This window comes from Halomonas maura, assembly GCF_030409305.1.
Lineage (GTDB): Bacteria > Pseudomonadota > Gammaproteobacteria > Pseudomonadales > Halomonadaceae > Halomonas > Halomonas maura.
In genome coordinates, this window is sequence record NZ_JAUFPQ010000028.1 from 1,838 (window position 1) to 47,120 (window position 45,283).

41 protein-coding genes and 2 pseudogenes are annotated in these 45,283 nt (G+C 67.7%); 26 read left to right on the forward strand and 17 right to left on the reverse strand.

The annotated features are described in order from the left end of the window. Positions 1–340: 340 nt before the first annotated feature. The 3 genes from QWY76_RS18145 to gcl form a co-directional block, all read right to left on the reverse strand. Complete coding sequence (locus tag QWY76_RS18145) at positions 341–1,228, reverse strand: 2-hydroxy-3-oxopropionate reductase (protein WP_290312892.1); 888 nt, start codon at positions 1,226–1,228, stop codon at positions 341–343. A gap of 293 nt (positions 1,229–1,521) precedes the next feature. Further along, positions 1,522–2,298, reverse strand: coding sequence for a hydroxypyruvate isomerase (gene hyi / locus QWY76_RS18150; RefSeq protein WP_290312893.1), 777 nt, complete (start codon positions 2,296–2,298; stop codon positions 1,522–1,524). Positions 2,299–2,389: 91 nt separating this feature from the next. Continuing rightward, positions 2,390–4,165: a glyoxylate carboligase gene (gcl, locus tag QWY76_RS18155; RefSeq protein WP_290312895.1), complete on the reverse strand. Its 1,776-nt coding sequence runs from the start codon at positions 4,163–4,165 to the stop codon at positions 2,390–2,392. A 299-nt stretch (positions 4,166–4,464) separates the two neighbouring features. On the opposite strand from gcl, the pseudogene QWY76_RS20140 reads away from it, so the two are divergent. Continuing rightward, a pseudogene (locus tag QWY76_RS20140) lies at positions 4,465–4,581 on the forward strand (FCD domain-containing protein); the annotation flags it as partial. A gap of 81 nt (positions 4,582–4,662) precedes the next feature. Here the strand turns inward: QWY76_RS20140 and QWY76_RS18160 are convergent. Beyond that, positions 4,663–5,499 carry a bifunctional allantoicase/(S)-ureidoglycine aminohydrolase gene (locus QWY76_RS18160; RefSeq protein ID WP_290312896.1) on the reverse strand — a complete coding sequence of 279 codons (837 nt, stop codon included), beginning with the start codon at positions 5,497–5,499 and terminating at the stop codon, positions 4,663–4,665. Next, positions 5,496–6,029 (reverse strand): ureidoglycolate lyase, encoded by a 534-nt coding sequence (locus tag QWY76_RS18165; protein ID WP_290312897.1) that lies wholly within the window; start codon positions 6,027–6,029, stop codon positions 5,496–5,498. Before QWY76_RS18165 ends, QWY76_RS18160 begins: the two co-directional genes overlap by 4 nt. A gap of 429 nt (positions 6,030–6,458) precedes the next feature. On the opposite strand from QWY76_RS18165, the gene QWY76_RS18170 reads away from it, so the two are divergent. Then, entirely contained in the window at positions 6,459–7,907 is a 1,449-nt protein-coding gene (locus QWY76_RS18170) for a YfcC family protein (RefSeq protein WP_290312898.1), read from the forward strand. Between the two features lie 122 nt (positions 7,908–8,029). On the opposite strand, the gene puuE is transcribed toward QWY76_RS18170, so the two are convergent. After that, a complete protein-coding gene (puuE, locus tag QWY76_RS18175) occupies positions 8,030–8,968 on the reverse strand; it encodes an allantoinase PuuE (RefSeq protein WP_290312900.1) in 939 nt (312 codons plus the stop codon). 111 nt (positions 8,969–9,079) lie between these two features. Then, positions 9,080–9,739 carry an aspartate/glutamate racemase family protein gene (locus QWY76_RS18180; RefSeq protein ID WP_290312902.1) on the reverse strand — a complete coding sequence of 220 codons (660 nt, stop codon included), beginning with the start codon at positions 9,737–9,739 and terminating at the stop codon, positions 9,080–9,082. 454 nt (positions 9,740–10,193) lie between these two features. Between QWY76_RS18180 and QWY76_RS18185 the strand changes: the two genes are divergently transcribed. From QWY76_RS18185 to QWY76_RS18200, 4 genes are all read left to right on the forward strand, one after another. Next, positions 10,194–10,940: an aspartate/glutamate racemase family protein gene (locus QWY76_RS18185; RefSeq protein WP_290312904.1), complete on the forward strand. Its 747-nt coding sequence runs from the start codon at positions 10,194–10,196 to the stop codon at positions 10,938–10,940. 138 nt (positions 10,941–11,078) lie between these two features. Next, entirely contained in the window at positions 11,079–12,455 is a 1,377-nt protein-coding gene (locus tag QWY76_RS18190; RefSeq protein WP_290312906.1) for an NCS1 family transporter, read from the forward strand. Positions 12,456–12,547: 92 nt separating this feature from the next. Then, positions 12,548–14,008 carry an NCS1 family nucleobase:cation symporter-1 gene (locus tag QWY76_RS18195; protein ID WP_290312910.1) on the forward strand — a complete coding sequence of 487 codons (1,461 nt, stop codon included), beginning with the start codon at positions 12,548–12,550 and terminating at the stop codon, positions 14,006–14,008. Positions 14,009–14,194: 186 nt separating this feature from the next. After that, positions 14,195–15,076, forward strand: coding sequence for a MurR/RpiR family transcriptional regulator (locus tag QWY76_RS18200; RefSeq protein ID WP_290312912.1), 882 nt, complete (start codon positions 14,195–14,197; stop codon positions 15,074–15,076). A 119-nt stretch (positions 15,077–15,195) separates the two neighbouring features. On the opposite strand, the gene QWY76_RS18205 is transcribed toward QWY76_RS18200, so the two are convergent. The 3 genes from QWY76_RS18205 to uraH all read right to left on the reverse strand — a co-directional run bounded on the left by QWY76_RS18205 (position 15,196) and on the right by uraH (position 17,900). Next, positions 15,196–15,936 carry a GntR family transcriptional regulator gene (locus QWY76_RS18205; protein WP_290312914.1) on the reverse strand — a complete coding sequence of 247 codons (741 nt, stop codon included), beginning with the start codon at positions 15,934–15,936 and terminating at the stop codon, positions 15,196–15,198. A 124-nt stretch (positions 15,937–16,060) separates the two neighbouring features. Continuing rightward, entirely contained in the window at positions 16,061–17,323 is a 1,263-nt protein-coding gene (locus tag QWY76_RS18210; RefSeq protein ID WP_290312915.1) for a urate hydroxylase PuuD, read from the reverse strand. 223 nt (positions 17,324–17,546) lie between these two features. Continuing rightward, complete coding sequence (uraH, locus tag QWY76_RS18215; protein ID WP_290312916.1) at positions 17,547–17,900, reverse strand: hydroxyisourate hydrolase; 354 nt, start codon at positions 17,898–17,900, stop codon at positions 17,547–17,549. 205 nt (positions 17,901–18,105) lie between these two features. On the opposite strand from uraH, the gene uraD reads away from it, so the two are divergent. After that, positions 18,106–18,630 (forward strand): 2-oxo-4-hydroxy-4-carboxy-5-ureidoimidazoline decarboxylase, encoded by a 525-nt coding sequence (gene uraD, locus QWY76_RS18220; protein ID WP_290312917.1) that lies wholly within the window; start codon positions 18,106–18,108, stop codon positions 18,628–18,630. Between the two features lie 122 nt (positions 18,631–18,752). Further along, on the forward strand, positions 18,753–19,376 hold the full coding sequence (locus QWY76_RS18225) for a phosphoribosyltransferase (RefSeq protein ID WP_290312918.1): 624 nt from the start codon (positions 18,753–18,755) through the stop codon (positions 19,374–19,376). Positions 19,377–19,484: 108 nt separating this feature from the next. On the opposite strand, the gene QWY76_RS18230 is transcribed toward QWY76_RS18225, so the two are convergent. Then, the gene (locus tag QWY76_RS18230; protein WP_290312919.1) at positions 19,485–19,835 is read right to left on the reverse strand and encodes a phasin family protein; all 351 of its coding nucleotides are present in this window, start codon (positions 19,833–19,835) and stop codon (positions 19,485–19,487) included. Positions 19,836–20,004: 169 nt separating this feature from the next. Beyond that, positions 20,005–20,712, reverse strand: a complete 708-nt coding sequence (locus QWY76_RS18235; RefSeq protein WP_290312920.1) for a glutathione S-transferase N-terminal domain-containing protein — start codon at positions 20,710–20,712, stop codon at positions 20,005–20,007. Positions 20,713–21,242: 530 nt separating this feature from the next. Between QWY76_RS18235 and glcD the strand changes: the two genes are divergently transcribed. From glcD to QWY76_RS18260, 5 genes are all read left to right on the forward strand, one after another. Further along, entirely contained in the window at positions 21,243–22,742 is a 1,500-nt protein-coding gene (gene glcD / locus QWY76_RS18240; protein ID WP_290312921.1) for a glycolate oxidase subunit GlcD, read from the forward strand. A gap of 22 nt (positions 22,743–22,764) precedes the next feature. Further along, on the forward strand, positions 22,765–23,856 hold the full coding sequence (gene glcE, locus QWY76_RS18245) for a glycolate oxidase subunit GlcE (protein ID WP_290312922.1): 1,092 nt from the start codon (positions 22,765–22,767) through the stop codon (positions 23,854–23,856). Position 23,857: 1 nt separating this feature from the next. Continuing rightward, complete coding sequence (gene glcF, locus QWY76_RS18250; protein ID WP_290312924.1) at positions 23,858–25,087, forward strand: glycolate oxidase subunit GlcF; 1,230 nt, start codon at positions 23,858–23,860, stop codon at positions 25,085–25,087. Positions 25,088–25,186: 99 nt separating this feature from the next. Further along, entirely contained in the window at positions 25,187–25,348 is a 162-nt protein-coding gene (locus QWY76_RS18255) for a hypothetical protein (protein ID WP_290312926.1), read from the forward strand. Positions 25,349–25,414: 66 nt separating this feature from the next. Beyond that, positions 25,415–25,816: a heme-binding protein gene (locus QWY76_RS18260; RefSeq protein ID WP_290312927.1), complete on the forward strand. Its 402-nt coding sequence runs from the start codon at positions 25,415–25,417 to the stop codon at positions 25,814–25,816. A gap of 71 nt (positions 25,817–25,887) precedes the next feature. Here QWY76_RS18260 and QWY76_RS18265 read toward each other — a convergent pair whose 3' ends face one another. Beyond that, positions 25,888–26,772, reverse strand: a complete 885-nt coding sequence (locus tag QWY76_RS18265; protein ID WP_290312928.1) for a choline sulfate utilization transcriptional regulator — start codon at positions 26,770–26,772, stop codon at positions 25,888–25,890. Positions 26,773–26,896: 124 nt separating this feature from the next. Here QWY76_RS18265 and betC point away from each other — a divergent pair, with 124 nt between their 5' ends. The 10 genes and pseudogenes from betC (at position 26,897) to QWY76_RS18315 (ending at position 37,649) form a co-directional block, all read left to right on the forward strand. Next, positions 26,897–28,426, forward strand: coding sequence for a choline-sulfatase (betC, locus tag QWY76_RS18270; RefSeq protein WP_290312929.1), 1,530 nt, complete (start codon positions 26,897–26,899; stop codon positions 28,424–28,426). 484 nt (positions 28,427–28,910) lie between these two features. Then, positions 28,911–30,551, forward strand: coding sequence for a BCCT family transporter (locus tag QWY76_RS18275; protein ID WP_290312931.1), 1,641 nt, complete (start codon positions 28,911–28,913; stop codon positions 30,549–30,551). Between the two features lie 195 nt (positions 30,552–30,746). Continuing rightward, positions 30,747–31,013 (forward strand): DksA/TraR family C4-type zinc finger protein, encoded by a 267-nt coding sequence (locus QWY76_RS18280; protein ID WP_290312933.1) that lies wholly within the window; start codon positions 30,747–30,749, stop codon positions 31,011–31,013. A 140-nt stretch (positions 31,014–31,153) separates the two neighbouring features. Beyond that, positions 31,154–32,731: a bifunctional GNAT family N-acetyltransferase/carbon-nitrogen hydrolase family protein gene (locus QWY76_RS18285; protein ID WP_290312934.1), complete on the forward strand. Its 1,578-nt coding sequence runs from the start codon at positions 31,154–31,156 to the stop codon at positions 32,729–32,731. A 4-nt stretch (positions 32,732–32,735) separates the two neighbouring features. Beyond that, the gene (locus tag QWY76_RS18290; protein ID WP_290312935.1) at positions 32,736–33,545 is read left to right on the forward strand and encodes a M90 family metallopeptidase; all 810 of its coding nucleotides are present in this window, start codon (positions 32,736–32,738) and stop codon (positions 33,543–33,545) included. A gap of 61 nt (positions 33,546–33,606) precedes the next feature. Further along, the gene (locus QWY76_RS18295) at positions 33,607–34,371 is read left to right on the forward strand and encodes a glycosyltransferase family 2 protein (protein WP_290312936.1); all 765 of its coding nucleotides are present in this window, start codon (positions 33,607–33,609) and stop codon (positions 34,369–34,371) included. Next, complete coding sequence (locus QWY76_RS18300; protein ID WP_290312937.1) at positions 34,368–34,649, forward strand: lipid-A-disaccharide synthase N-terminal domain-containing protein; 282 nt, start codon at positions 34,368–34,370, stop codon at positions 34,647–34,649. The genes QWY76_RS18295 and QWY76_RS18300 overlap by 4 nt, the downstream gene beginning before the upstream one ends. Before the next feature lie 29 nt (positions 34,650–34,678). Further along, complete coding sequence (locus tag QWY76_RS18305) at positions 34,679–36,406, forward strand: ArnT family glycosyltransferase (RefSeq protein ID WP_290312938.1); 1,728 nt, start codon at positions 34,679–34,681, stop codon at positions 36,404–36,406. A 279-nt stretch (positions 36,407–36,685) separates the two neighbouring features. Then, a pseudogene (locus QWY76_RS18310) lies at positions 36,686–36,834 on the forward strand (TauD/TfdA family dioxygenase); the annotation flags it as partial. 137 nt (positions 36,835–36,971) lie between these two features. Then, complete coding sequence (locus QWY76_RS18315) at positions 36,972–37,649, forward strand: TVP38/TMEM64 family protein (protein WP_290312939.1); 678 nt, start codon at positions 36,972–36,974, stop codon at positions 37,647–37,649. Positions 37,650–37,658: 9 nt separating this feature from the next. Here the strand turns inward: QWY76_RS18315 and QWY76_RS18320 are convergent, their stop codons facing one another. Both QWY76_RS18320 and QWY76_RS18325 read right to left on the reverse strand, forming a co-directional pair. Then, entirely contained in the window at positions 37,659–38,984 is a 1,326-nt protein-coding gene (locus QWY76_RS18320; protein ID WP_290312941.1) for a glycosyltransferase, read from the reverse strand. Next, positions 38,981–39,925 (reverse strand): LysR family transcriptional regulator, encoded by a 945-nt coding sequence (locus QWY76_RS18325; RefSeq protein WP_290312942.1) that lies wholly within the window; start codon positions 39,923–39,925, stop codon positions 38,981–38,983. Before QWY76_RS18325 ends, QWY76_RS18320 begins: the two co-directional genes overlap by 4 nt. Positions 39,926–40,031: 106 nt before the next feature. Here QWY76_RS18325 and QWY76_RS18330 point away from each other — a divergent pair, with 106 nt between their 5' ends. After that, complete coding sequence (locus QWY76_RS18330) at positions 40,032–41,111, forward strand: tartrate dehydrogenase (RefSeq protein ID WP_290312943.1); 1,080 nt, start codon at positions 40,032–40,034, stop codon at positions 41,109–41,111. Between the two features lie 99 nt (positions 41,112–41,210). On the opposite strand, the gene QWY76_RS18335 is transcribed toward QWY76_RS18330, so the two are convergent. Next, on the reverse strand, positions 41,211–42,053 hold the full coding sequence (locus tag QWY76_RS18335) for a class I SAM-dependent methyltransferase (RefSeq protein WP_290312945.1): 843 nt from the start codon (positions 42,051–42,053) through the stop codon (positions 41,211–41,213). 90 nt (positions 42,054–42,143) lie between these two features. Here QWY76_RS18335 and QWY76_RS18340 point away from each other — a divergent pair, with 90 nt between their 5' ends. Beyond that, positions 42,144–42,695, forward strand: a complete 552-nt coding sequence (locus tag QWY76_RS18340) for a lipocalin family protein (protein WP_290312946.1) — start codon at positions 42,144–42,146, stop codon at positions 42,693–42,695. A gap of 146 nt (positions 42,696–42,841) precedes the next feature. Here the strand turns inward: QWY76_RS18340 and QWY76_RS18345 are convergent, their stop codons facing one another. Continuing rightward, positions 42,842–44,443, reverse strand: coding sequence for an alkaline phosphatase (locus QWY76_RS18345; RefSeq protein ID WP_290312947.1), 1,602 nt, complete (start codon positions 44,441–44,443; stop codon positions 42,842–42,844). 443 nt (positions 44,444–44,886) lie between these two features. On the opposite strand from QWY76_RS18345, the gene QWY76_RS18350 reads away from it, so the two are divergent. Next, positions 44,887–45,283, forward strand: a 397-nt coding sequence (locus QWY76_RS18350) for a M14 family metallopeptidase (RefSeq protein ID WP_290312948.1), incomplete at its 3' end; no start/stop codon positions are given.

Consider the following 45,283-nt stretch of genomic DNA (forward strand, 5'->3'; position numbering starts at 1 on the left):
CCTACCACCAGGGTGCGGCCGGCCGGGGGGTCGGGCAGCCGGTCGGGCAGCAGCGTATCGGGATGCACGGCCGAGACGGCGGTCTCGCCCAGGCGCATCAGCCAGGCGCGCGCCGCCTCGGGCCGCTCGCGGGAAAGCAGGGGGGAAGGGGCATTCATTCGGGGGTCTCCTTCGAAAAAGGGCCCGGTGACGAGCCAGGGGGTCTACAGGGGAAGACTCGACACCGGGCAAGGGGCCGTCAAGCGACGACCCAGGCAGACGACGACCCGACGCCTGCCATCAGGGAGCAGTCACCTCCCCTGTCCTCCGCCGGCCACCCATGATGGCCGGCGGCACGGACTCAGCGGCTGCCGATCTCGTGGTCGGCGAGCTGCTCCAGGGCGCGGGCGATGCCGGCGTGGTCCCAGTCGCCGCCGCCATGGGCGACGCAGGCCTGGAACAGCTGCTGGGCATTGGCGGTACCGGGCAGCGCGAGGTTGAGGCTACGCGCGCCTTCCAATGCCAGGTTGAGGTCCTTCTGATGCAGGCGGATCTTGAAGCCCGGATCGAAGGTGCGGTTGATCATCCGTTCGCCGTGAACGTCGAGGATCTTCGACTGGGCCAGGCCGCCGAGCAGGGACTCGCGGACCTTGGCCACGTCGGCTCCCGCCCGGGAGGCGAACAGCAGCCCTTCGGAGACGGCCTCGATGGTCAGGGCGACGACGATCTGGTTGGCCACCTTGCAGGTCTGGCCGGCGCCGTGATCGCCGATATGGGTGATGGTCTTGCCCATGATCTCGAGCAGCGGCTGGGCGCGCTCGAAGCCTTCCTGGGTGGCACCGACCATGATGGTCAGGGCGGCGTTGATGGCGCCGCCCTCGCCGCCGGAGACCGGGGCGTCGACGTACTCGCCGCCGGCCTCGGTGATGCGCTTGGCGAACTCCTGGGTGGCCAGCGGGGCAATCGAGCTCATGTCGATCACCAGGGTGCCGGGCTTGAGGCCCTCGATGACCCCGCCCTCGCCGAACAGCACCTGCTCGACGTCCGGGGTGTCCGGCACGATGGTGATGATCACCTCGGAGGCCTCGGCGACCGCCTTGGGGTCGGCGAGCTCCTGCATGCCCTTGGAGGCCAGGGTCTCGTCCAGGGTGCCGCGCTTGACGGTGGTCAGCTCATGGCCGGCGTCCAGCAGGTGACCCGCCATGGGACGGCCCATGATGCCCAGTCCGATAAAACCGATCTTGCTCATGGTTCTTCTCCTGTTCGTCTCTCGTGTCGTTGTGAACTCAAGCGTGCCGCAGCTGCCGTCATCGCTTGGGGCTGATCCGGCGGCAGGCCTACGAGGAGGCGCTGTAAACCCATCCCTGGGCGCTACCGATGCCATCCCTGGCATAGGACCTCCTCTTCGGCCTGCCCCCGGCGCCCCTCGCTTAGCGATCACGCCCTGTCTCTGGCGCCTATGATCGCGGGCAGTCAGGCAACGGGCTCCAGGTATCTTGTGCTGTCTCTGTCGTGGAAAAGCGGACCTCGAGAGCCAGGGCGTCAGCGCACGCCGTCCAGCCAGCCCAGCCCTTCCCTGGTGCCCGCATGGGGCTTGTACTCGCAGCCGATCCAGCCCTGGTAGCCCAGGCGATCGAGGTGGGCGAACAGGAAGGGATAGTTGATCTCGCCGGTGCCCGGCTCGTGGCGGCCCGGGTTGTCGGCCAGCTGCACGTGGGCGATGCGATCGAGGTGCTTCTCGATGGTCGGGGCCAGGTCCCCTTCCATGATCTGCATGTGATAGATGTCGTACTGCAGCTTCAGGTTTCGGCTTCCCACCTCGTCGAAGATCGCCAGGGCCTGCGCGGTACGGTTGAGGAAGAAGCCCGGGATGTCGCGGGTATTGATCGGCTCGGCGATCAGCAGGATGCCGGCGGCCTCGAGCCTGTCGGCGGCGAAGCGCAGGTTGTCGACCAGGGTCTGGCGGGCCTCGGCGTCGCTGACGCCCTCGGGCTGGATGCCGGCCAGGCAGTTGACCTGGGTGTTGCCCAGGACCCGGGCGTACTCGATGGCACGGTCGACGCCGGCGCGGAACTCCTCGACGCGGTCCGGGTGACAGGCGATGCCGCGCTCGCCGGCGCCCCAGTCGCCGGCCGGCAGGTTGAACAGCACCTGGGTCAGGCCATTGTCGTCGAGGCGCCGCTTGATCTCGGCGGCCTCGAAGTCGTACGGAAATAGGTACTCCACGCCCTTGAAGCCGGCCGCGGCGGCGGCCTGGAAGCGGTCGAGGAAGTCGACCTCGGTGAACAGCATGCTGAGATTGGCGGCAAACTTGGCCATGTGAATCTCCCTGTGTCTTCTCGTGTATGTCAGCGTGCGTCTCGGGCCGCCCGGCCGCCGGTCCCCACCGACGGCCGGACGGCAGCCGTCCTCAGCGCAGGGCGGCGATGGAGCTCGGGGCGTCGGCCACGTTCTCGGCCAGTGCCTCGAACTCGTTGATGCCGGCCAGGTCGGTGCCCATGGAGATGTTGGTCACGCGCTCCAGGATCACCTCGACCACCACCGGCACGCGGTACTGCTTCATCAGCTCGCGGGCCTCGGCGAAGGCCGGACCGATCTGGTCGGGCTCGGTGACACGGATCGCCTTGCAGCCCAGCCCCTCGACCACGGAGACGTGGTCCACGCCATAGCCGTTGATCTCCGGGCAGTTGATGTTCTCGAACGACAGCTGCACCTGGTAGTCCATCTCGAAGCCGCGCTGGGCCTGGCGGATCAGCCCCAGGTAGGAGTTGTTCACCAGCACGTGGATGTAGGGCAGGTTGAACTGCGCGCCCACGGCCAGTTCCTCGACCATGAACTGGAAGTCATAGTCACCGGACAGCGCGACGATATCGGTCTCGGGATCGGCGCGACGCACCCCGAGGGCGGCCGGGATGGTCCAGCCCAGCGGCCCCGCCTGACCGCAGTTGATCCAGTGGCGCGGCTTGTAGACGTGCAGGAACTGGGCGCCGGCGATCTGCGACAGGCCGATGGTGCTGACGTAGCGGGTGTTCTTTCCGAACGCCTTGTTCATCTCCTCGTACACGCGCTGCGGCTTGACCGGCACGTTGTCGAAGTGGGTCTTGCGCAGCAGGGTGCGCTTGCGCTCCTGGCACTCCTCGGCCCAGGCGCGGCGATCCTTGAGCTTGCCCTCGGCCTGCCACTCCCTGGCCACCTCGACGAACAGCTCGAGCGCCGCCTTGGCGTCGGAGACGATGCCATAGTCCGGGCCGAAGATGCGGCCGATCTGGGTCGGCTCGATGTCCACGTGGACGAACTTGCGACCCTCGGTGTAGGTGTCCAGCGTGCCGGTGTGACGGTTGGCCCAGCGGTTGCCGATGCCCATCACGAAGTCGGACTCGAGCAGGGTCGCGTTGCCGTAGCGATGCGAGGTCTGCAGGCCGACCATGCCCGCCATCAATTCGTGATCGTCGGGGATGGTGCCCCAGCCCATCAGGGTCGGGATGACCGGCACGCCGGTGAGCTCGGCGAACTCGGTGAGCAGGTCGCTGGCGTCGGCGTTGATGATGCCGCCCCCGGCCACCAGCAACGGCTTGTCGGCCTCGTTGAGCATGCCCAGCGCCTTCTCGATCTGGGCGCGGCTGGCGGTCGGCTTGTAGGCCGGCAGCGGCTCGTAGGTGTCCGGGTCGAACTCGATCTCGGTCATCTGCACGTCGATGGGCAGGTCGAGCAGCACCGGGCCCGGGCGCGAGCTGCGCATGATCTGGAAGGCCTGCTGGAAGGCACGCGGCACCTGGGCCGGCTCCCGCACGGTGATGGCCCACTTGGTGACCGGCCCGGCGATGGCCTGGATATCCACCGCCTGGAAGTCCTCCTTGTGCAGCTTGCTGACCGGCGCCTGGCCGGTGATGCACAGGATCGGGATGGAGTCGGCGGAGGCCGAGTACAGCCCGGTGATCATGTCGGTCCCCGCCGGGCCGGAGGTGCCGATGCACACGCCGATGTTGCCCGGCTGGGTGCGGGTGTAGCCCTCGGCCATGTGCGAGGCACCCTCGACATGGCGCGCCAGCACGTGATCCACGCCGCCGACCTTGCGCATGGCGGCGTAGAAGGGATTGATGGCGGCGCCGGGCAGCCCGAAGGCGACCTCGATGCCTTCCTTGCGCAGCACGTGAACGGCAGCTTCCGCAGCGGTCATGCGAGCCATGGCGGTTCCTCCAGTGGTGGCTGTTATTCTTTGGAAAATATTTCTGTATACAGAGACTAGACCCACCCCGGAACCGCCGTCAACATTTTCTGGAAAACATTTCCAGTTGATAGCAGGCAAAAAAATACCCAAGGCATAACAACACCTTGGGTAAATGGAAAAATTTACCGAAAATTCAACCACAAGGAGCCGAGGCAATCCCCGCAGGGGGTAGGCAATGGCCCGATGGTGAAACGCTCGTATGCAATCTCAGCGGGCGAGCCGCAGGACCATCTCGCCGCTGACAGGCGTCCACCGACGAGCACCGCGCCATCCTCGAGGCATTGAAGGCCCGGGACGGCGAGCGTGCCCGGCGACTGCTGGCCGACCACGTCCAGCACACCGGCGAATCCATCACCGATATCAATCGCGGCTGACGACGCCTCTCCTCTCTCCATGAACGACGACACCCGCCGGAGGGCGGGTGTCGTTGCGTACCGTTGCCGTGCCGTAGCCGATCAGCGGCGCTTGCTGAAGGGCAGCGCCATATGCCGGTTGACGTCCTTGTAGAGCAGGTAGCGGAAGGGGCCCGGCCCGCCCGCATAGCAGGCCTGCGGGCAGAAGGCGCGCAGCCACATGTAGTCGCCGGCCTCGACCTCGACCCACTGCTGATTGAGGTGATAGACCGCCTTGCCCTCGAGCACGTAGAGGCCGTGCTCCATGACGTGAGTCTCGTCGAAGGGAATCACGCCGCCGGGCTGGAAGGTCACGATGTTGACGTGCATGTCGTGGCGCAGGTCGTCCGGGTCGACGAAGCGCGTGGTCGCCCACACCTCGTTGCAGTCCGGCATGACCGAGGGCTCGATGTCGTTCTCGTTGACCACGAAGGCCTCGGGTACCTCGAGGCCGTCGACGAATTCGTAGGCCTTGCGGATCCAGTGGAAGCGTACCGGGGCATCGGCCTCGTTGCGCAGCTGCCAGTCGGCGCCCGGCGGAATGAAGGCGTAGCCGCCCGGCAGCATGCGGTGCTTCTCGCCGGCCAGGGTCAGCAGCATCTCGCCCTCGACCACGAAGAGCACGCCCTCGGCGCCGGCGTCGGTCTCGGGACGCTCGCTGCCGCCGCCGGGCGAGACCTCCATGATGTACTGGGAGAAGGTCTCGGCGAAGCCGGACAGCGGGCGGGACAGCACCCAGAGTCGGGTGTTCTCCCAGTGGGGCAGCTTGCTGGCGACGATGTCGCGATAGACCCCCTTGGGGATGACCGCGAAGGCCTCGGTGAACATGGCGCGGTCGGTGGTCATCACCTTCTGGCTCGGATGACCACCCTGGGGGGCATAGTACTGACGCTGGCTCATGGGGTTTCCTCTTGTTCCTTGTGGGGCGTGACGGCCTCGCCGTGCGGCAGGGTCACGCGAATATCGATGGGGAACTCGTCGCAGTTGTTGCCCTCGCCGCCACGATCCACCACCAGGAACTCGCCTTCGCGTTCCAGTACCGACTGGATGGCGTGCCAGGTGCCGGCGCGGTAATTCACGCCCTGGCGGCCGTCGGTGACGAAGGCGCGCACCTCGCTCGGCTCGATGGTCTCGCCGGGGGGCGCCACCACCACCAGGAAGCGCTCCTCGTGCAGCGGCACGAAGGCCTGGCTGCCCTGGGGATGGCGTTCCAGGAAGGTCAGCTCGAGCGGCACCTCGACCGGCTGACTGACGAAGATGCTGATCAGCGCCCGGGCCTGGTCACCGAGGGTCTCGACCCTGGCCAGGTCGTGGTAGCGCCGGGTGCGGCCGGCGTTGATGTGGAAGTAGTCGGACGTGCGCGTATCGATCACGTCGCCGAAGGGCGCGAAGGCCTCCGGGCTCAGGGAACGGGCCTCGAGTTCGAGCATGCAACCTCCTGTCGGGGAGGGATTCCCCCTCCCGGGAATGGTGAGACGGTCGGGACGACCTGCCCGTGGCGCCGAGGCCTCGAGGTGTCACGGCGCCCTGCAAAGGTCAGGGATTGACCTTCCGGCTATCCGGGACCATCATCTTAACCGCCGAAACTAGAATTTCAATATAGACGATACTGTGAAAAAACAATTGTGGAATTTTTTTCCACAATAGTCTTCACTCAATACGGAACGACCACGCAGCGAGGTAGACACGCAGCCGACACCCCCACCCCCGCAGAGGCCGAGGCGAATAAAGGGAACGCTTGATGAGTGAAACACGAGTTTCCGTCATCACGCCCGGCGCCGACCCGAAGCCCCCAGCCCACCCGATGATCAGCACATCGGCACGGCTCGTCGCAGACCAACAACAACCCGAGGTCCCGTATGTCTCACCACCCTCAGACCGGCGAAACTCCGGCAAGCGTCCAGAAGCACAAGGGCGCGTTCCAGATCCCCCATATCTATGTGATCCTGTTCGTCTTCATTGCGCTGGCGTCGATCGCCACCTATTTCGTGCCGGCCGGCGTATATGAACGCATCCCTGGCCCCAATGGGCGTATCACCATCGACGCCGAGTCCTTCCAGTTCGTCGAGTCGACGCCGGTCGGGCTGGTCGACTTCATGCTGGCGATACCCAACGGCCTGATGAGCGCCGGCCAGGTGGTATTCTTCACCTTCATGATCGGCGGCATGTTCATGGTGCTGCACCGCACGGGCATCATCGAGATCGGCGTCGACAAGCTGAGCCGCAAGTTCGCCAACCAGAGCCTGCTGCTGATCCCCGTGCTGATGAGCGTGTTCGCCGTCATCGCCACGATCATCGGCACCCAGGAACTGGCCCTGGTCTATGTGCCGGTCATCCTGCCGCTGATGATCGCCCTGCGCTTCGACTCGGTGACCGCCGCCGCCGTGGCGCTGTGCGCCACCACCGCCGGCTTCACTACCGGCATTCTCAACCCCATCAACACGGGGCTCGGTCAGCAACTGTCCAATCTGCCGCTCTACTCCGGCTTCGGCCTGCGCGCCCTGGCCTTCGCCGCCGTGCTGGGCGCCGGCATCTTCTTCGTCATGCGCTATGCGCGGAAGGTGCGCCGCAGCCCCGAGCTCAGCCTGATGGCCGATGATGCCACCGAGGCCGAGAAGCGTACCCACTTCCAGCATGCCGCCGACGAGGGGGCGCTGGTCGCCAACGTTCGCCAGAAATGGGCCGCACTCGCCACCTTTGCCTTCCTCGCCCTGCTGGTCTACGGCGTGCTGGCTCAGGGCTGGTTCATGATGGAGATGGCCGGCCTGTTCATCATCATGGGGATCGTCGTCGGCCTGATCGCCGGCCTGTCCACCGAGGATATCTGCGAGGGCTTCAACAAGGGCTTCCGCGATGTGCAGGTGGGGGCGATGATCGCCGGCGTGGCACGCGGCGTCGCCGTGGTACTCGAGGATGGCCAGATCATGGACACCCTGGTCTATGGCCTGGGCAACCTGGTCGGCGAACTGCCCACCCTGCTGTCGGCCATCGGCATGTACTTCGCCCAGCTCGGCTTCAACTTCGTGGTGCCTTCGGGCAGCGGACAGGCCCTGGTGACCATGCCGATCATGGCGCCGCTCGCCGACCTGATCGGCGTCACGCGCCAGACCGCGGTACTGGCCTACCAGTTGGGTGACGGCATCGGCAACATCCTCTACCCGACCTCCGGCTACTTCATGGCCACGCTGGCCATCGCCGGGGTGCCCTGGCAGAAGTGGGTCAAGTTCTTCTTCCCGCTGTTCTGCGTCTGGGTACTGATCTCGCTTTGCTTCCTGGCCTTTGCCCAGGCCACGCAATGGGTCGGCTGAGCGTCCCCGCCACCGGCTGACAGTCTCCGCCAGGCGCCGTGCCCGATGCCCGACTCCCCCTCGGGCACAGGGCACGGCGCCTGTCGTTGTGCGAGCCATCAGGACTGCCACCCGGGCTCGCCTCAGCCCTGCGATGCCGGGTGGTGCTCGGCCCAGTGACGGGCGATGTCCACCCGCCGCGTCACCCAGACGCGATCGTGGGCCTCGATATGGTCGAGGAAGCGCTGCAGCGCCCGGAAGCGGCCGGGGCGACCGAGCAGCCGGCAATGCATGCCCACCGAGAGCATCCTGGGGGTGTCCTCGCCTTCCGCGTAGAGGACGTCGAAAGCGTCACGCAGATAGGTGAAGAAGTGATCCGCGGTATTGAATCCCTGGGGCGCGGCGAAGCGCATGTCGTTGGTGTCCAGGGTGTAGGGTACCACCAGGTGCGACCGTGACTGGCCCTGGCTGTCGGTCTCGCGAGTCCAGAACGGCAGGTCGTCGCCGTAGTAGTCGCTGTCGTAGAGGAAGCTGCCCTCGTCGAGCACCAGGCGTCGGGTATTGGGGCTGTCGCGCCCCGTGTACCAGCCCAGCGGCTTCTCGCCGTAGAGCGACTCGAAGATCTCGATGGCCCGTTGCATGTGCTCGCGCTCGATGTGCTCGGGCACCTGCTGATAGTGGATCCAGCGATAGCCGTGGCAGGCGATCTCGTGGCCGAGTTCCTTGAAGGCCTGGGCCACCTCGGGATGTCGCTGCAGCGCCATGGCCACACCGAACACGGTCAGCGGCAGGCCGCGGCGCTCGAACTCGCGCAGGATCCGCCACACCCCTGCCCGGGCGCCATACTCGTAGATGGACTCCATGCTCAGGTGGCGATCGGGGTAGGCCTCGGCGCCGATGATCTCGGACAGGAACTGCTCGGAGCCGCTGTCGCCATGGAGCACGCAATTCTCGCCGCCCTCCTCGTAGTTGAGCACGAACTGGACGGCGATCCTCGCCTTGCCCGGCCAGTTGGCCTGGGGGGGAGTGGCTCCATAGCCGATCAGATCGCGGGGATAGTCGTTGCGGGTCGGTGAGGTCATGGCGGTGCATCCTTCTTGTTCTGAGAGCGCTCGACGGCCCTGAGGCTTGGCGAGCGACAAACTGTATACAGGAAAAGAATAGAGTGTACCCACTCCTTGTTCAAGGGGCATTCAGCCCTTCGCCAGGCGCATCAGCGCCAGGCTCTGCGCCAGGGCGGCGTCCAGGGAGTCCACCAGCCGGCAGCCCGGGCCTACCTCCAGGTCGGCAGCCAGGCCGGCCAAGGCGGCACCGCCGACGATGATGGCATCCGGGGCGAGCCGGGCCTGCTGATCGGCCACCGCCGCCTGGAGCCGCGCCCGGGCCTGGTCACGCTGCACGGGGAGGGACAGATCATCGATATCCACGGCGGAGATCCCCAGGCAGCGACGCGATGCCCCCATCGCGTGCAGCACGTCCTCGATCATGCGCGGCCAGCGCCGCCCGGGCGTGACGATCGAGAAGCGAGCCCCCAACTGCAGGGCGCACAGCACCGAGGCCTCCAGCATGCCGGTGACAGGCACCGAGCAGGCCTCCCGGGCAGCGGCGAGCCCGGGTTCGCCGAAGCAGGCCAGCAGCACGGCGTCGTGATCGACATCGGCACGGCCCTCGAGACTGGCCACCAGGGCACCCGCGGCCAGGGCACAATCCCGCCGAGAGGCGATATAGGGCACGCCCTGCCCCACCGTCTCGGCGCGGATCGCGACCGCACTCCCGAGAAAGGCCCTGGCCCGTGAGGCCATGGCGTCGGTCATGGCGGTGTTGGTATTGCCGTTGAGCATCAACAGGCGCATCGCTGTCCTCCTGCGAGTCACGATACCGTCACTCTAGACTCGCCCCTTGTATACAAAAAATCAATCCTTCCGCCGTGGCCCCTTCGCGCCCCCTCTGCCACAGGTGTTGCCCTGCCCACGAGCGATGGCCATGACAGAGGATGATTTCCTTCCGTCCGGCGCCTCCCTGCCAGGAGCGGGCGTCTTTCACCACACACCTGGCCGCCCTTACGGAACGCGTACACAAACAGAACACTAATGCCGACAATATAAATGACAAAATGTTCTCAGTTTATGTATACACAAAATGACGACCAAACAAAATCCTAATAAAAACTCAAGCAGTTGTTTTAAATCTCTTTTAGCCAACGACCCGGCAAACAGCACGCGCTTGATTTCAACGAGACCTACGCCTACTTTGTGTACAAAGGATTTGTTTTTTGTTCACAACAACAACCCACCCACGGGAGTCCGCATGCAAATCCGCATCATCAACCCCAACACCACCCGCGGCATGACCGACACCATCGGCGCCGCCGCTCATCGGGTCGCCGCCCCCGGCACACGCATCACCGCCACCCAACCGGCCCATGGCCCGGTCTCCATCGAGAGCCACTTCGACGAGGCCATCAGCGCCGTGGGCGTGCTCGAGGAGGTCATGGCCGGCGAACGCGACGGGATGGATGCCTATATCATCGCCTGCTTCGGTGACCCCGGCCTGCTGGCGGCGCGCGAGCTGACCCGGGCCCCGGTGATCGGCATCGCCGAGGCCGCCTTCCATATGGCCACCCTGATCAGCACCCGCTTCTCGGTGGTCACCACCCTCGGGCGCACCGGCATCATCGCCGAGCACCTGCTCGAGCAATACGGCTTCCGTCATCACTGTCGTCGGGTACGGGCCGCCGAGATCCCGGTGCTCGACCTCGAGGACGACGCCGATGCCGCTCTCTCCCGGATCATCGACGAGAGCCGCCGGGCCCGCGACGAGGACGGCATCGGCGCCATCGTGCTGGGCTGCGGCGGCATGGCCGACCTCACCGACGAGATCGGCGAGGCCGTGGGGCTGCCGGTGGTCGAGGGCGTGACCGCGGCGGTCAAGCTCAGCGAGGCGCTGGTCGGCCTGGGACTCGGCACCAGCAAGTACGGCGACCTGGCCTTCCCCCGGCCCAAGTCCTTTACCGGCGAGTTCAAGCGTTTCTCGAATCTGCAGCCCGTCCGTTGACCGACACGCTTTCTACGTAGTTCTTCCTGAAACCCATAACCACAAGACGCCACAGGCGCACGCCAAGCCGCAAGCGACCTCCAGGGCCTGGCCCCGGAGATAACCACAAGTCAAGCAGACACTTGCGAGGACACGACGATGAGCAACTCCACTCCCCACCACCCGGCCACCCAGGCCGGCACGGCTCCTCCGGAGGCCATCTCGGGCCACAAGGCACCCGGCCAGGAGTCCCTGGCGCCCCAGCAGACCCGTATCATGGGGCGGGCCTCCTACTTCCTGGCCTGGTTCGGCGGCTGCGTCTCCATCGGCACCTTCGCCATGGGCTCCAGCGTGGTCGGCACCCTGAACCTGGTCCAGGCCACCCTGGCCATCGCCATCGGCTGCTTCGTGATCGGTATCGCCCTGGCCCTGAACGGCGCCGCCGGCTACAAGTACGGCATCCCCTTCATGGTCCAGGCCCGCAGCGCCTTCGGCTTCTCCGGCACCCGACTGCCGGGGCTGGTGCGCGCCGTACCCGCCATCGTCTGGTACGGCTTCCAGAGCTGGATCGGTGCCGGCGCCCTGAACATGGTCTCGGCGACCCTGTTCGGCTTCGACAACCTGATCTTCTACTTCATCACCTTCCAGTTCCTGCAGATCGGCCTGTCGGTGATGGGCTTCCAGGGCATCAAGTGGCTGGAGAACATCGGCAGTGCCTTCATCCTCGCCTCGCTGGTCTACATGTTCTACGCCACGGTGCAGCGCTATGGCGACGAACTCTCCGCCAGCCTGCTGACCATGGAAGGCTCCTGGGGCATGCCGTTCTGGGGTGCCACCATGCTGTTCCTGGGCATCTACAGCACCATGATGCTCAACGTCAGCGACTATGCCCGCGAGCACAAGAAGGGCACCGGCACGGGCCTGCTGACCACCATCTACGCCATGTCGATCCTGCCCTGCACCCTGTTCATGGGCCTGATCGGTTTCATGGTCTCCGAGGCCACCGGCACCGCCGACCCCATCCAGGTGTTTGCCAATGCCGTGGACAACACCCCGCTGCTGATGACCACCCTGCTGTTCATCGCCTTCGCCCAGGTCACCACCAACGTGCTCAACAACGTGGTGCCGCCGACCTATGTGCTGATGGACGTATTCAAGATGAAGTTCCAGGTGGCCACCGTGATCGTCGGCCTGCTGGCCTTCGCCACCTTCCCCTGGAAACTGGTGCAGCCGGACTCCGCTGCCGGCCTGCAACTGTTCGTGCAGACCTACTCCGCCTTCCTCGGCCCGATCTTCGCCGTCCTGGTGGTGGACTATTTCCTGATCCGGCGCCGCACCCTCGACCTCGGCAAGCTGTATGACGAGAACGGGCCCTATCGTGGCGTCAATCCGGCCGCCCTGGTCGCCACCGTCGTGGGCATCGTCGCGGCACTGAGCTTCTCCGCGGTGTCCTGGTACGCCAGCCTGATCCCGGCCGGCCTGACCTATCTGCTGCTGATGAAGACCTGGGCCCCCTGCCAGCGGTTCTGCAGCTGAGGTCCTAGGCTTCAGGGTGACGGCGTCACCTCGCTCCTCCGGCCCTCCCCTCGCGGGAGGGCCTTCACACAACGACAAGACGGGCGAACCCCATGATGGAAAACGAGCTGGAGATCCAGCATCGAGACCCGACCCTCTACAACGAGGACCTGGCGCCGATCAAGCACCGCGATCGCAACTGGGGCTGGTTCGAGATCTTCAATGTCTGGTCGAACGACATCCAGAGCCTGTTCGGCTACACCCTGGCGGCCTCGCTGTTCATCTCCTACGGCCTCAACGGCTGGGCGGTGATGGCGGCGATCATCCTCGCCGGCGTCGTGGTGATGTGGCTGGTCAACCTGACCGGCAAGCCGAGCGTCAAGTACGGCGTGCCCTTCCCGGTGATGATCCGCTCCAGCATGGGGGTGCGCGGGGCCAATTTCCCGGCCATGCTGCGGGCCATCATCGGCATCTTCTGGTACGGGGTGCAGACCTACTTCGCCTCCACGGCAGTGGCACTGCTGATCACCGCGCTGATCGGCGACCCCGGCGGATCCTGGCTGGGCATGTCCGCCGTGGGCTGGGTGTCCTTCGTGATCGTCTGGATCTTCCAGATGGCGCTGTTCTGGCAAGGCATCGACAAGATCAAGCACTTCCTCAACTGGGCCGGCCCCATGGTCTATGTGGTGATGGTGGCGCTGATGATCATCGTCTGGTTCCAGGCCGGCAGCGAGCTGCTGCCCGCGGTGAGCACCATCTTCAGCGGCAGCAGCGAGTATGAAGGCAGCGCCCTGACCGCCTTCCTGGCGATCACCGGCACCATGATCGCCTACTTCGCCGCCGTGGTGATCAACTTCGGCGACTTCTCGCGCTTCGTGAAGAGCGAAAAGCAGATGAAGCTCGGCAACCTGCTGGGTCTGCCGCTCAACGTGGCCTTCTTCTCCTTCATCGCCCTGATCATCACCGCCGGCACCCTGGCGCTGTTCGGCGAGACCCTGACCAACCCCTCGGACATCATCGAGCGGGTCGACTCCCTGCCCTTGACGCTGATCGCGGCGATCACCTTCTTCGCCGCCACCGTGGGCATCAACCTGGTCGCCAACTTCATTCCTCCGGCCTACGACCTGGCCAACCTCTTCCCGGGCAAGATCAGCTTCAAGATCGGTGGGCTGATCACCGCCGTGGTGGCTTTCTTCGTCGGGGCGCTGTGGGTCTCGGTGATCAGCCAGATCGGCATCGCCGGCTTCGTCAATGCCCTGGGGGCCATCGTGGCGCCCTTCTACGGCATCATCGTGGTGGACTACTACCTGGTGAAGCGCCAGCACCTGAACATCCAGGACATGTTCACCGCCGACCCCGACGGGGCCTACCACTACGTCAAGGGCTGGAACAAGCGGGCCATCGGCGCCTTCGCCCTGGCCGCGCTGTTCTCGATCTCCTCGGTGTGGGTCCCGGCGCTCGAGGCGCTCGGCGGCTATGCCTGGCTGATCGGCGCCGCCCTGGGTGGGCTCTTCTACTACCTGCTGATGCGTGGCCACGGCACCGCAGCGCAAGGCGCTCGCCTGGCGGAATGAGGCCAGTCCGTTCGCCCGAGGTGCGCGGCAAAACAGAGCCAAGCTGACAGCCACGTTGGCCGCCGCCCCTGAAATTGAAATTTCAGGGGCGGCGCTGCTGTGTTAGGTTGAGACAACAAGGGGCGTGATGCCGTCTTCCGCGGCAACCGCAAGACGCGCCGCACCGCCTCGCTGCCAGGAAGACCGATGATGAACGAAAAGGCCTCGACCGCCCCGGAAAGACCCCGCTCCCTGGAGGCAAGGATCCAGGAACATCTCTCCGAGCTCCCCTCCAGCGAACGCAAGCTCGCCGAGCTGATCCTCGATTTCCCGGGCGAGCTATCGGCCTATACCGCCACGGAACTGGCCAAGCTTGCCGGTGTGTCCAAGGCTGCGGCCTCACGGCTCTTCAAGCGGTTAGGCTTTACCAACTTCGAGGAGGCTCGCCGCCTGGTCCGCGACATCAAGCAGTGGGGCTCACCGATCTATCTGCACGAGCGTCAACAGGACTCGTCGCCACTGCCCTCCGAAAAGCAGGCCTTCCTGGACGATCATGTCGCGGCCCTGACGCGAACCTTCGAGCAACTGAATGAGGCGGATATCGAGGCCGCCCTGCAACGCATCGTCGAGGCGCGACGCATCTGGCTGGTCGGCTTTCGAAACAGCTATTTCATGGCCGCCTATGCGCGTTGGCAGTTCATTCAGTTCCGGCAGCAGGTCCACCTGCTCCCCCATCCCGGAGAAACATTCGGTGAGCATGTCACGGAGTTTGGAGAAGATGATCTGCTGATCGCGGTGGGGATGCGTCGCCGGGTCCCGGAGCTAGAGCGCGTCATGCAGGCCGCCCACGAACGCGGGATGCCCGTGCTCTATCTGACCGACTCCCTGGCCGGTGACAAGAAACCCGTCGCCACCTGGACGCTGCGCTGCGACATCTCGAGCAGCTTCCTCTTCCACAGCTATGTCGGTCCCATGGGGCTCATCCACTACCTCAGCGTCCAGGCGGTGCGACTGACCGGCAAGTCGGGCCGCGTTCGCCTGGAGGACATCGAGATCGCCCACGAGAAGATGGGAGACTTCGACGACTGAGGCGACCGCTCCGGCCAGCTTCCCCTGGCGAGGACGGCACGCGGCAGCCTCCAGGGTCAGCGCCGACGGCTTGCGGCGAGGGCAAGGACGCCCCCGGGCGGAGGGAATGGTTCGGCAATTCAGCCCGAGAAGATCTCGAACAGGTCCGGGGCCTCGTCCTCTTCCACGTGAATGGACAGCGAGGCCTCGATGGCCTTGAGGTGGCGGCTCATGAAGGCCTGGGCACGCTCGCCGTTGCCGCTCACCAGGTAGCCCACCAGGTCGTCGTGGTCGTGGGATTCACAGCCCAGGTGGCCGGCGTTGCCGTACACTGCCAGGATCAGCGAGGAGCGCGAACACAGGCGTTCGACGAAGGCCGCCAGGGTGGCGTTGCCGGAGATCCGCGCCAGGCGGCCATGGAAGGCCGCGGAGAGCTTGATGGCGACGCTCTGCTCGCCGGCCCGGAGGGCCTCGCGCTCACGCACCGCCAGTTCGCGCAGTGACTGGGCATCCTCGGCGGTGATGCGCCTGGCCACCTCGGGCATCAGGCCGCACTCGACCATCTGCCGGGCATCGAAGACATCCTTGGCCTCGTCGGCGGTGGGCCGCGTCACGCTGGCGCCGCGGCGGGGCGTCAGGGTGACCAGCTGCTCCATAGCCAGGCGCTGGAGGATCTTGCGGATGCCGGTCCGGCTGATGCCGAAGACCTCGGCCAGGGCATCCTCGCGCAGCCGCGCACCGGGCTTGAGGCGATGCTCGATGATGGCATCGCTGATCGACTGGTAGATCGTCTCGTGACGCTCGGCGCCGTCGCCGTTCTTGCCGGGGCGACCGCCGCCGTCGCTGGACTTGCCCCCGGCAACGAGCTGACGCTGGTTCATGGACTGCTCGCCTCCGTGATAACCCTGTATGCCGCTCATTGTATACGCTTTCCGCTGCCCGACACGACCACCGCCCGCCAAAAAGGCGGGCGGTGGTCAGCGGGGGTGGCGACTCGCCGTCAGCTCACGGGGCCCAGGCGGCGATCTCCGCACGCTCCTCGTCGGTCATCTGGGTGATGTTGCCAAGCGGCATGTAACCGCTGGCGATCACCTGCTTGACCTGGTCGGCCTGGCGCAGCAGTTGGTCCTGGGTCTCGAGGATCACCCCGGCCGGTGCCGCCGAGAAGCCGGCATGCTCGGGGTTCTGGGCATGGCAGGACACGCAGCGTTCGGTGATGATGGCATGCACCTCCTCGAGCGCCCCGCCCTGGGCCACCGTCTCGCTGTCGGCCGGCAGCGCCTCGCCCCCGGCGGCCTCGGTGCTGGCCGTGGCGGCGGCCGTGGCCGTGGCGTTACCCGCGGTGGGCGCGCCGATCCACACCGCCACCAGGATCAGGGCGACCCCCGCCGCCGGGTAGGCGGGCTTGAGATGGCCAGCGTGCATCAGCACGAAGAACTGGCGGATCAGGGCGCCGGCGAAGATGAACAGCGACATGATCACCCAGGACAGCTCATGGGTGTAGGTGAAGGAGTAGTGATTGCTGAGCATCAGCAGCACCACCGGCAGCGTGAAGTAGGTGTTGTGCACCGAGCGCTGCTTGCCGCGCTTGCCGTCGATGGGGTTGGGGGTCTCGCCGGCCTTCATGGCCTTCACCATGCGGCGCTGGCCCGGAATGATCCAGAAGAACACGTTCGCCGACATGGCGGTGGCCATCACCGCGCCGGTGAGCAGGAAGGCGGCGCGTCCGGCGAAGATCTGGGTGCTCAGGTAGGCCACCCCCACCATCATCACCGCCACGGCCAGGCTCAGCAGGCCATCACGCTCCATGTTGGGGCTGATGCGCTTGCACATCTCGTTGTAGATCACCCAGCCCGAGAGCAGGAACAGCAGGGCCACCACGTTGGCCTGCCAGCCACTCAGATTGGCGGCCCATGCCCAGTCGCTGCCCGAGTTGACCAGGTAGAAGCCGGGGTTGGCCATGTACAGCAGCACGAACAGGCCGAAGCCGGAGAGCCAGGTCGTGTAGGCCTTCCAGAACGACCAGTGCAGGTCCTCGGGGAGTTTCTCCGGGGCGCTGGCGTACTTCTGGTTGTGGTAGAAGCCACCGCCATGCACCGCCCACATCTCGCCGAACACGCCCTTCTGCTTGTCCTCGGCCGCCTTGGGCGGGCGCAGGCCATTGTCCAGCATCACAAAATAGATCGACTCGCCGATCCAGGCCACGGCGGCGATCACGTGCAGCCACCTCAGCAGGAGGTTGGCGAAGTCCAGAAAGTAGGCTTCCATCGGTCAGGCCTCGTTGGAATTGTGCGATTGTTGTCTCGGTTCGGGGATGAGGGAACGACTGATTCATGTCGCGAGCGATGAGAGGCGGGGACGCCTAGTCTGGCCGCCGCCGGAACGGAATCACCGGAGTTTACAGGGCGGTAAATGAGGATGTTGACCGGGCTCGCGTACGAGTACCGCCGGCGACCAGGATATCGAGCGCAGCAATAAATCAGTGTTCCCTTCAGCTGCCACGGTAAGTGGAATAGCTGTACGGCGACAGCAGCAGCGGCACGTGATAGTGCTGGCCGGCATCGGCGACGCCGAAGCGCAACGGGATCACGTCGAGGAAGCGTGGCGTGTCGCCGGCCACGCCCTGGCGGTCCAGGTAGTCTCCGGCATGGAAGACCAGTTCATATTCACCGGGGGTGAAGGCCTCGCCCTCGAGGATGGGCGCATCGCAGCGACCGTCGTCGTTGGTGACGACCTCGGTCAGGCGCTCTCGGCCATCGCCCCCGAGGCGATAGACCTCGATGCGAATGCCCTGTCCCGGGCAGCCGAGGGAGGTATCCAGCACATGTGTCGTCAGGCGTCCCATCACGTTTCTCCTCTGTCGTCGATGCCGGCCCCGGCGAGAGGTCCGGCGGGAGTGTCTTCCGGTGGTCGCGCCCGCCGAGACGAGCGCCATCCTGTTAAGAACAGTTTTAGCTCCAAATAGAGTACATATCAAAGACTTTATTGTATACACTTTTGTCGCTACCCTGACACCGCAGGTGGCAACCGCTCAGCAAGGAGACCAGACCATGAGCAGCAAGACGCTTTCCCCGCGGCCCAGCGAGCTGGGCCGGGCCGACTTCGTCGCGCACTACGGCGACATCTACGAACACTCGCCCTGGGTAGCCGAACTCGCCTGGGAGCGGGGCCTCGACAGCGCCCAGGACAGCCCCCAGGGGCTGGGCGAGGCCATGGGCCGGGTGCTGCGGGAGGCGAGCGCCGAGCGCCAGCTCGACGTCATCCGTGCCCACCCCGACCTGGCCGGCAAGACGGCCATCGCCGGCGAACTCACCGATGATTCCACCCGGGAACAGGCCGGCGCGGGACTCGACCAGTGCACGCCCGAGGAGATGGCGCGCTTCGAACGTCTCAATGCCGACTACAAGGCCAAGTTCGGTTTTCCCTTCGTGATGGCGGTCAAGGGCAGCGACCGGCACGCCATCCTCGCGGCCTTCGCGACGCGCCTGGAGAATGACCCGGCCGAGGAGCGCCGCACCGCCATCGAGCAGATCAATCGCATCGCCGGCTTGCGGCTGGAGGACCGGGCGGTCTGACCCCGCGCGGCCCACGCCGGCGGACCGCCTCGACCGCGGGCCGCCGCCCGACGGCAGTCCCGGGGCAGGTTCCGTCGCGTCTACACTGATCAGTGAGACGGTCTGCACGAGGGGATGCCACGATGTTCCGCGATCGACAGGAAGCTGCCGAGGGACTGGTACGACGCCTTTCGCACCTGCGAGGACGAGACCCGCTTATCCTGGCCATTCCCCGAGGAGGAGTGCCCATGGGCCGGCTGATCGCCGACGAACTGGAGGGGGAACTGGACGTGGTGCTGGTGCGCAAGATCGGCGCCCCGGGCAACCCGGAGTACGCCATCGGCGCGGTCGGCGAACAGGGCCGCGTGCAGCTCGAGCCGGCGGCCGACCATTATCCGGAGTCGGCCATCAGCCGGGAGATCGAGACCCAACAGGCGCTGATCGAGGAGCGTCGCCGTCGCTATACGCCGGTGCGCGCCCCCATCGATCCCGCCGGACGGATCGTGGTCGTGGTCGACGACGGCAGCGCCACCGGTGCCACCATGGCCACCGCCCTGGCCAGCCTGCGCCCCCGCCATCCGGCCCGGCTGATCGCCGCCATGGGGGCGGCCCCCCCGGAGACCGTGGCGCGCCTGGAGCGGCTCGCCGACGAGGTGGTGTGCCTGCTCGCCCCAGCCAACTTCGGCGCCGTCGGCCAGTTCTTCGCCGACTTCGGGCAGGTCAGCGACGACGAGGTGATCCGGCTACTGGGCACCGAGCACGGCTGAACGCCGGCGGTCGCGGCGAACGTTCGCCACAAAAAAACGGGCCACCGCCGTCAGGCGATGACCCGCAAGGCCCGGCAAAAGGCCCCTTGCTTGCAGTGCCTCGGGAGGTCAGCTGGCGCGGGCGGCCTTGACCTGCTCCTCGACCAGCTTCTGCCCTTTCTGGACGTACTCCTGGCCGAGGGTCATCAGCGCCTCGGAGTCGCTCTTGACGCGCTCGCCGAGGTCCTGGAAGGCCTTCTGCTGCCCTTCCATGGCCTTCTTGACGCCATCGGCATCCTTGACCTCGAGCCAGCCGCGCGCCTGGGCCAGGCCCAGGTCGGTCAGGGCGCGTGCCGAGTCGAACTGGGTGGACATCAGCTTCTCGGCATACTCGAGGTTCAGTGCGGCATAGGACCGCACGGGTTGCACAAAGAGAGACTCGAACTGCTCGGTGGTCTTGTCGGTCGTTGCCTTGCTCATCGCACACCTCCGTGATGGTGGGGATACCGGGCCAAGCGCCCGTGTTGCATTGCAACATAGCAGGCCGTTTTGTGCATCGCAACATCCTGCGACCAGCTTTTTTGTCTCGTCCGTCACGACGCCGCCCGACCGGGGCCGGGCGCCGTCGCGAGCAGGACGTGGCGGGGAGTCAGCGATAGGCACCCTCGATGTCGGTCACGCGCATGGCCCGGCGGCCGAGGCCGTCGTGCAGGTCGAGCATGCGCTCGACCCAGGCATGGACCGGGTCGGCATTGGAGATCAGGTCGGCGCTGGACACGCAGCGCGCCCACATGAAGAAGCCGAACACCAGATAGTCGGCACCGGCGGGGGCCTCGCCATCCAGGAAATCGGCCTCTTCGAGGCGACCGCGCAACGGGGCGAGGGCCGCGTCGAGCTGGGCCAGGCCCCTGGCCGGGGAGTGGAACTCCTCGAGGGTACGCCCGAAACGCGTCTCGCGGGATTCGCGAAAGTAGCCGCGGTCATCGGGATGCACGGCATTGAACAGGTCCATGATGATGGTGCGCATCATGGCCGGCGCCAGGGCGCGCTCGGCATAGTGCTTGAAGAAGCGCCCCCGGGCCTCGGCCAGGTCGTCACCGAGCAGCGGTGCCTCGGGATAGACGCGATCCAGGTAGCCCAGGATCGCGTAGCTGTCGGTGACCACCTCATCGCCGTCGACGAGGACCGGCACCTTGTCGTGGTCGGCGAAGGCCAGCGCCTGCTTGTCGGTGAAGTGCCAGGGGCGGGTCTCGACGTCGAGCCCCTTGTGGGCCAGGGCGTAGCGCACGCGCCAGCAGTAGGGGGAGAAACGCAGCCGTTCGTCGATGCCGCAGAGGTCATAGAGCACGCGTGTCATACCGACTCCTTGCATCCGGTGAGAGAAGATCACTCCGATAGTGCCAGGCCTTGCCGGCCGCCGCCATCGCCCCGCCATCTCCCCGCCTCTTGTCCATTGGTATAACCTCCGTTCCCGCCTCGCTGCCAACAGGACTCGCCAACCACCCAGCAACTCATTGAATTACAATGATTCAAAGGGAGGTGCGCAGGACACATCGGCACAAAGAATATTGGTCATACCAATTTACCATGAATGGTCAGGCGCGGCGTCTGGACGTAAGGTTCGTCCATGCCGCCTCTGCTGGCGGCCGATGCCATCATCATCGATGAGGAACCGCTACCGATGCCCGACACTCTCCTGACGCTTCTCGCCTTCACTCCCCTGCGGCGGCTGAGCTGAGGCTCGTCCCCGCCGATCGGCGGGGCCATGCCGGCCCGCCGACTGCCGCGGTGCCGCGGCGAGATGACCGGACTCCCTTCCATTTTTATGGAAGACATTTCCATACCTTTGACCCCATACTGGATTCATTCCCGTTTCTCGGAGCCGCCATGAATATCCACTTCGACGCGCGACTCGATGGAGAGCTGCCCCACCGGGACAAGGCGGAGGTGCTCGCCAGCCTCCAGCAGAGCGTGCCCGGCCTGACCCTGCTCCATCGCGAGGAAGACCTGCATCCCTTCGAGTGCGACGGCCTGGCCGCCTATCGCGTGCTGCCCATGCTGGTGGCCCTGCCGGAGACCCTCGACCAGGTGGAGGCCCTGCTCAAGGGCTGCCGGGAGCTGGGCGTGCCGGTGGTCACCCGCGGCGCCGGCACGGGCCTGTCCGGCGGCGCCCTGCCCCTGGAACAGGGCGTGCTGCTGGTGATGTCACGCTTCAACCGCATCCTCGACGTGGACCCCGACGCCCGCACCGCCCGGGTCCAGCCGGGGGTGCGCAACCTGGCCATCTCCGAGGCCGCCGCCCCGCACGGGCTCTACTATGCGCCGGACCCCTCCTCGCAGATCGCCTGCTCGATCGGCGGCAATGTGGCGGAGAACGCCGGCGGCGTGCACTGCCTCAAGTACGGCCTGACCGTCCACAACGTGATGAAGGTCGAGATCCTCACCATCGAGGGCGAACGCCTGATCCTGGGCAGCGAGGCCCTGGATGCCCCCGGCTTCGACCTGCTGGCCCTGATCAACGGCTCGGAGGGCATGCTCGGGGTGGTCACCGAGATCACCGTCAAGCTGCTGCCCAAGCCGGAGACCGCCAAGGTGCTGATGGCCAGCTTCGACGACGTGGGCAAGGCCGGCCGCGCCGTCGGCGACATCATCGCCGCCGGCGTCATCCCCGGCGGCCTGGAGATGATGGACAACCTGGCGATCCGCGCCGCCGAGGACTTCATCCATGCCGGCTACCCGGTGGAGGCCCAGGCCATCCTGCTGTGCGAGCTGGATGGCGTGGAGGCCGATGTCGACGACGACTGCGCCAGGGTGCGCGAGGTCCTCGAGGCGGCCGGGGCCACCGACATCCAGCAGGCCCACGACGAGGCCGAGCGCGCCCTGTTCTGGGCCGGGCGCAAGAACGCCTTCCCCGCGGTGGGCCGCATGTCGCCGGACTACTACTGCATGGACGGCACCATCCCGCGCCGCGAACTGCCCCGCGTGCTGCAGGGCATCAGCGAGCTCTCCGAGCAGTTCGGCCTGCGGGTCGCCAACGTCTTCCATGCCGGTGACGGCAACATGCACCCGCTGATCCTGTTCGATGCCAACCGCCCCGGCGAGCTGGAGCAGGCCGAGGAGCTCGGCGGCAGGATCCTCGAGCTGTGTGTCGCGGCCGGGGGCTCGATCACCGGCGAGCACGGCGTGGGCCGCGAGAAGATCAACCAGATGTGCGCCCAGTTCAGTCCCGATGAGCTGACCACCTTCCATGCGGTGAAGGCGGCCTTCGACCCCGAGCGCCTGCTCAATCCGGGCAAGAACATCCCGACCCTGGCGCGCTGCGCCGAGTTCGGCGCCATGCATGTGCACGGGGGCGAGCTGCCGCACCCCGAGCTGCCCCGTTTCTGAGCCCCGTTTCTGAGGAATGATCATGGCCAACACCACGAACCCGACCCAGGACCGGGATCTCAGCGAGGTCCTCGGAGAGCGCGTCCGGCAGGCCGCTGCGGACGGCACACCGCTGCGCATCGTCGGCGGCAACACCAAGGCCTTCTATGGCCGCCCGGTGGAGGGCGAGGCGCTCTCCACCCGCGAGCACCGCGGCATCACCCGCTATGACCCGGTGGAACTGATCGTCTCGGTGCGGGCCGGCACCCCGCTGGCGGAACTCGAGGCGGCGCTGGCCGAGCAGGGCCAGATGCTGCCCTTCGAGCCGCCCCACTTCGGCGACGCCGCCACCGTCGGCGGCATGGTCGCCACCGGCCTGTCCGGTCCGCGACGCCCCTGGGCCGGCGCCGTGCGCGACTTCGTGCTGGGCGCCCGGATGATCACCCAGGCCGGCGACGAGCAGCGCTTCGGCGGCGAGGTGATGAAGAACGTCGCCGGCTACGACCTGTCGCGGTTGATGGTCGGGGCCCAGGGCAGCCTGGGCCTGCTCACCGAGGTCACCCTCAAGGTGCTACCCCGGCCGTCGGCCAGTCACAGCCTGCGCCTCGAGATGCCCCTGGACCAGGCCCGCCGTCGGCTGGCCGACTGGGGACGCCAGCCGATGCCGCTGACCGCCGCCGCCTGGCAGGCCGGCGCCCTGCAGCTGCGCCTGGAGGGCGGTCCCGGCTCGGTGGCCGCCACTCGCGAACGTCTCGGCGGCGAGGATCTCGAGGCCGACTTCTGGGAGGCGCTGCGCGAGCAGCGCCTGGCGTTCTTCTCCCGCGAGGACGCTCGCCCGCTGTGGCGGCTCTCGCTGCCCAACGACACCCCGCCGCTGGCCCTGGACGGGGTCACCGAGGATGACCTGCTGTACGACTGGGCCGGCTGCCAACGCTGGCTGCGCAGCGACCTGCCCGCCGAGCCCCTGCGCGAGGCCTGCGCCGGCGCCGGCGGGCATGCCACCTGCCTGACCCCGGGCGCCGCCGACCCCTTCACCCCGCTGGCCCCCGTGGTGGCGAAGTACCATCGCCGCCTCAAGGCCGAGCTGGACCCGAAGGGCATCTTCAATCCGGGCCGACTCTACGCGGAGCTCTGAGATGCAAACGCACTTCACCGAGGAAGACCTCCAACGGCCGCATATCCGCGAGGCCGACCGCGTGTTGCGCACCTGCGTGCATTGCGGCTTCTGTAACGCCACCTGCCCCACCTACCAGCTGTTGGGCGACGAGCGTGATGGCCCGCGCGGGCGCATCTACCTGATGAAGCAGATGCTGGAGAATCCCGCCGACGACAACGTCACCGAGGAAACCCGGCTGCACCTGGATCGCTGCCTGACCTGCCGCAACTGCGAGACCACCTGCCCGTCCGGGGTGGAATACCACAAGCTGCTCGATATCGGACGCGCCGAGATCGAGCGGCGGGTACCGCGCTCGGCCCCCGACCGCGCGCTGCGTCTCGGGCTGCGCAAGGCGCTGGTGGACCCGGCGCGCTTCAAGGCGCTGCTCAGGATGGGCCAGGTGTTCCGCCCGCTGGTTCCGGCCACCCTGCGCAGCAAGATGCCGCCGACCCCGGTGGATGCCGGTCAGCGTCCCGAGGGCAGCCGCCATGCGCGCCAGATGCTGATCCTCGAGGGCTGTGTGCAGCCGGGCCTGTCGCCCAACACCAATGCCGCCACCGCCAGGGTCCTCGACCGACTCGGCATCGGCCTGACCCCGGCCCCGGAGGCCGGTTGCTGCGGCGCCATCGACTACCACCTCAACGCCCAGGACGCCGGTCGGGCGCGCATGCGCGCCAACATCGACGCCTGGTGGCCGCATGTCGAGGCCGGCTGCGAGGCCATCGTGCAGACCGCCAGTGGCTGCGGGGCGATGGTCAAGGAATACGCCGAGGTGCTGGCCGACGACCCCGACTACGCCGAGAAGGCCGACCGCATCAGCGCCCTGGCCAAGGACCTGGTGGAGATCCTGCGCGAGGAGGACCTGGAGCGGCTGACGCTGCGCGAGCACAAGCGCCTGGCCTTCCATTGCCCCTGCACCCTGCAGCACGCCCAGAAGCTCGGCGGCAGCGTCGACGCCCTGCTGGCCCGCCTCGGCTTCTCGCTGACCCCGGTGCAGGACGCCCACCTCTGCTGCGGCTCGGCGGGCACCTACTCGGTGACCCAGCCGGAACTCGCCACCCAGTTGCGCGACAACAAGCTCGATGCCCTGGAGGCGGGCCATCCGGAGGTGATCGTCACCGCCAACATCGGCTGCCAGACCCATCTGGCCGGCGCGGGAAGAACCCCCGTTCGCCATTGGATAGAAATCGTCGACGAGGCGCTGACATGATCGTCACGGCGCTCATGCCTACAGCAGCCAGACCCAGCTGGCCGGCGCCAACCGCACGCCGGTCAGGCACTGGATCGAGATCGTCGACGAGGCCCTGGCATGACGAACCTCGAGAAGGATCGTCACCGCGCTCATGCCTTCAGCTGCCAGACCCAGCTGGCCGGCGCCAACCGCACGCCGGTCAGGCACTGGATCGAGATCGTCGACGAGGCATTAACACCAGCCACGAGCCACGAGTTGCGAGCCACGAGCAGCCCATAGCCGAAGCCCGAAGCCCGAAGCCCGAAGCCCGAAGCCCGAAGCCTATATGAAACAAGGAGATAGCATATGCAGACCAAAACCGTCCTGACCCTGGACGACGTCAACACCCTGCTCGATGCCGCCCAGAAGGAAGCCGAGGCCAACGGCTGGGCGGTGACCATCGCCGTGGCCGACGACGGCGGTCACCTGCTCGGCCTGCGCCGTCTCGATGGCGCCGCGCCCATCAGCGCCGGCATCGCAGGCGAGAAGGCACGCAATGCCTCCCTCGGCCGCAAGGAGACCCAGGTCTTCGAGGAGATGATCAACAACGGCCGCACCGCCTTCGTCACCGCGCCGCTGCAGGCCCTGCTGGCCGGTGGCGTCCCGGTGATCGTCGATGGCCAGGTGGCCGGCAGCATCGGCATCTCCGGCGTCAAGCCGGACCAGGACGTGCAGGTGGCGAAGGCCGCCGTGGCGGTCCTGGCCTAATCCCTGGCCCCGGCATGTCCCCGAACCCCGGCGCCGCCGGGGTTTTCGTTGGTTCATCCCGGCCGCTCGCCTCAATGGGACAGCACCCAGTCCAGGAAGGCCTGCTTGGCGGGACTGCGGTCCTCCGGGTGCACATCGATCACCCCATAGCCGTTGTCAGATTTCAGGCTGAGCGCCTCCAGCCCCACCAGCATGCCGCGCTCGAGCAGGTCATCGACCAACCCCCGCCAGCCCAGTGCCACCCCCTGCCCGGCAATCGCCGCCTGCACCAGCAACGGGTAGTTGTTGAAGATCAGCTCCGACGGGGCCAGGTGGGCCTGCCCCCCCAGGTGCTCGAAGTAGCCGGGCCAGTCCAGCCAGCGTTGCCCCTGGTCGGCGGTCAGCGTCAACAGCGGCACCTCACCGAGCCCGGCCAGGTCACCGATCGGGCCATGCTGGTCCAGGAAGCCGGCACTGCAGACCGGAAACACCTCCTCGTCGAGCAGCCGTGTCCCCCTCTCCAGCCCCCGCTGGTCGCTGAACACGATGGCGATATCGACCTCCTGCCCCTGCCAGTCGAAGACCCCCTGGTTGGTCATGATCCGCACGTCGATGTGCGGGTGGCGGTGGCGGAAATCCGGCAACCGAGGCAACAGCCAGTACGAGGCCAGGGAGAAGTCGGTGAGGATGTTCAACCGGGGATTGCGGTGGCGCCGCTGCAGGCGGTCGATCGTGTTCTCGATGGTCGCGAAGCCCTCCTGGACGGCGCCGAACAGCGCCTGCCCCGGCTCGGTCAACCGCACGCCGCGATAGACACGATCGAACAGCCGCAGGCCGAGCTGCTCCTCGAGGGCCCGCACCTGCTGGCTGACGGCCGACTGGGTGGAACGCAACTCCTTGGCGGCGGCGGTGAAACTCAGGTGACGGGCGGCCGACTCGAAGACCCGCAGGCCGTTGGGCGACACTCGTCTGCTCATCAGTGTCATTAGTTCATCTAATCCCAGACATAAAAAAACAGCGAGTTTACAGGATGTCAGATTAGCATAGAGACTGTCTCCCGACGCCAATCATTCCCCTGCACCCCTCGGGAGGCTCTCGCCGATGTCCAGTAAACAGCCGAATATCCTGTTCCTCATGGCGGATCAGATGGCCGCTCCGTCACTGCCCTTCTACGGCCACAAGGTCGTCAAGACCCCCAACCTGTCGCGGCTGGCGGAAGAGGGCGTGGTGTTCGACTCGGCCTATTGCAACAGCCCGCTGTGCGCTCCGTCGCGTTTCACCCTGATGGCCGGCCAGCTGCCCTCGCGGATCGGCGGCTTCGACAACGCCGCCGAGCTCTCCGCCGATACGCCGACCTATGCCCACTACCTGCGCGATGCCGGTTACCTCACGGCGCTGACCGGCAAGATGCACTTCTGCGGCCCGGACCAGCTGCACGGCTTCGAGGAACGCCTGACCTCCGACATCTACCCGGCCGACTTCGGCTGGTTCGTCGATTGGGAGAACTTCGAGGAACTCCCGAGCTACTACCACAACATGTCGTCGGTCACCCAGGCCGGGCCTTGCGTGCGTTCCAACCAGCTCGACTTCGACGACGAGGTGACCTTCCGCGCTCAGCGCTTCCTCTACGACTACGCGCGCAGCGACCGGGATCGTCCCTTCTGCCTGACGGTCTCGCTGACCCACCCCCACGACCCCTACACCATCCCGCAGGAGTACTGGGACCGCTACGATCACGACGAGATCGACATGCCCAGGGTGCCCTACTCCCGGGAGCTGATGGACCCGCACTCCAGGCGCCTGCGTCAGGTCTACCAGTGCGACGAGGACACCATCACCGACGAGCAGATCCGCAATGCGCGCCGGGCCTACTACGGGGCCATCAGCTACGTCGACGACCAGCTCGGCAAGGTGCTCCAGGCCCTGAAGGACAGCGGCCTGGAAGAGGACACCATCATCGTCTTCTCCGGTGACCACGGCGATATGCTCGGCGAGCGGGGCCTGTGGTACAAGATGAGCTGGTTCGAGGGCTCCGCCCGGGTGCCGATGATCGTCCATGCCCCGGGGCGCTTCGCCGCCGGCCGGGTCAAGCAGTCCGTCTCCACCATGGACCTGCTGCCGACCTTCGCCGAATGGGGCAACGACGGCCAGGCCCCGCAGTACGCGGTGCCCGTCGACGGGCGCAGCCTGAATCCGCACCTGACCGGCGCGGGCGGCCATGACGAGGTGATCGGCGAATACTGCGGCGAAGGCGCCATCGCGCCGCTGCTGATGATCCGCCGCGGACGCTACAAGTTCGTCCACTCCACCCCGGACCCCGACCAGCTGTTCGACCTCGAAGCCGACCCGCTGGAGCTGACCAACCTGGCCGAGGCCCCGGAGCACCAGGACCTGTGCAAGCAGTTCCGCAACGAGGTGGCAAGTCGCTGGGACATCGAACAGCTGCACCAGCAGGTGCTCGACAGCCAGCGTCGCCGCAAGCTGGTCGCCCGCGCCAACATGAAGGGCAAGGTCACGCCCTGGGACCACCAGCCGCATTTCGATGCCAGCGTCCAGTACATGCGCAACACCATCGACCTGGATGACCTCGAGGCGCGTTCCCGCTTCCCGAAAGTGGCCGACGATCGGTAATGCCGATGCCATCGCTCGGTCGCGAATCGCAGACGGGCCAGGGCAGCCAGCGACGCTGGCTGCCCTTCACGAGCTGGCGGCGTTATCGGCCCCCCGGGACGATCCGCCGCGATGCCGTGACTGGCCTGTCCGCTACCGTACTGGTGGTCCCGCAGGAGGTGGCCGATGGCCTGCTCGCCCGGCCCGAGCCCGAGGTCGCGGCCCGTCTGACCCGGGCGAGCAGGCGCCACGCTGACCCCGATGACAACGAGATAACAATGCAGGAGGCGACTCCCATGACACGACGCCCCCCACACCCCGGTGGGACGCATCGAGCGAAGCACCTCGTCTGTCCCCACTCGGTCCTGATCGATGCCAGGACCTTCACCGACCGCTACATGGCCTTCTTCCATGCCGGACTGGACCGGAGCACAACATCCAGAGTTGTTGATGCATGAGGCAACATCCTCACTGTTCTGAACCTAACAATAAGGAGCAGCATCCCATGAGTAGTCCAAGCAAATCGGCCTCTCCCCCCGTGACCAGCGACATGCAGACGGATTACGTCGTCGGCCAGGACAATATCGAAGGCCGGCTGGGCCCCATCGGCTTCGATATCCACAACCGGGTCTTCGTCGTCTCGGCGCTCGCCTCGGTCGTCTTCATCGTCCTCACCCTGCTGTTCCCGGAGCGGGCGGGGAGCATCTTCCAGTCCATCGTCGCCTTCTCTACCGGGACGCTTGACTGGTACTTCATGATCCTGGTGGACTTCTTCATCGTGTTCTGCCTGGCGCTCGTCGTCCTGCCCTACGGCAAGGTCCGGCTGGGCGGGCCCGATGCCCGTCCGGAGCACAGTTACCTGTCCTGGTTCGCCTTGCTGTTCACCGCCGGGATCGGCATCGGCCTGCTGTTCTTCAGCGTGCTGGAGCCGGTCTATCATGCCAACGTCTCCCTCCCCCTAGGCATTGCCTCGCCGTTCGGGGCCGATGGTGAACTGAACCCGGAGGCGATTGGCGAAGCCACCGCCATGGGCATCGCCGGCACCTTCCTCCATTGGGGGCTGCATGGCTGGGCCGTCTACGTGGTCATGGCGCTGGCGCTGGCCCTCTTCACCTACAACAAGGGCCTGCCCTTCTCCATCCGTTCGGCGTTCTTCCCGATCCTCGGCGATCGCGTCTGGGGCTGGCCGGGCCATCTGATCGACATCCTGGCGGTGTTCTCGACCCTGTTCGGCCTGGCCACGGCACTCGGCCTCGGCGCCCAGCAGGCCAATGCGGGGATGAATTTCGTCTTCGGCCTGGACGTCAACACCACCACCCAGGTCATCGTGATCCTGCTGGTGACCGCGGTGGCCCTGGTGTCGGTCTGGCGCGGCCTGGAGGGGGGCGTGAAGAAGCTCTCCGAGATCAACATGGTCCTCGCCGTGTTGTTCTTCTTCTTCGTGCTGTTCGCCGGCCCGACCCTGGTGGGCCTGAACGGGTTCTGGTCGGGGCTTTCGACCTACGTGACGGACTTCATCCCCTTGTCGGCCCCCTTCGGTCGTGACGATGATTCCTACCGTCAGGCCTGGTCGGTCTTCTACTGGGCCTGGTGGGTCAGCTGGGCGCCGTTCGTCGGCATGTTCATCGCCCGGGTGTCGCGGGGCCGCACGGTTCGGGAGTTCGTGATCTGTGTGCTGTTGGTGCCCAGCCTGTTCATCTTCATCTGGATGGGCGTGTTCGGCGGCATCGCGCTCGATCAGCTCTATGCCGACCCCGCCGGCAGCCTGGTCAAGGACTACGTGATCGACAATTACAGCCCCGAACTGTCGCTGTTCGGCATGCTCAATGAACTGCCGCTGACGGGCCTGATGTCGACCCTCGGCATCATCCTGGCGTTGATCTTCTTCGTCACCTCGTCCGATTCCGGCTCGCTGGTGATCGATACCATCACCGCCGGCGGCAAGATCGACGCGCCCCGGCCCCAGCGCATGTTCTGGGCGACGGTGGAAGGCCTGATCGCCATCGTGCTGCTGATCGGCGGCGGCCTCTCGGCACTCCAGGCCGGGGTGACGGCGACGGCGATCCCGTTCTCCATCGTGATGCTGGTGATGTGCTATACCATCATCAAGGCGCTGAACGGCGAGCTGCGCCGCACACCGACCTGAAGAAGGCGGGGGACATCGCTCCCCCGCGAGGATCGAGCCAGGCCCCGTCGCAACCACGGCGGGGCCTGGCTCGTCATGGGCGATACCGACTCGGCGCCCGGCTCACCCCGCTGACGCGGCCTCGACGCCCATGGCGCCGCTCCCGGCGATTTGGCATGCTGAGTCGAGGCGTCAGGCGAGCGAGAGGAGACCATCATGGCCGGTGGCTGGTCGAGAGACGGCGATGTCCAGCAGCAGATCGACGACAGCGTGCGCGACGAGCTCGAACGGGCGAGGCGTGCCCTGCCCCGCGGCGAGAGTGCCCGCCACTGCGACGAATGCGGGGAACCGATCCCCGAGGCGCGCCGACAGGCCGTCCCCGGGGTGCGACTCTGCCTCGACTGCCAGGCCGCGCTGGACAAGCGGCGAGGCCCGGCCGCCGGGCACAACCGGCGAGGCAGCAAGGACAGCCAGCTGCGCTGATGCCGCCATCGCCACGAGGGCCCGGCGACCTCCGCGGCCGCGAGGGCGCCAGGCCCACAACCGGCATGGACCCTGCGCGGTCGCGTCGCCAGGCGCATGATAGACTCGGCGGGACATTCTCGATCAGGAACCCATGCGCCATGTCCCTCGATGAGCTTCACCTGAACCTGCGCAACCTGACGCCGGACGACTACCCCGAGCTCAAGGCGCTGATGGATGCCGTCTACCACGACATCGGCGGCGCCTGGCCGGAACACACCATCGAGAAGCTGATCCAGGAATTCCCGGACGGTCAGATCGCCATCGAGGACGACGGCACGCTGGTCGGGGTGGCCCTGACCGTGCGGGTCGACTACGACGACTTCTCCAACCCCCACCAGTACGACGACCTGATCGGCCAGCGCGAGATCATCCTCAACGATCCCGAGGGCGACGCCATGTACGGCCTGGACGTGCTGATCCACCCGGACTATCGCGGCTACCGCCTGGGCCGCCGCCTCTACGAGGCGCGCAAGGAGCTGTGCCGCTCGATGAACCTGCGGGCGATCCTCGCCGGCGGGCGCATCCCCCAGTACCACCAGCATGCCGAGGAGCTCTCGCCCACCGAGTACATCGACAAGGTGGCCCGCAAGGAGATCCACGACCCCATCCTCTCCTTCCAGCTGGCCAACGACTTCCAGGTCAAGCGCCTGCTGCGCAAGTACCTGCCCGAGGACGAGAAGTCCCAGGGCTATGCGACCCTGCTGGAGTGGAACAACATCCTCTTCGAGCCGGCCGAGCGGGTGCTCGAGACCCGCCCCACCCAGGTGCGGGTCGGCAGCGTCCAGTGGCAGATGCGCGAGTTCGCCTCGGTGGAGGCGGTACTGCAGCAGGTGGAGTACTTCGTCGACGCCCTGGCCGACTACCAGAGCGACTTCGCCGTCTTCCCGGAGCTGTTCAACGCCCCCCTGATGGGCCTGCAGGACCGCGCCGCCCAGCAGGACCAGATCGCCGCCATCCGCTTCCTGGCGGGGTTCACCGAGAGCTTCAAGACCGAGCTGTCGCGCATGGCGGTGGCCTACAACATCAACATCGTGGCCGGCTCGATGATCGAGGAACAGGCCGACGGCCGTCTCTACAACGTCGCCTACCTGTGCCACCGGGACGGCACCCTGGAGTGCCAGACCAAGCTGCACATCACCCCCCAGGAACGGCGCGACTGGGTGATCGAGGGCGGCGACGAGCTGCAGGTGTTCGAGACCGATGCGGGCCGGGTGGGCATCCTGATCTGCTACGACGTGGAGTTTCCCGAACTCTCGCGGCTGCTCGCCGACCAGGACATGGACATCCTCTTCGTGCCCTTCTGGACCGACACCAAGAACGGCTACCTGCGGGTGCGTCACTGCGCCCAGGCGCGAGCCATCGAGAACGAATGCTACGTGGTGCTGTGCGGCAGTGTCGGCAACGTCCCCTCCATCGAGAACATGGAGATCCAGTACGCCCAGTCCTCGGTGTTCTCGCCCTCGGACTTCGCCTTCCCCCACGATGCCGTGCTGGCCGAGACCACGCCCAACACCGAGATGATCATGTTCTCGGACCTCGACCTGACCCGGCTGACGGTGGTGCGCAACGAGGGCTCGGTGACCAACCTCAAGGACCGCCGTCAGGATCTCTTCGACCTGCGTCTGCGGGACTGGTCCTGGAAGTCCGGGGGCCGCACCGGCCTGGAGGAGAACTGAGGGCGTGTTCGGCAGGCTGACACGCTGGCGCAACGCCTGGTTCGAGAGTCGTCATCCGTTTCCCGAGGCCGACTGGCGGGAGGCCCGGGCGCGGCTGCCGCTGCTCGCGGCCGTGCCGGAACCGGCGGCCTCCCGCCTCGGCCATCGGGCCTGGCGCTTCGCCCACGCCAAGCGCCTGAGCCGGCATCCCGCGCTGGCCGACGCGCTGAGCCTCGATGTCGCGGACCGGTTGGCCATCGCCGCCCAGGCCTGCCTGCTGACGCTGGGCTGGAGCGAGGGGGAACATCGCGATGCCTTCGCCAATGTCCACGAGATCCTGATCCTGCCCGATGCCTTCCAGCGTCGCGTGGAGGAGCTCGACGCGTTCGGGGTGATGCACGAGTACGACGACCAGCGGGTCGGCGAGACCTCCCATCAGGGCCCGGTGGTGGTGGCCTATCCCGACCTGATGGCCAGTGGCGGCCTGGATGGCTTCAATGTGCTGATCCATGAGCTGGCCCACAAGCTGGACATGGCCAACTCCCTGGACGCCGACGGCTTTCCGCCGCTGCCCGGCGACATCGCGCCCCAGGACTGGCACCGGGAGTTCACCGCGGTCTGGGACGACCTCCAGGCCCGGCTGGCCCGCGGCGAGGCCACCCCCATCGACGACTATGCCGCCAGTCACCCGGGAGAATGCTTCGCGGTGGCCTGCGAATACTTCTTCACCGCCCCCGATGTCCTGCACGCTGCCTATCCGGCACTCTACGCGCTGCTGACGCGTTATTTCCGCCAGGCCCCGCCCTGGCGACACGACGCATTTCCCCCTTCTTAAGCCTGTGATAAGAATGATCGGGTGATATTCGGACCCGGTCCGCAAGCGTAGAGAACCCGCAGTGACAGCTCCCCAGATATCCGTGATCATTCCCGCCCGGGACGAGTCGGGCAACCTGCCGAGCCTGCTCGACGAGATCGCCGACGCCCTGGCCGCTCTCGATCACGAGGTGCTGGTGGTGGACGATGGCTCCCGGGATGGCAGTTGGGCACTGCTCGAGGCACGGGCCGCCGAGGATGCCCGACTGCGCCCCCTGCGCCATATCGAGAGTGCCGGCCAGAGCACCGCGGTGTGGCAGGCCGGTCACGCGGCACGCGGCGAGTGGCTGGCCACCCTCGACGGCGATGGCCAGAACGACCCGGCGGACCTGCCGGCCCTGATCGGCCGGGCCTGTCAGGGCGATGTCACCCTGGTCGCCGGCCATCGCACCCGCCGCCATGACGACTGGCTCAAGCGCGTCTCGTCGTGGGTCGCCAACGGCGTGCGAGCGCGGCTGCTCAAGGATGCCACCCCGGATACCGGCTGCGGGCTAAAGGTCATCCGTCGCGAGGCCTTCCTGCGCCTGCCCTACTTCGATCACATGCACCGCTTCCTTCCGGCGCTGATCCAGGCCCAGGGCGGCCGCTGCGTCTCGCTGCCCGTCAACCACCGCCCGCGGGGCGCCGGCCGCTCGCATTACGGCCTCAACAACCGGCTCTGGGCCGGCCTGATCGACATGGTCGGGGTGATGTGGCTGCGGCACCGCTCCAGGCTGCCGGCGCCCCTGGAGGCACCTCACCGGGAGACGCTCGCCGGGCCGGCCGAGGCCGCAAGGAGCGAGACATGAACACCGAGTGGCTATGGCTGGGCGTCGGCTTCCTCGGCCAGGCGCTGTTCTCCGCCCGATTCCTGGTGCAGTGGCTAGCCAGCGAGCGGGCCCGGCGCAGCATCGTGCCCCTCGCCTTCTGGTTGTTCAGCCTGGCCGGCGGCATCACGCTGCTGGCCTACGCCCTCTACCGACGCGACCCGGTGTTCATCGCCGGCCAGGGGGCGGGACTGTTCATCTACACTCGCAACCTGGTGCTGATCCGCCGCGAGGTCCGGCTGAGCCGGACTCGCCAGTGATCGCCGGCCACCCTCACCGCGTCCTCGCCATGTATCGCCCCCGCTACGTTCGCCGGCTTGCGTCCCCCTCCTGGCCCTGGCTGCTGGCGATCGCCGCCGTCTTCCTGGGCGTGGGGCTCGGCCTGCGCGACCCCTGGCCCGCCGACGAGCCGCGCTTCGCCCTGAACGCCCTGGAGATGCTCCGGACCGGGCAGTTCTGGATCCCCCACCGGGCCGGGGAGCCCTACCCCGACAAGCCGCCGATCTTCATGTGGGCCATGGCGGGCGCCATCCAGCTGACCGGCTCGGTGCGCCTGGGCTTCCTGCTGCCGTCGCTGGTCGGCGCCCTGGGCACCCTGGCCCTGGTGATGGACCTGTCGAACCGCCTCCACGGGCGCCGGGTGGCCTGGCTGGCGGGCCTCGCCCTGCTCTCGAGCGTCCAGTTCGGCCTCCAGGCGCGCACCGCCCAGATCGACATGCTGGTCACCTTCTTCATCACCCTCGGCGCCTACGGCCTGCTGCGCCACGCCCTGCTGGGGCCCGACCGCCGCTGGTGGTGGCTGGGCTGCCTCGGCATGGGCCTGGGCATCCTCACCAAGGGCGTGGGCTTCCTGCCGTTGCTGATGCTGCCCGCCTGGGCCCTGCTCGCCCGGCGCGGCCAGGCGGAGCCGCTGGCCTGGCGCGACCTGGGGCTCGGGCTCGCCATGATCCTCGCGGTCGTCGCCCTCTGGGTGGTGCCCATGGCCGTGGTCACCAGCCTCTCCGATGACCCGTCGCTGGCGGCCTATCGGGACAACATCCTCTTCAAGCAGACCGGCGAGCGCTATGCCGATGCCTGGCACCATGTGAAGCCCTGGTACTACTACCCGCTCGAGGTGATGCCCTGGGCCTGGCTGCCCCTGGTGCTGGCGCTGCCCTGGCTGGTGCCCGCCTGGTGGCGACGCGCCCGTCGCCTCGATGCGCGCATCCTGCTGCCCCTCAGCGGCATGCTGCTGGTGGTCGTCTTCTTCTCGCTGTCGCCGGGCAAGCGTGGCGTCTACCTGCTGCCGACGCTGCCGCTGCTGGTGCTGGCCATGGCGCCGCTGCTGCCGGGGCTGCTGTGCCGCCCGCGGCTTCACTGGCTGGGCGCCGCCGTGCTGGCGCTGTTCGGCGGCGTGTTCCTGGCCGCCGGGATCCTCGGTGCCCTGGGCCTTCCTGCCCTGGCCCGGCTCGCCGAGTACCATGGGGTCACGCCCTGGGCCTGGTGGAGCCTGCTCGGGCTGGTGGCCCTGGGGTTGCTGGCCTGGGGCCGGCCGCGCCATGGCCTGGCGGCCCTGGCGGCCTGGCTCGCGGTGTTCTGGCTGAGCTGGTCGACCTGGGGCTACCAGCTCATGGACCCGGCTCGCTCGCCCCGTGACCTGATGCAGGCGGTGGCGTCCCGGACCGGCCCGTCGGCCTGGCTGGCCATGCCCGACTTCGACGAGGAGTTCCTGCTCCAGGCCCGCCAGCCCATGGTGCAGTTCGGCTACCACACCCCGGACGAGGCCCAGTTCCAGCGCGCCTTCGCCTGGCTGCAGGCGGCGCCCGCCGAGCGCTGGATGCTGGTCCCCCAGCACCGCGATGACGCCATCGCCTGCGCCGACCTGGACCTGGCCCGGGATCTCGGCGTGCAGAACGGCGAGACCTGGTGGCTGATCCCCGGCCGGGCCTTCGACGCCTGCGCGGGGGATGCCGCCGCGGCCCCCCTCTATGTGGCGCCGACCACCCTCGCCGCCCGCTCCACGACGCGCCGCGACTAGCGCGACTCCCGGCCATGGCGAGTCATCGCCGGTCGACGGCGCCCGGCACCTGCAGCCTCAGCCAGTCCCACAGCCACTGCGCCTCGGGCCGCGGCGCCCGGCGGACTGGACGTACCAGCCAGAACGCCTCGTCGGTGGGCATCGCCCGGTCGAGGGGCGCGACCAGGTCCGGGCGCGCCGCCAGCAGCCGGGTGGTGCGTCAGCGCCACGCCACCGCCGTGGGAGGCCAGGGCGAGGGCCATCGCCTGGCTGTCGCAGGTCAGCGCCGTACAGCGGGCTTCGCTGGCGCCGGGACAGATGGTCGCCTTCGAGAATCGCCGCGTGCTGCACGGGCGCCGCGCCTTCGACCCCAACAGCGGCCGACGTCCCTGCAGGAGACCTACCTGGACCTCGACATGCTCGAGTCACGCCTGCGGGTGCTGGCCCGCCGGGGCCGACACCCGCCGCCGAGCCTCGGCCTCGCGCGTCCGGGCCGGCCTCTTAACCGCGTTTCCCGGCGACCGCTTTGGCCGCCGGGCGCGCTGCCGTATGCTGTGGCGACGTCCACCAGGAAGTCCCTCGTCCCATGCCCCGTTCCCTCGGAATCCTCTTTACCGCCCTGCTCGTCCTCCTCGGCCTGGGCCTGCTGTGGCAATGGCTCGCCATGCAGGACCTGCTCACCGTCGACAGCCTGATGGCCATGGCCCGGGGCTCGGTGGCCTGGCGCGATACGCCCTGGGCGGTGCTGGTGGTGATGGCGGTGTATGCCGGTGGCTCGCTGGTGATGTTTCCCCTGAGCCTGCTGGTGGCGCTGACCGGCCTGCTGTTCGGCCCCTGGTGGGGCTTCGGCTACTCCCTGGCCGGGACCCTGGCGGCCTCGGTGCTGACCTGGTGGGTGGGCCGCAAGCTGGGCCGCGACGCCCTGCTGCGCCACGGCGGCAAGCATCTCAAGGGGCTGTCCCGCTACCTGTCCGGTCGCGGCATCCGCACCATGACGCTGGTCAACCTGCTGCCGCTGGCGCCCTTCACCCTCACCAACATGATGGCCGGGGCCTTCCACCTGCGCTTTCGCGACTACATGATCGGCTCGACGCTGGGCATCATCCCGGGACTCGCCGGGGTCACGCTGCTGGGCAGCCAGCTCGGCGAACTGGCCACCGCGGACAGTCGCCAGGAGGTGCTCTTCTCGCTGGTCGGCCTGCTCGCCGGGGTGGCCCTGCTCTACGCGCTCAAGCGCTGGGCCGAGCGGCGCCGGCGACGCTGAGGCGGGGACTCACTCGGGCGGCAGCTCCGGCTCGTCGTGGTGCCCGCCCGGCCACCAGGACGGGCGCTCCTGCTCCCACTCCTCCTGGACCAGGTGGCGCAGCAGCCGACCCCGGTAGCGCAGCATCTGCCATTCGGCGCCGAGCCGCCCGCGCACCCGGTCCCAGCCGCCATCGTCGGCGTGGGTGAAGGGCCCGCCCCGGGCGATGACGTCGCGATAGACCGCCAGGCAGCGCTCGGCGCAGAGCCGCTCGTCGAAGGCCGCCGCGGTGATCAGCGCCCCCTCGCGCAGGGGCCGGCGACACGCCGGCTCGGCGAGCTCGAGCAGTGCCGAGGCCATGCCCGGGGCGTCGTCCCCGGCCAGCAGCCGGCCGTTGTCGCCGTCCTTGACCACCTCGACGACCCCCGGGGCGCGGACCGCCACCACCGGCAGGCCGGCGGCCATGGCCTCGGCCACCACCATGCCCTGGGTCTCGCTGTGGGAAGCGAAGGCGAAGACATCCATGGCATGGTAGGCGTCGATCAACCCCTGGCCCTCGAGGCGCCCGGTGAAGTGCAGACGCCCGGCCACGCCCGCGGCCTCGGCGATCGCCTGCATGCGCATGGCGGCATCGCCGTCGCCGACCACCAGGAAGTGCGCCCGGGGCAGCGCAACCAGGGCGCGGGTCACGGCCTCGGCCAGGAAGATCAGGTTCTTCTCCCTGGCCAGCCGCCCCAGATGGCCGATCACGTAGGCCCCGGCGGGAATCCCCAGGCGGCGCCGGCAATCCTCGCCGTTGCCCAGGGCGAAGCGGGTGGTGTCCACGCCGCTCGGCACCACGCGGATCGCCGGATTGGCGTCTCGCGCGATGAGTAGCGCGCGGATGCTCTCGCTGGGCGCGATGACCTCGTCGCACAGCCAGGTGTACTGGGTGGCCAGGGCGATGGCGAAACGCTGCATGCGCGGCGAGTCGCCGGGCACGTAGTGGGTGTAGTGCTCGTAGAGGGTGTGATGGGTGAAGACCAGCGGCAGGCCATAGGTCTCGGCCGCCCGGGCGGCGGTGTCCCCCAGCAGGAAGGGATGGTGGGCATGCACCAGGTCAGGCTCGAAGGCCTCGATGGCGTCGAAGAGCTGGCCCGGGATCGGCACCGGCAGGGAGAAGTCGCTGCCATTGAAGTGCTGGACCGCCGCCACCCGCACCACGTCGGCCTCGTCGGCGGGCTGGCCGGCGAGCCGCGGGGCCACCACCAGCACGCGGTGCCCCGCCGCCTGGAGCTGGCGCTTGAGACGCTGGACGGATTCGCTGACCCCACCGACGATCGGCAGATAGGTGTTGGTGAACATCAGCACATTCACGTTGACGACTCTCCTGTCGTGGTCGGCCGGGTGACGGGGGGCACGCGACCGGCCATCTCCTGCTCAAGATAGGCGATGAAGGCACGGATCCGCAGCGGGACGTGGCGGCGCTGATCATACACGGCATGGAAGTCGGCACGCACACCCCGCCAGCCCGGCAGCACTTCCACCAGCTGTCCGGCGGCCAGGTCCTGGTGCACGTCCCACCAGGATCGCAGCGCCACGCCATGGCCATCCCGTGTCAGCCGGCGGATGACCTCGCCATCGTTGCTGGCCAGCGGGCCGGACACCTTCACCGCCTGTTCCTCCCGCGGGCCGTCGCGACGCTCGAAGCGCCACAGGGCATAGTCGCTGGCATTCTCGCGCAGCACCAGGCAGGGATGCGCCGCCAGGTCGGCGGGCGACTCCAGGGCCGGCATGGTCGCCACATAGCCCGGGGAGGCGCAGAGGATCCGGCGGTTGGCCAGGATGCGCCGCGCCACCAATCGCGAGTCCGGTGGCTCGCCGACGCGGATGCCGATATCGAAGCCCTGGTCGGCGAGGCTCACCGGGAAATTGCTCAGCTCCAGGGCGGCCTCGAGGCGCGGGTGCCGCCGGCAGAAGGCCGACAGCAGCGGCGCCACGTGGCGCCGCCCGAAGCCGAAGGTGGCATTGATGCGCAGCGGGCCGGAGAGCTCGGCCCGCTGGTCGGCCAGGGTCTCCTCCAGTTCGACGAGCTCCTCGAGGATCGCCCCGCCCCGGGCCAGGTAGAGCTCGCCCTCGGCGGTCAGCGTCAGGCGGCGGGTGGTGCGGGTCGCCAGGGCGACCCCGAGGCGCGCCTCGAGCTGCTTGAGCCGCTTGCTGACCGCCGACAGCGACAGGCCCAGCTCCCGGGCGGTGGCGGTCAGGCTGCCGGCCCGGGCCAGCCGCTGGAAGAAGGCCAGGTCGTCGAGGGGGGGCACGGCACTCTCCACTCAAGATCAACAATGGATTGCATTTTACCCCGATTGTCTCCGGGATGTGCAGGGTTAGACTGGACACCCCGACCCAGTTCCTGGAGGAGCTCCCATGACCCACCGCATCGCCGTGCTCGCCGGTGACGGCATCGGCACCGAAGTCATGCCCGAGGGCGTGCGCGCCCTCGAGGCCGCCGCCGGCCGGTTCGGCATCGACCTGGAGCTGACCGCCTTCGATTTCGCCAGCTGTGACTACTATCTGGAACACGGCCAGATGCTGCCCGACGACTGGCACGAGACCCTGGTCGCCTTCGATGCCATCTTCTATGGCGCCATCGGCTGGCCGGACAAGGTGCCGGATCACATCTCGCTGTGGGGCTCGCTGCTCAAGTTCCGCCGCGAATTCGACCAGTACGTCAACCTGCGCCCCTGCCGCCTGCTGCCGGGCATCCAGAGTCCGCTGGCCGGCCGTGCCCCCGGCGACATCGACTTCTACGTGGTGCGCGAGAACACCGAGGGCGAGTATTCCAGCGTCGGCGGCACCATGTTCGAGGGCACCGAGCGCGAGGTGGTGATCCAGGAGACGGTGATGACCCGCACCGGCGTCGACCGCGTGCTGAAGTACGCCTTCGACCTGGCCGCCACCCGCCCGCGAAAGAAGCTCACCTCGGCCACCAAGTCCAATGGCATCGCCATCACCATGCCCTGGTGGGACACCCGCGTGGCCGCCATGGCCGAGCGTTACCCGGCGGTCGAGGTGGACAAGTTCCACATCGATATCCTCACCGCCAACTTCGTGCTGCACCCCGACTGGTTCGATGTGGTGGTGGCTAGCAACCTGTTCGGCGATATCCTCTCCGACCTGGGGCCCGCCTGCACCGGCACCATCGGCGTGGCCCCCTCGGCCAACATCAACCCCGAGGGACGCTTCCCGAGCCTGTTCGAGCCGGTCCACGGCAGCGCCCCGGACATCGCCGGACGCGGCATCGCCAACCCCATCGGCCAGATCTGGTCCGGCGCCATGATGCTCGAGCACCTCGGTCACGCCGAGGCCGGGGCGGCCATCCTCGCGGCCATCGAGGCGGTGCTCGGCGAGGGCGACCCCGCGGTGCTGACCCCGGACCTCGGAGGCCGGGGCACCACCGCGGGGCTGGGCCGCGCCATCACCGGGCGCATCGCCGCCGGGGACTGAGACGCCGCCCCGCGTCGCGTCCGGCTCAGCCGGCGACGCCTCGGCGGTATCGAAGGTCCGCCCGCCGGCGCTGGCGACGTCTTTCGACGCTCCGTACGGTCAGTCCCGCTCCCAGACGCCGGCGAGGATCCGCACCCGGTCGTCCGCCAGGTTGTCGTGCAGGTTGCGGCCCATGGCGGCGAAGTCGTCGCCGAAGATCAGGGAAGGCCCCGGCAAGGGCGGCGCCGCGCGGCGGCCATGCTTGCGCCGCCAGGCCAGGGCGCTCTCGGTGACGTCCTCGAGATGGACGGCGCGGAAGCCCGCCTCGGCGAGGGTACCCGTCAGGGACGCCCGGCAGGCCAGGTGGCTGGTCGCCGCGCGGCGCGCCCAGGGCACCGGCAGCGCGAGGGGGGCCGGATTGTCGCCGGCCACCACCTCATGGAGCAGCACGCGGCCGCCGGGGCCCAGCAGCCGCCGCCATTCGCCGAGCACCGCCGGCAGGTCGGGCATGTTGATCAGCGCATGCTGGCACCAGACGACGTCCACGCTCGCCACCGGCAGGGGTACGCGGGCGGCATCGGCACACAGGAAGCGGGTGTGCGCCGCCAGGCCGGTGGCCCGGCTCAGCCAGTCGGCCACCGCGACGAAGGCCGCGGTGATGTCCACGCCAACAACCGTCACCCCATGCTCCGCCGCCAGCAACCGGCTGGCCCCACCGGTGCCGCAGCCCACGTCCAACACCCGCTGCCCGGGCACGAAGGCGCCGTGGCGTGCCAGGGCGCGACTGGCCTGGCGACCGCCCAGGTGCAGCTGGTCGATGCCGGCGATCGTGTCGAGGGACAGACGGTCGGGATCATGGCCGGCGGCGCGGAAGGCCGCCTGCAGGCGGGTCAGCAGGCGGTCTCCTCCCTCTCTCGCGAGGGCATCATAGTGGGCGTCGAGCTGTCGGGCGGTGTCGATCATGGCGGCCTCCTGGCGGTTCGAGCTCCCAGACTAGCGGCTGCGCATCGCGCCCCCTATCCTGCCATGGTCGTCCCCGACAAGGAGTCCGAGATGCCACGCCCCCTGTTCGTCCTGCCCCTGCTCGCCCTGGGCCTGGGCGCCTGTACGGGGATCCCCGACGGCACCCGGGCCGTCGAGGACTTCGACCTGGAGCGTTACCTGGGCCGCTGGTATGAGATCGCCCGCCTGGATCATGCCTTCGAGGAGGGTCTGGACTGCGTCACCGCCGACTATTCACGCCGCGACGGCGGGGGCGTGCGGGTGATCAACCGCGGCGTGGACCTGGCCGCCGGCGAGGCGGATGTCGCCGAGGGCCGCGCCTTCCCCGTCGAGCAGGCGGATGTCGGCCGACTCAAGGTCAGCTTCTTCGGCCCCTTCTATGCCGGCTACAACGTCCTGGCACTGGACGAGGACTATGCCTGGGCCCTGGTCGCCGGTCCCGACCGGGACTACCTGTGGATCCTCTCCCGCACCCCCGAGCTGCCGCCCTCGACCTACCGGGACCTGACACGTCGGGCTGCGGCCCTGGACTTTCCGGTCGACGTCCTGATCGAGGTCGAGCAGGGCGAGGCCGCCTGCGGCCCCTGGCGCCGCGACGGCTGAGCCCGCAGGCACGGCCAGCAAGACGCCTGGCGTGTGAATGCCCTGAATGACCGGGCCCGCCGCCCCAGTCGGGGTGGCGGGCCGGTCTCAACGTTCGCCGGGGTGGCGGGACACGGCGGCCCCTCTCCGCGGCTATCGGGCTCAAGCTAGTCGCGAGAGACCAATGACTTGAGGTACTCGCCGACCTCGGAGTGGTGAAGGATGGATGACACCGGCAGGATAGCCTCGGCAGGCCCCCAGGCGAACACGTTCACCGGGGTATGGGTGTGCGTGCCGGTTCCCCAGACGATGTTCTGTGCCGTTCCCAGCTGCCGGGCCAGTACGGTGGCACGGTCGTTATAGGGATAGAAGGCGTCGAAGTCGTGGATCGCCGGCACTTCCTCGGCCCCCAGGTAGCTGTGTCCCTCGACGTGATAGGGGTTGGGCTTGTCGGTCATGACGGCAGCAGCCTGCTCCTCGGTGATCGCGAAGTCGCTGTTGGCGTTCACCATCTCCATCAGGGTCGCCGGTGTCCTCTCGTCATCGGGCAGCGCCTCGAAGCGACTCAGGAGGTTCCCCAGGCTGTCCTTCTGCTGATACAGGGAATCGAGGACGGCGGGGTCGCCGAAATTGAAGTTGGGCGCGTAGTCTCGCTCGGCGAAGGCCGGGCCAGACTTTTCCTGCGGCTCCGGCAGATTGGCCGAGGAGTAGCTCAGGCCGAAGGAGCCCGTCTCGTGATCGGCGGTGACGAGGATGACGGTGTCGTCACGCTCGGCGGCCCAGTCATAGACGCCCTGAATGGCTTCCTCGAACTTGACCATCTCGTTGAGCATGGTGCCGGCATCGTTGGAATGCCCAGCCCAGTCGATCTGCCCCCCCTCGACCATGAGGAAGAATCCATCCTCGTCCTGCTCGAGGGTACGCAGTGCGGCCTGGGTCATCTCGTGCAGGGTCGGCTCGGTGCGCTGCGCCTCGTCGCGCGTATCGCGGTAGACGATACCATCGGCCATGCCGGAGTTGGCAAAGAGACCCAGCAGCTTGTCGCCCTGGTGCGCCTCGAGCTGCTGGCGGGAGAAGGCAAGGCCATAGCCCTGGCTGGCCGCCTCATCCAGCAGGTTGCGCTCGTCATCTCGCTGGGAAGCAGGCTCATAGGCACCATCCATCATGGCCCTCAAGGTATCCCGCGCCTCGCCTGGCTCATTCACCGACTGCGGCACCCAATGGCGCAAACCGCCGGAGAGCATCACCTCGGGGCCGATGGACAGCATGTCCTCGGCAATCGCATTCTCCAGCGAGCGATGCGGCTGATGGGCGGCGAAGGCGGCCGGCGTTGCGTGGGTCATGCGGGTATCCGAGACCAGCCCGGTGGCCATGCCACGGCTCTTGGCCAGTTCCAGTACGGTTTCCACCGGATTGCCATCGGCATCGATCCCGATCACTTCCGAGCCGGTGAAGACACCGTTCGCCAGCTGCGTGGCGGAACAGGCCGAATCCACCACGACCGCGTCTTCGGGATAGGTCAGGGAAGTGCCCACCACGCCTTCCCGGGCGAGACGATGCAGGGCCGTGGGTTCACCGCCGTAGATCGAGTTCGGGGCCTGATGGGCATAGGTCTCCAGGAACCCCACCTGCTGGGGCCCCATGCCGTCTCCGATCATCAGTATCACGTTCTTGATGTCAGCCGCCTGGACCGGCGCCGTGAACGAAGCGAGCATCATGCAACCGAGCAGGGGCCCGGTCGCCGGTTTCTGCATCATGCGACAATTCATCTGGAATCCTCTTGAACTACCTGCCCTTGGGGTGAGGACGACGCACATGCCGTCCCGAACCGTCCTGGTCTCCATCACCCGGCAGCTCCAGCGATGTCCCATCACCCTGGCAGCGCACCGGCGCGAGAGCATCTCAGCCGTTCATGACGATACCATGACGGTACGCCCACCCTGTCAGACGCGGCGTGATTGCGCAGCGGGAGCCATCGCCGCCCCGCGCTGCCCGGCCCCTTGCGGCCGGGCATCATGGTCAGGCTTTTCACTCAGGCACCGGGCTCTTTCATCAAATCGACAGGCGCCCTTGCGACGGCCGGCCCGGCGCCGGAAGGTAAGGCCAGATTCTGTCTTCACAACGATATAACAAGGATTCTGCCCCATGCCGCGCATCACGGTGCCACAGGCCTACCCGACCGCCGCCCATCCGCCGATTCCGCGAGGTCGACATGCTGGCTGAGTGGCTGGACCGCAGCCTCGCCGCCGAGCCAGAGGCCGGGGTGGAAGGCGACCTGCCCGGGGGACGCTACCGGATCCCCGCTCCCGGCCTGCTGGAACTGATCCCCTCGGCACCGGCCGCGCACACCCCGGCCTTGGTGCTCTCGGTGGGGATCCACGGCAACGAGACCGCCCCCATCGAGCTGCTGGGCGAGCTGCTGGCCCGCCTGGAGGCCGGCCAGCTGACCCTGGCCACGCCGGTACTGGTGATCCTCGGCAACCCGGCGGCCATCCGGGCCGGCAAGCGCTTCGTGGCGACCAACCTCAACCGGCTGTTCCGGCGCGGTCTCGACGCGGCCGGTGACGAGCCCGATCGCGCCCGCACCCTGATGGGCGCGGTGGACGCCT

Excerpts from the sequence above, each read along its gene's own strand:
- QWY76_RS18300 (WP_290312937.1), top strand. The coding sequence starts at position 34,368 with ATGAACACCGAGTGGCTATGGCTGGGCGTCGGCTTCCTCGGCCAGGCG.
- QWY76_RS18315 (WP_290312939.1), top strand. The coding sequence starts at position 36,972 with ATGCCCCGTTCCCTCGGAATCCTCTTTACCGCCCTGCTCGTCCTCCTC.
- betC (WP_290312929.1), top strand. The coding sequence starts at position 26,897 with ATGTCCAGTAAACAGCCGAATATCCTGTTCCTCATGGCGGATCAGATG.
- QWY76_RS18195 (WP_290312910.1), top strand. The coding sequence starts at position 12,548 with ATGATGGAAAACGAGCTGGAGATCCAGCATCGAGACCCGACCCTCTAC.
- QWY76_RS18330 (WP_290312943.1), top strand. The coding sequence starts at position 40,032 with ATGACCCACCGCATCGCCGTGCTCGCCGGTGACGGCATCGGCACCGAA.
- QWY76_RS18185 (WP_290312904.1), top strand. The coding sequence starts at position 10,194 with ATGCAAATCCGCATCATCAACCCCAACACCACCCGCGGCATGACCGAC.
- QWY76_RS18345 (WP_290312947.1), bottom strand. The coding sequence starts at position 44,443 with ATGAATTGTCGCATGATGCAGAAACCGGCGACCGGGCCCCTGCTCGGT.
- glcF (WP_290312924.1), top strand. The coding sequence starts at position 23,858 with ATGCAAACGCACTTCACCGAGGAAGACCTCCAACGGCCGCATATCCGC.
- glcE (WP_290312922.1), top strand. The coding sequence starts at position 22,765 with ATGGCCAACACCACGAACCCGACCCAGGACCGGGATCTCAGCGAGGTC.
- QWY76_RS18280 (WP_290312933.1), top strand. The coding sequence starts at position 30,747 with ATGGCCGGTGGCTGGTCGAGAGACGGCGATGTCCAGCAGCAGATCGAC.
- uraH (WP_290312916.1), bottom strand. The coding sequence starts at position 17,900 with ATGGGACGCCTGACGACACATGTGCTGGATACCTCCCTCGGCTGCCCG.
- QWY76_RS18265 (WP_290312928.1), bottom strand. The coding sequence starts at position 26,772 with ATGAGCAGACGAGTGTCGCCCAACGGCCTGCGGGTCTTCGAGTCGGCC.
- QWY76_RS18225 (WP_290312918.1), top strand. The coding sequence starts at position 18,753 with ATGTTCCGCGATCGACAGGAAGCTGCCGAGGGACTGGTACGACGCCTT.
- QWY76_RS18170 (WP_290312898.1), top strand. The coding sequence starts at position 6,459 with ATGTCTCACCACCCTCAGACCGGCGAAACTCCGGCAAGCGTCCAGAAG.
- QWY76_RS18210 (WP_290312915.1), bottom strand. The coding sequence starts at position 17,323 with ATGGAAGCCTACTTTCTGGACTTCGCCAACCTCCTGCTGAGGTGGCTG.
- glcD (WP_290312921.1), top strand. The coding sequence starts at position 21,243 with ATGAATATCCACTTCGACGCGCGACTCGATGGAGAGCTGCCCCACCGG.
- QWY76_RS18340 (WP_290312946.1), top strand. The coding sequence starts at position 42,144 with ATGCCACGCCCCCTGTTCGTCCTGCCCCTGCTCGCCCTGGGCCTGGGC.
- hyi (WP_290312893.1), bottom strand. The coding sequence starts at position 2,298 with ATGGCCAAGTTTGCCGCCAATCTCAGCATGCTGTTCACCGAGGTCGAC.
- QWY76_RS18305 (WP_290312938.1), top strand. The coding sequence starts at position 34,679 with ATGTATCGCCCCCGCTACGTTCGCCGGCTTGCGTCCCCCTCCTGGCCC.
- puuE (WP_290312900.1), bottom strand. The coding sequence starts at position 8,968 with ATGACCTCACCGACCCGCAACGACTATCCCCGCGATCTGATCGGCTAT.
- QWY76_RS18180 (WP_290312902.1), bottom strand. The coding sequence starts at position 9,739 with ATGCGCCTGTTGATGCTCAACGGCAATACCAACACCGCCATGACCGAC.
- QWY76_RS18165 (WP_290312897.1), bottom strand. The coding sequence starts at position 6,029 with ATGCTCGAACTCGAGGCCCGTTCCCTGAGCCCGGAGGCCTTCGCGCCC.
- QWY76_RS18285 (WP_290312934.1), top strand. The coding sequence starts at position 31,154 with ATGTCCCTCGATGAGCTTCACCTGAACCTGCGCAACCTGACGCCGGAC.
- QWY76_RS18205 (WP_290312914.1), bottom strand. The coding sequence starts at position 15,936 with ATGAACCAGCGTCAGCTCGTTGCCGGGGGCAAGTCCAGCGACGGCGGC.
- QWY76_RS18230 (WP_290312919.1), bottom strand. The coding sequence starts at position 19,835 with ATGAGCAAGGCAACGACCGACAAGACCACCGAGCAGTTCGAGTCTCTC.
- QWY76_RS18160 (WP_290312896.1), bottom strand. The coding sequence starts at position 5,499 with ATGAGCCAGCGTCAGTACTATGCCCCCCAGGGTGGTCATCCGAGCCAG.
- gcl (WP_290312895.1), bottom strand. The coding sequence starts at position 4,165 with ATGGCTCGCATGACCGCTGCGGAAGCTGCCGTTCACGTGCTGCGCAAG.
- QWY76_RS18335 (WP_290312945.1), bottom strand. The coding sequence starts at position 42,053 with ATGATCGACACCGCCCGACAGCTCGACGCCCACTATGATGCCCTCGCG.
- QWY76_RS18235 (WP_290312920.1), bottom strand. The coding sequence starts at position 20,712 with ATGACACGCGTGCTCTATGACCTCTGCGGCATCGACGAACGGCTGCGT.
- uraD (WP_290312917.1), top strand. The coding sequence starts at position 18,106 with ATGAGCAGCAAGACGCTTTCCCCGCGGCCCAGCGAGCTGGGCCGGGCC.
- QWY76_RS18275 (WP_290312931.1), top strand. The coding sequence starts at position 28,911 with ATGAGTAGTCCAAGCAAATCGGCCTCTCCCCCCGTGACCAGCGACATG.
- QWY76_RS18260 (WP_290312927.1), top strand. The coding sequence starts at position 25,415 with ATGCAGACCAAAACCGTCCTGACCCTGGACGACGTCAACACCCTGCTC.
- QWY76_RS18145 (WP_290312892.1), bottom strand. The coding sequence starts at position 1,228 with ATGAGCAAGATCGGTTTTATCGGACTGGGCATCATGGGCCGTCCCATG.
- QWY76_RS18200 (WP_290312912.1), top strand. The coding sequence starts at position 14,195 with ATGATGAACGAAAAGGCCTCGACCGCCCCGGAAAGACCCCGCTCCCTG.
- QWY76_RS18190 (WP_290312906.1), top strand. The coding sequence starts at position 11,079 with ATGAGCAACTCCACTCCCCACCACCCGGCCACCCAGGCCGGCACGGCT.
- QWY76_RS18255 (WP_290312926.1), top strand. The coding sequence starts at position 25,187 with ATGACGAACCTCGAGAAGGATCGTCACCGCGCTCATGCCTTCAGCTGC.